Here is a 55,818-nt window from a genome sequence, read left to right on the forward strand (position 1 = left end):
CCAGGCGCGCCAGTGGCTCGATCACTTTGTCGGTGGTCAGGTTGACCGATTTCCACCAGCCTTGCGGGCTGTCGATCGAGACCGTGCTGGAGCCGCCGCAAATCGCCAGGCCCAGTCCGCCCTTGGCTTTTTCTTCGTAGTAGCGGATATAGCGCTCGCCCGGCAAACCGCCGGCGTCCGCATAGACTTCGGCATGTGCGGTGCTGACCACCCGGTTACGCAAGGTTACCTGGTTCAGGGTCAGCGGCGAAAACAAAGTCGGATAGCGCATGATCGGTATCTGGTCCTAAGCGGAAAGCGATTCGACCGTGAAGACGCAATGATCGTGGCCTTCGCCGCCGCATTGCGTCTCGCTGCACACCGATTTGCGCGGATTGCCGGTGGTATCCGACACCCAGTCCATGGCGCCGGCGAACCAGCCGGCGAACATGTAGCACAGCTTGCCGTGTGCTTCCGGCTGCTGCAGCACGAACGAGGAATTGCGCAGCGCGATGTTGGCGCTGGCGTTGGCCGCGTCAACTTCGGTAAAAGAAAACAGGCCCCAGCCGCGCTGCGACAGTCGTTTCAGATAGTGTTTGTAGACGTCTAGGCCTGACATATCGTGTTGTTTGGCTTCTTTTTCGCACCAGTAGTAGGCAGATTTGTGGCCGGCGTCGTACAGGATCTGCGCATACGTTTCGCGCCCCAATGCGGCTTCCACCGCGGTATGGTTATTGGTGAAAAAATGACGCGGTACATACAGCATCGGCAGCTTGTCGGTGGTCCAGACGCCAGTCTCGGCGTCGACTTCAATCGGCAATTGGGGTTGCATCACTACTCCTCAGCATGTCTTGTATAGAACTTGATCAACCCTGAATCGAAATCAGGCGCCCCAGACTTCGCCAAACACCCGCAGCCAGTTCTCGCCCAGCACTTTGCGGATCCGGCCTTCTTTCCAGCCGGCGCGTTCCATCGCCGTAGTGAGATTCGGGAAATCGCCTATGGTGCGGAATCCTTCCGGGTTGATCACCGTGCCAAAATCGGTCAGGCGACGATGACGACCCTTGTCATGCGTCAGCCACTCGAAGAACGGCTTGCCGTAGCCTTGCGTAAAATCGGTGCCGATGCCGACGCAGTCGTCGCCGACCAGGTTGATGATGTAGTCGAAAGCCTCGACGTAGTCGTCGACATTGGCGCCGCTGCCGCGCTTGAGGAAAGGCGGAAACATGGTGACGCCGATGAAGCCGCCATGATCGGCGATGAACTTCAGTTGCTCGTCGCTCTTGTTGCGCGGATGCTGCTTCAGTCCGGACGGCAGGCAGTGTGAATAACAGACCGGCCTGGTCGAGGCCAGGATCGCTTCGGTGGAAGTATTGCCGCCGACATGCGACAGGTCGACCATGATGCCGACCCGGTTCATCTCGGCGATCACTTCGCGGCCGAAACCGGACAGACCGCCGTCGCGTTCATAGCAGCCGGTGCCGATCAGGTTCTGCGTGTTGTAGCACAGCTGCACCACCCGCACGCCCAGCTCGGCGAAAACTTCGATATAGCCGAGATTGTCTTCAAACGCATGGGCGTTCTGGAAACCCAGGATGACGCCGGTGCGCCCTTCCTTCTTGGCCCGCTTGATATCTTCGACGCCACGCACCAAGGTCAGCAGGTCGGCGTTGTCGCGGATCAGGTTTTTCATATCGACCACATTGCCGACCGTGCCCTGGAAATTTTCCCACACCGAAATGGTGCAGTTGACGGCGCTCAAGCCGCCCTTCTTCATGTCTTCGAATACCGGCCGCTCCCACTTGGAGATGTTCAAGCCGTCGATGACCAGGCTTTGCTGGTGCAGATTGCTCATGATGCTCTCCTTAATAAATAGGGAAGCGCTTGCACAGCGCGCGCACTTCGGCCAGCACCTTTTGCTCGATTTCCGCGTCGCCTTCGGGCTTGTGCGCCAGCGCATCGAAAATCTCGACAGTCAGACGGCCGATGGTGCGGAATTCTTCGATGCCGAAACCGCGTGCAGTACCGGCCGGCGTGCCGAGGCGTATGCCGGAAGTGACAGTCGGCTTTTCGGTATCGAAAGGGATGCCGTTCTTGTTGCAAGTGATGCCCGCGCGCTCCAGCGCGTGCTCGACTTGCGTGCCTTTGAGGCCCTTGGGACGCAGGTCTACCAGCAACAGATGGTTTTCAGTACCGCCTGTGACCAGGTCAACGCCGCCCGCCAGCAGCACTTCGCCCAGCGCTTTGGCATTGGCGACCACGTTGGCTATGTATTGCTTGAATTCAGGCTCCAGCGCTTCACCGAAAGCGACGGCTTTGCCTGCAATCACATGCATCAGCGGGCCGCCCTGCAAACCCGGGAACACGGCGGAATTGATTTTCTTGGCGATATCTTCGTCGTTGGTCAGCACGAAGCCGCCGCGCGGGCCGCGCAGAGTTTTATGCGTAGTTGACGTCACCACATGTGCATACGGCACCGGGCTTGGATGATGGCCGGTCGCCACCAGTCCTGCGATATGGGCCATATCCACCATCAGCAAGGCATCGACGCTATCGGCGATGGCGCGGAAGCGGACGAAATCCAGCTGGCGCGGATAGGCGGAGTAACCGGCAATGATCAGGCGTGGCCTGTGCAGCTTGGCCAGCGCTTCGACTTCGTCATAGTCGATCAGGTAAGTATCGCGGTTGACGCCGTACTGCACGGCGTTGAACCATTTGCCCGACATCGCCGGCCGCGCGCCGTGCGTCAGATGCCCCCCGGCGTCGAGCGACATGCCCAGCACCGTCTCGCCGGGCTTGACCAGCGCCAGCATGACCGCGCCGTTGGCCTGTGCGCCGGAATGCGGCTGCACATTGGCGAATTTGGCGCCGAACAGCTGCTTGACCCGATCGATCGCCAGCACTTCCACCTGGTCGACGAATTCGCAGCCGCCATAATAGCGCTTGCCCGGATAGCCTTCGGCGTACTTGTTGGTCAGCACCGATCCCTGCGCTTCCAGCACAGCGCGCGAAACAATGTTTTCCGAAGCGATCATCTCGATCTGGTTTTGCTGGCGTTCCAGTTCGAGGGCGATGGCTTGCTGGATCGGCGCGTCACGTTCGGCCAGCGACTGGGAAAATGCGGGAAGTGTCATTTTATGTGTCCAGAGAAGAGTTTGCGTCATGAGTCCGGATGCTCCGGCGGTTGACATCATTCTTCTCCCAAGCCCTTGCCCGCTATTGACTTGATCTGACGGGAACCTTTCAATTTGCGACATTGCTGTCACTTTTAGGCAAGCACCGGTTTTGTGGGGCTCCGACGCCGCTTGCGCCGAAATGGATCACGTGCACAAAAAACGGGACCGCTTGTGTGGCCATTTGCACAATTCATAAGAAAAATATGCATCGCTTCCTGCGCTCTTGCCGCAATGTCACGGCCTCTTACAGAGCGACCAGCGGCGCGCCAATGCCGGTGAAAATAAAGCATCTGATCAGCTTGGCACGCTTATTGCGGCGCACAACCGAAAGCGTTTGTTAGTCCGCCATTTCAACGTTACATTGTCCATCGCTGATGTTTGCCAACGGAGCAGGTCATGTCTAAAAGCACTTCTACTTCCTTCACCCACTTTGCTTTCATGCCGCTCAACAACTTTACAATGCTGGCGTTTTCGAACGCCATCGAAGTACTGAGAATGGCCAACTATCTGGAAGGAAAAACACTGTACCGCTGGTCCATCATCAGCCCCGAAGGCGGGCCGGTGACAGCCAGCAACGGCCTTGCCGTCACCACGGTGCGCGCCGACCGCTGCGTGACAGCCGATGCCGTCTTCGTCTGCGGCGGCACCGAGATCGCAGCCGCCATCAACGCCGCCACGCTGGACTTGTTGCGGCATCTGGCAAAACAGGAAATGACACTGGGCAGTTTATGCACCGGCGCTTTTGCGCTGGCCGAGGCCGGCCTGCTGGATGGCTATACCTGTGCCACGCACTGGGAAAACCTGTCGTCGATGAAGCATTCCTATCCTGCGATTTCCTTCGCCCCCGACCTGTTTGTGGTGGACCGCGACCGCATCACCTGCACCGGCGGCATTGCGCCGCTGGACATGATGCTGAACCTGATTTCAGGCCAGGTAGGAAAGACCACGATTGCCGCGATTGCCGATCAATTCATCCTGGAGCATGTGCGCGACCACAAGGATCAGCAGCGGGTGCCGCTGACGGTGCGCATGACATCGGCCCGTCCGGCCATGGTGGAAGTGGTGTCGCTGATGGAAGCGAATATAGAAGAACCCTTGTCGCTGGATGAGTTGGCGCAGTTGTCGAACTCGTCGCCGCGCCAGTTGCAGCGCATGTTCAAGGAACACATGGGCATGTCGCCCACCCATTACTACCTGACGCTGCGCCTGCGCAAAGCCAGGGAATTGCTGCGCCAGACCGACATGTCGATACTCAGCATCACGGTCGCCTGCGGTTTCCAATCGGCCTGCCATTTCAGCAAAACCTACCGCGAGATTTTCAATGTGGCGCCGAGCACGGAACGCCGCCGGCAAGCGCCGGTTCCGACAGAGTTACTGACGAAAAAAGTACAACATGCTGCTGCGTTCGTATAACACCTTCTGCCTCATTCCGACCGAGTCATTTCCGACCGAGTCATTCCCGCGAACGCGGGGAATCCATTTTAGCTGCCATTTTATGCAGTAATTTGGATCTCCGCGTTCGCGGGGACGACACAGGTCAGATTAGCCGTTGGAGGAACGCTCCCACAGATTGATGCCGCCGTCCTGCGCCTGCACGTCAATCGCCGCCAGCTCTTCCTCCGAGAAATCCAGCCGCTGCAACGCCCCGACGTTTTCCCGGATCTGCGCCGGACTGCTGGCGCCGATCAAGGTCGTGGTGACGCGCGGATCGCGCAGCACCCAGGCCAGCGCCATCTGCGCCAGGCTCTGCCCGCGCGTCTTGGCAATCTCGTTCAAGGCCCGCACCCGCGCCAGGTTTTCCGGGCTCAGATGTGCCTGTTGCAAGGAGCCGCCGCCCTCGCGATTGATCCGTGCGTCTTGCGGAATGCCGTTCAGATATTTATCGCTCAGCAAACCCTGCGCCAGCGCTGTAAACGTGATGCAGCCCATGCCTTCCTGTTGCAAGGTATCCAGCAAACCTTGCTCGATCCAGCGATTCAGCATGTTGTAAGACGGCTGGTGAATCAGGCAAGGCACTTTCCAGTCGCGCAGCAGCTGGGCGGCTTCTGCGGTTTTGGCCGGCGAATAGGAAGAGACGCCGACATACAGCGCCTTGCCTTGTTGCACGGCCGTCGCCAATGCACTCATGGTTTCTTCCAGCGGCGTTTCCGGATCGAATCGATGCGAATAGAAGATATCAACGTAATCCAGGCCCAGCCGCTGCAGGCTCTGGTCGAGGCTGGCCAGCACATACTTGCGTGAACCGCCGCCCTGCCCGTATGGCCCCGGCCACATGTCCCAGCCGGCCTTGGTGGAGATGATCAACTCGTCGCGATATGGCCGCAGGTCTTCTTTCATGATGCGGCCGAAATTGGTCTCGGCGCTACCATATGGCGGCCCGTAGTTATTGGCCAGATCGAAATGGGTGATGCCGAGGTCGAATGCGGTATGCACCATTTCCCGCTGGCGCGCCAGCGAAGTGGTGTCGCCGAAGTTATGCCAAAGTCCCATGGACAACAGTGGCAGCTTGAGGCCGCTGCGTCCGCAAAATCTGTACTGCATGCTCTCGTAGCGCTTGCCTGATGCGTGGTAAGTCATGGTCGAAGTGATCCTGTGGTGGTTGGGGCAACCCTCAGATTATAGAAGCTGTGGCGTCAAGTCGCTGCAAGGACGCAAATCCGCACCACTACAAACGATAATGATTCTCATTTATGTATAATGTCACCAAAAGCAAACTATAAATTAATCGACGAGGATACGTTTTGAAGAAGCAGATAGCAGGAATATGTTCGGTCGTGCTGGCACACGGCGTAGTGGCGGCGGAGCCGGCAAACGAGGATACGGCGCGCAAGACAGGCACCCTGACAGCACAAGTTGGCAGCGCGCCAAAAAGTGCCACGGTCATGGCAGATGAAAATGTCCTCCCCACAATTTCCGTCAAGGCGGCTGCCGATTCCCGGCCGCAGGCGGAAAACGGCTATCAGGCCAAACGCGCCTCGGTCGCCAGCCGCAGCGACGCTGCCCTGGTCGACGTACCGCAGGCGGTCAGCGTCGTGACTTCCCTGTTCTTGCAAGACCGTCAGCCCGGCAGCCTGGCCGATGCGCTGGATACCGTGTCGGGCGTCCGCATGGGCAACACCCTGGGCGGCACGCTGGACGCCATCATCAAGCGCGGCTTTGGCGATAACCGTGACAACTCCATGCTGCGCGACGGCATGCTCTCGGTACAACCGCGCAATTTCACCCCGACCACGGAGCGCATCGAAGTGCTGAAAGGCCCTGCATCGATGTTATATGGCAGCATGGATCCGGGTGGCGTGATCAATGTCGTCAGCAAGAAGCCGCTGCTGGAAGCACAGCATTCGGTAACCCTGAGCGGCTCCAGCTACGGCGGCATCAGCGAGCAGATCGACCTGACCGGACCGATCGGTGACTCGGGACTCGCCTACCGGCTGATCACCGATCACCAGCGCAACAACTACTGGCGCAATTTCGGCGAGACCACGCAATCGGTGGTTGCTCCTTCGCTAGCCTGGTACGGCCGCGGCACCACCTTGTCGTTCGCTTACGAGCACATGAATTATTCGGTGCCGATCGACCGCGGCACCATCATCGATCCGCGCACAGGCAATCCGGTAGCAGTACCGAAGGAGCGACGCTTCGACGAAGCCTACAACGTGTCAGCCGGCCGCTCCGACGCCGTCAACCTGCGCTTCGAGCACCAGCTCAACGCCGACTGGACCGTGCGCGGCGGCTACGGCTTCAGCCGCAGCTACTACAACGACTGGCAGGCGCGCGTCTTGTCGGCGAACTATGCCACCGGCATCGCCACCCGCCGCGTCGACGCCACCCGGAACGGCGTGCAATCGGCGCATACCCTGACCTTGAATGCGGAGGGCAAAGTGCGCTGGGGCGGCATCCTGCACGATATCGTCGGCGACGTCGACTACATGCGCAATTATCGCGTGCTGGGCGACCTGTACCGCGGCCCGAGCGACACCCAGTTCAACATCTACAATCCTGTCTACGGCCAGTTGACGCAGGCCGGCAGCAAGATCAGCCCGGCCGACAGCGACCAGACCGACAAGCTGATTTCGCGGGGCGTTTTCCTGCAGGATTCGATCCACCTGAATGACCGCTGGATCATGCTGGCCGGCGCGCGCTATGAATATTTCAACGAGCTGACCGGCAAGGGCCGGCCTTTCATCGTCGGCAGCACGGTCGCCGCCGGCCGGGCCACGCCGCGCGCCGGTGTAGTCTACAAGCTGGCCCCCGACTGGTCGATGTACGCCAGCTATAGCGAATCGTTCAAGCCGAACACATCCATCGCCACGCCCATCGGCACCCTACCGCCGGAACTGGCCAAAGGGTACGAAATCGGCTCCAAGCTGGAGACCGAGAACCTGACTGCCACGGTAGCTGTATTCGATATCCAGAAGCGCAACATCCAGACCACCGAGACCATCGGCGGCATCAATTACACCCGCAACGCTGGCAAGGCGCGTTCGCGCGGCGTGGAAATGGACGCCGGCGGCAAGCTGACGCAAAGCCTGAGCCTGGTGGCAAGCTATGCCTACACCGAAGCGCGCTACGCGGACGATCCCAAGCTGGCCGGTAATCCGCTGCCGAACACGCCCAAGCATGCGGCATCGCTCTACCTGACGCGCGATTTCGGCATCTCGCATATCGGTCCCGTCGAAGGCCGGGTGCGCGCCGGCGTCGGCGCCCGAGTGTTCAGCAGCCTGCCTGTGGGCGAAGGCACCGGCAAGGTCTACCGCCTGCCATACGGTCGCGTGGCCGACGCCTTCGTTGCCTGGAATACCCTGATCGGCGGCCGCGCCATCGACTGGCAGTTCAATGTGAAGAATCTTTTCGATTCAACCTATTACACCGCCAGCTGCTGCAGCGGCACGCCGTTCGTGAATATCGGCGCAGGCCGGGAGTTTGCGCTCAGCGCCAAGTTGGATTTCTGAGTTTTTAAGTCCGGCCGGAGAAATCGGATAACGCAATACACGGTTTTTAACGCTGCTTTGCAGAACGTGCATGCTCGGGACTATGCAGAAAAACAGTCAAGGTATCCCGTTGCGGCGGCACGCCGATCTGCGTCAGGATCCGCCCGACCGCGCCGCGATGATAGTTGCCATGCGTGACCACATGCATCAGCATCTCGGCGCGCGACATGCGCCCTGGCGATCCGTCCACGAATGTGAAATCGACATTTTCGGCAAGTTCTGCTTCGGCTATCTCGCTGGCATATGACAGCAACCAGTGGTCGGTCTCGCCGACCGCATCGCGCAAATCGGCAAGCGCCGGCGTGGCTTCCGTGTTCAAGCCCTTGTACGCATGAGGCTGGCGCTGCAGATTGGACTTGAAGATGCAATCCACTACATAGACGTGATTCATGACGCGGGTCGCATCACGCTTTTCGCGCTCTTGGCCATCCCACGGCAAGGCGACCAAAGTGGCGAACAGCTTGTCGTTGGCCCAGGTTTTATACTCAAACAGGGTGGTAAACAGGTTTTGTGGTTTCATGGTGGCTGGCGTGGTCTGGCTATGAAGTGCAGGTTTGAAGGTGAATACTTGAATCATGCGGCTCGGGCTGGAGAAATTCCATCCAGTTTGCCCGATCTTCAGATTTCTGGCAGAACAGCGATCGATCTGGCCAAATCCGGCCAAATTCGCCCCATGCGGCCGGGATGCCCTACAATCTCGCCCATGAGTCATTTAACCATCCTATTGCCATTCGGCCTGCCGCCGCCGGAATTGGCGCGCGATTTACTGCGCGAATTAAAACTGCCTGCCCTTGCCACCTTGATAGCGCGTGCCAAAACGGGACAATCTCGCCGCGAATTTGACGATTTTGCACGCGCGCTGCCGCACGAAATGTGGCTGGCGTCGCAATTTTCCTTGCCGGCTTTTGCTGCCATCGGCACCGATTCCGGGCACGAGGCGCAAAACAGCCCCGCGCTGGCCTGCGCCACCATGCGCGCATTGGGTCTGAACGCTGAAGAAGGCGTCTGGTTCATGCTGAATCCTGCGCACATCCACATCGCCCGCGACCATCTGGTGCTGACCGATATCCGCCAGATCGGCTTGTCCGAGGCGGATTCGCGCGAATTGTTCGAAGCCGCCGCGCCGCTGTTCGCCGACGTGGGCAGATCGCTGGTCTATGGCAACGCCAATACCTGGTTCATGCGCGCCGACGACTGGCAGGAGTTGATTACCTCTACGCCGGACGCCACTTGCGGACACAATATCGATATCTGGATGCCGAAAGGCAGCGGTGACCAGGCTTGGCGCAAGTTGCAGAATGAGGTGCAGATGCTGTGGTTTGCGCATCCCTTGAACGAGCGCCGCGAGATGCAGGGGATGCAGACCGTGAACTCCCTTTGGCTATGGGGTGGTGAGTCTGCCAAGGCAGCGATGCCCGGTCAACATGAAATCTTCAACCTGCCTCATGGCTTCATCGGCCTGAGTCAGTACGCCAAGACTGTGCATGCCAATGCGAGCGCAGCCGACATCATCGCCGCTCACCCCGTACAAGGCCTGCTGACGCTGGATCGGTTGATCCAGCCGGCGCTCACCGGCGAATGGTCAAGCTGGCTGCAGGAATTGCAAACCCTGGAAAACAGCTACTTCACACCCTTGTTGCAAGCTATACAAGAAGGCCGGCTGGACAGTGTTTCACTGATTATTACCGACAGCACCCACGTGCTTGAACTAAGCACCAGCCGCCTCGCGCTGAAGAAATTCTGGCGCAAGCCAGCCCTCACCCGATTGCTGCCATGACGCGTATCACTACCCGCCCCTATTCTTTCCGCGATTCGGAACGGCTGCATCAGAGCGGCATTCATCCAGTCCTGGCGCGCGTGTACAGCGCGCGCGGCCTGCTCGACGTCAAGGAACTGGAAAGCGAGCTGACGGCGCTGATTCCGCCTTCAGGGCTGCTGCATATCGACGCCGCCGCCAGTTTCCTGGCCGACGCCATCGCCGCCAAAAAGAAAATGGTGATCGTCGCCGACTACGATTGCGACGGCGCCACCGCCTGCGCGGTCGGCCTGCGCGGCTTGCGGCTGCTGGGCGCCAATATCGATTTCATCGTGCCGAACCGGTTTGAGTACGGCTACGGCCTGACGCCGGAAATCGTCGAACTGACCGCGCGCGAGAAATCGCCCGACATCATCGTCACGGTCGACAACGGCATCGCCAGTATCGACGGCGTCGAGGAAGCCAACCGGCGCGGCATCGAAGTCGTCGTCACCGACCATCACTTGCCTGCGGATACCTTGCCGGCGGCGCGCGTCATCGTCAACCCGAACCAGCCGGAGTGCGGCTTTCCGAGCAAGAACCTGGCAGGGGTCGGCGTCATGTTCTACGTCTTGCTGGCGCTGCGCGCGGAAATGCGCAAGCGCGGCGTGTTCGACGCCAAGAGCCAGCCGAAGCTGGATGTACTACTGGATCTGGTAGCGCTAGGCACCGTGGCCGACGTCGTCAAACTGGACGCCAACAACCGCATCCTGGTGGCGCAAGGCTTGAAGCGGATGCGCGCCGGCCGCATGCATGCGGGTATTGCGGCCCTGTTCCGCGCGGCCGGCCGCGAGGCGCGCCGGGCTACCCCTTTCGATCTCGGCTTTGCGCTGGGACCGCGCCTGAACGCCGCCGGCCGCCTGGCCGACATGGCGCTCGGGATCGAATGCCTGACCACCGACGATGAAGGCCGGGCCTGGGCGATTGCCCAGCAACTGGATGCCATCAATCGCGAACGGCGCGATATCGAGGCCGGCATGCAAGATACCGCACTGGCTTTACTGGATGATTTCAAGCCGCAAGACAGCACCACCATCAGCGTCTTCGACGCTTCCTGGCATCAGGGCGTGATCGGTATTGTTGCGTCACGCCTGAAGGATAAATTCTACCGGCCGACGATTACTTTTGCGCCGGGCGGCGAAGGGCTGATCAAGGGTTCGGGGCGCTCGATTCCCGGTTTTCATTTGCGCGACGCGCTGGATCTGGTGTCCAAGCATGCGCCCAGCCTGATCCAGAAATTCGGCGGCCATGCGATGGCTGCGGGCCTGACGATTCGCGCGGATGCGTTTGATGCGTTTGCCGAGGCCTTTGAAAAGGTCGGACGTGAATGGCTGGGACAGAGCCAGCTGGAGCGCGTGGTGGAAACCGACGGGCCGTTGGAGGATGCCTATTACACGACGCAATTCATTGAGCTGATGGAAGGGCAAGTGTGGGGCCAAGGTTTTGCGCCGCCGCTGTTTTGCGATGAATTCAGGGTCGTCAGCCAGCGCATCTTGAAGGAAAAGCATTTGAAGTTGCTGCTGGAACGGAATGGCACGCGCTACGATGCGATCTGGTTCGGGCATACCGACGAGCTGGGCAGCAAGGCCAAGGTGGCGTTTCGGCTGGATGCCAATGAATACAACGGCGTGACCAAGGTGCAGCTGATGGTGGAGTATGCCGAACCCGTTTAGCTACTGGCTTGGCGCTGTCGGCTAGGCGGGAAGTGTTCGAATTTACTCCACACACGACGCAATTGGCGGGTTGAATTGAAGCCCGCCCGTTGCGCTACCTGCTCCATATCCAGCTTGGACTGAGTCAGCAGCTCACGCGCCAATGCCACGCGGATGCGCTGGATATAGTCGACCAGGCTGCTACCGGTATGTTCGCGGAACAGTCGCGTCAGATGGCGTTCACTGGTGCAGGCAATGTCGGCCAATTGCTGCAAATCCCAGTCGTTGGCGGGCTCGCCGATCACGGCGTCTTGCACCCGGTGCACCGCAGGATGCAGATGATTGCGGCAAGCCAGCCACGGCGATAGTTGCGGATCGCTGCCGGCGCGTCGCATATATACCACCAGTGAACGTGCTATCGAGGCGCTGCGGGCGTGACCGGTGATCTGCGCCACGACGTGCAGCGCCAGATCGATGCCAGTGGTGACGCCGGCGCTGGTGTAGACATTGCGGTCCTCGACAAATATCCGGTTTTCCAGCACGTGCGCACGCGGCGCGATGCGTCTCAGATCGTTGCAATGGCTGTGATGGGTGGTGCATTGGCGGCCGTTGAGCAGGCCGGCATAACCGGCCAGCAAGGCGCCGGTGCAAATGCACAGCAAGTGATGTGAGTCTTGCCAGTGTTTACGTAGCCAAGTGACCGCAAGCTGATCGGCGGCGCTGCTGAAATCGTCGTCGCTACCGGTGCAGCCGTTCAATATCAAGATGGCATTCGCAGGCAAATTATCCGGCAGAGGCTCGAACCCGGTCAGGTTCAGTCCGATAGACGTGCTGATGCTCGGTGCGGCGCTGATATAGCGCACCTCGAAAAAGTCGGCCCGCTCTTCACGTTGCGCAATCCGGTTGGCGTAGCGCAGCACTTCCGCCGGACCGATCAGGTCAAGCGCCATGGTGGCGTCGCGCAGCAGGAAATAGACCGGAACGGAGGTCGCCTCAGCATGCGTGTTGTCGGCTATTGCTGCCATCGATACTCCATTTGTCTGGCGGTGGCTTCGGCGAGCGAACGTCCAGCGAGACGCTCGACCAGATGTAGGCTCATGTCGACGCCTGCTGAAATTCCACCGGAAGTCACCACTTTACCGCAATCTATCCATGGCACGTTACGCTGCACGTTCAAAGCCGGAAAATTTGCCTGCAGCTCGTCCTGATCCTCCCAATGCGTAGTGACATCCAGTCCATCCAGCATGCCTGCCTTGGCCAGCAGGAAAGCACCGGTACAGACCGATGCCGTGATGACTGTACCGGATGACTGGGCGGCAATCCACTGAATTACCGCGTCGTCATTGAGGATGGCAGAAACATCGCCACCTGGCACCAGCAGCAGGTCGATGTCCGACGATGGCGTCAACACGCAATCGGGTAACACTCTCAGTCCTCCTCTTGCACGCACCGGCCGCATGGCAGGTGCAACCAGGAAGCACTTGAACAGATTTGCCGACGCGTCGTTGCCATTACTCCGTCCATGAACTCGGGCAGCGGTTGAAAACACTTCATACGGTCCGGAAAAATCCAGGATTTCAACATCGTCAAACACCAGTATTCCCACGCTCAACATTTTTTTAACCTCATCCACCATACGCGCAATCCGGGGACCGGGCTGCGATCGTTGAGATTCATGTTAAGCCTGCCGCCAATATCGCGAAATACTCCCTGTAGACATAATGCGGACAAAACCAGACATCTTTGAAACTGCTGGAAACGCGCAATCACGCGCTAAATAAGTGGATCCGCCATGTCGATCGATAGCAATTGCAAATATATCCAATTCAGTATAATTGATCCATCAGCCCGGTACGTTTCCTTGGAGACTCACTGAAACGACTGCGCGAGTTTCCCGAGGAGGTAAGGCAAGATGCGGGATATCAACTGGATAAAATACAAAAAGGCAAGCAACCGGACGATTTCAACCCGATGCCTTCCATCGGCATGGGCGTAGCAGAAATCCGGGTCAGGGACCTGTCCGGCATCTGCCGGATTGTATATACCGCCAGGCTTGCCGGTGCCGTGTATGTGCTGCCCGCTTTCCAGAAGAAGACACAGGCCACGCCTAAAAACGAGATTGACATTGCCAGGAAGCGCTTTGCGCAATTGACGAGAGGTGAACCATGAACAAGATTGAAAGCTACGCCAGCGTCTGGGATGCCCTTGCCGATTCCCCGGAACAAGCCGCCAACCTGCGCGCCCGCTCCGAGCTGATGCAAAAAATTGCCGAAATCGTCCAGCAAAGCGCATGGACCCAGACCGAAGCCGCCAGCCACTGCGGCATCAGCCAGCCACGCGTCAACGACCTGTTGCGCGGCCGCGTATCGCGCTTCTCGCTGGATGCCTTGGTGAACATCGCCACGGCACTAGGCCGCCGTGTCCATCTTGAACTTGAAATTGCCTGAAACCCGTCTTTCAACGTACGGGCAGGAATTGCAGGAACGTCCCGCCCACCAGATTCTGCAGATAACTGATGCCGGCGCGGCGATATTTTTCGGTCGTCATCTCGGCCAGCAAGTCGATGCGGGCAATGATCTTGCCGAATTCCCGTTCAAAACTGATGTTGTGCTCGCTCTCGCTGATATCGTTGGATAGCAGCAGGGGCTGACCCGCGGCATTTTTACGGCTATTAAGTATCCACGAAGCGATTTCCATATTGCGCGCGGCGTTGTACAGGTACTGAGCGTCGAAGCCGTCGATCAGGTAGAACCTGGTCTTGCCGCCATGGGCGACGATGATCATGTCGGCGGCGCCATAGATAAAGGCCGCCGCGCGGTCGCCGCTGAACTCCGGCGTCAGCGCCAGCGACAAAGCCTGGATGTCATGCTTGCCCTGCAACTCGGGCCACTGCTGACGCGCTTCGATGGTGTCGCGCACGCGCTTGATCGCCAGTTCGCGGCTGCTGGCGGTCTTTTTCCATTCAGCCGGATTGCGCCGATACAGCTTGTCGAGCAAACGGTACAGGCTATCCAGGTTGTCACGCATGCCCAGGGTGGCGATGCGGTTGACATCGGACTGCGCCAGCTCCGTACCGCTGGTGGAAGCGCCCTGCACTTCGCCATGCGGCGCAGGCGTCGGCGCCAACAGGCCGCAGGCGCCAAGTGCAAGGCACAGCGGGATCATCAGCATCGATGATGACAGAACTGCATCGCGTTGTAGCTTAAGCAACATAAATGGCGGGGCCAGGCTGAGGAGTGATCAAACGCAATCCATTGTAAAGAGGTTGCCGCTTCGATAGCTGTCATATTGCAATGGTTCACATTGCTTACGATTTGAGACAAAACACATGCTAATCCGTGCCAAATGGCAAACAGCAGCGCCATCTGCCATGCCGCTGGCGTATAATTTAGGGTTTGATTGCAAAAGAGTCCAAAATGGAAGCCGAACGCTTAAATTCCCTGCAAAACCTGCTTACCGACCTGACCGGTCGCGAAGCCGAACTTCGGAGGTATCTTTGACTTCGATACGAAGTTAGAGAAACTCGACCAGGTCAATGGCGAACTGGAAGATCCGGAAGTCTGGAACGACCAGAAGCGCGCCCAGGACCTGGGTAAAGAAAAGAAATCGCTGGAAGCCATCGTCCTGACGCTGACCAAGATCGAAACCGAACTGCGCGACACCTCGGACCTGTTCCAGATGGCCCGCGAAGAACAGGATGAAGACACGGTAGAGGCTGTCGAAGCGGATACCGAGGCATTGCGCAAGCTGGTGGAAGGCATGGAATTCCGCCGCATGTTCAGCAATCCGATGGATCCGAATAACTGCTTCATCGACATCCAGGCCGGCGCCGGCGGCACCGAGGCGCAAGACTGGGCCTCGATGCTGCTGCGCCAGTATCTGCGCTATTGCGAACGCAAGGGCTTCAAGGTCGAGATCCTGGAACAGTCGGACGGTGAAGTTGCCGGTATCAAGACCGCAACGCTGAAGGTCGAGGGCGAATACGCCTATGGCTTCCTGCGCACCGAAACCGGCGTCCATCGCCTGGTGCGCAAATCGCCTTTCGATTCCGCCAACGGCCGCCACACCTCGTTCTCCAGCCTGTTCGTGTACCCGGAAGTGGACGACTCGATCGATATCGATGTCAATCCCGCCGATGTGCGCGTCGATACCTACCGGGCCTCGGGCGCAGGTGGTCAGCACATCAACAAGACCGACTCTGCGGTGCGTCTGACGCATATGCCGTCCGGGATTGTGGTGCAATGCCAGAACGACCGCAGCCAGCACCGCAACCGCGCAGAAGCGTGGGACATGCTGAAGGCCAAGCTGTATGAACTGGAACTGCGCAAGCGCATGAGCGAACAGCAAAAACTGGAAGACTCCAAGACCGACGTCGGCTGGGGCCACCAGATTCGTTCCTACGTGCTGGACCAGTCGCGCATCAAGGATTTGCGCACCAACTTTGAGAGCGGCAACACCAAGGCTATTCTCGACGGCGACCTGGACGATTTCATCGCGGCATCGCTCAAGCAAGGCGTTTAAGTTTCATTCGCGGCCACGGGCCATGCCCGTGGCATGCAATGCCTGGCTCCACAGACGTTTCACCGCATCACTTATAAAGACACTGACATGACGACAGACAATCAACAGCCACCTGTCCCGCAAGACGAAAATAAAATCATTGCGGAACGCCGCACCAAGCTCGGCGCCTTGCGCAGCCAGGGCGTGGCCTTCCCTAACGATTTCCGTCCTACGCACAAGGCTGACGCCGTCCAGGCCGAATACGCCGCGCAAGAAAACGAAACCCTGGACGCCGCCGCAGTCAAGGTCGTGGTCGCCGGCCGGATGATGCTGAAACGCGTGATGGGCAAGGCATCCTTCGCCACCTTGCAAGACGCCTCCGGCAGCAAGGCCGACGGCCGCATCCAGTTGTTCATCACCAAGGAAAACATCGGTGAAGCCAACTACGACAGCTTCAAGCATTACGACCTGGGCGACATTCTCGGCGCCGAAGGTACGCTGTTCAAGACCAAGACCGGTGAACTATCTATCAAGGTAACGACCCTGCGCCTGCTGACCAAGTCGCTGCGCCCGCTGCCGGACAAATTCCACGGCCTGGCCGACCAGGAAACCAAATACCGTCAGCGGTATGTCGACCTGATCATGAACGAAGATACCCGCCGCACCTTCAAGGCGCGTACTGCCGCGATGTCGTCGATCCGCCGTTTCATGGAAAAAAACGACTTCATGGAAGTCGAAACGCCGATGCTGCACGCGATCCCTGGCGGCGCAGCGGCCAAGCCGTTCATCACGCATCACAATGCGCTGGACATGCAGATGTTCATGCGTATCGCACCTGAGCTGTATCTGAAGCGTCTGGTGGTCGGCGGCTTCGAGCGCGTATTTGAAGTCAATCGCAACTTCCGTAACGAAGGCGTGTCGCCGCGCCACAATCCGGAATTCACGATGATGGAATTCTATGCGGCCTACGTCGACTATCAATGGCTGATGACATTCACCGAACAAGTGATCCGTCAAGCCGCGGAAGATGCGCACGGCACCGCCACCTTGACCTACCAGGGCCGCGAACTGGACCTGAGCAAGCCGTTCCAGCGCCTGACCATCGTCGGCGCCATCAACAAATATGCGCCGCAATACCAGGACGCACAGTTGCAGGACGCGGACTTCATCAAGGCCGAACTGAAGAAATTCGGCGTCAAGCCGCACGCCCACGCCGGCCTCGGCGCGCTGCAACTGGCCTTGTTTGAAGAAACCGCGGAATCGCAGCTGTGGGACCCGACCTACATCGTCGACTACCCGGTGGAAGTATCGCCACTGGCGCGCGCTTCCGACACGGTGCCAGGCATCACCGAGCGCTTCGAACTGTTCATCACCGGCCGCGAAATCGCCAACGGCTTCTCCGAGTTGAACGACTCCGAAGACCAGGCAGCCCGCTTCCAGGCGCAGGTCGCCGCCAAGGATGCCGGCGACGAAGAAGCCATGTATTACGACGCCGACTACATCCGTGCGCTGGAATACGGCATGCCCCCAACCGGCGGCTGCGGCATCGGCATCGACCGCCTGATAATGCTGATCACCGACTCGCCCAACATCCGCGACGTTATCCTGTTCCCGCACCTGCGCCGCGAAGACTGATACGCGGCATAAGATGAGCGCTAGCGGCTTTCTCACCGGCATGCGCAGTTAAATGGGGTCAGTTTTTTACGACAAGCTTTACCGTCGTCAATTACTCTGCCCCCCCATTTAACGTCCGACGAAGCAAAAATCTCAGCAATCCGCAAAATTAATTCGACTCTGACCCTAATTATTTTATTGGGGTCAGAGTCGAATTGTTTTACACCGCGCGCTGGCGATGATCCGCAAGTATCTGCTCCGCCCCCTTCTCCGCCACCATCATCACCGCCGCATTGATATTGCCGGATGTTATGTTGGGGAAAATCGAGGCGTCGATTACGCGCAGGGCTTTGACGCCGTGTACTTTAAGCTTGTTCGATACAACCGATTTCTGCTGGTCCGGCCCCATCGCGCAGGAACCGCACAGGTGATAGATCGATCCGGCTTGCTCCCTGAAGAACTGCAGCATGCTGGCGTCGTCGCTCACGGCAGCGGCGGGTGAAACCTCTTCCACGATGATTTTCTTGAAAGCCGGGGCTTTGATCAGCTCGCGTATCAAGGCGCCGCCTTGTATTGCTTCGTCTATGTCCTTTTGCGTACTCAGGTAGTTCGGCATGATCTTCGCGGGTACGCTGACATCCTTATCCGCGATCTCGATTGCGCCGCGGCTACTGGGCCGGCAGGGATTGAAGAACAGCAGGAAACCGGAATACGGATCGGGCTTCAGCTTTGCCAACGGATTCTTGGGAATCTGGTAGGACAGCGGGTTGAAATACAGCTGCAGGTTCGGATGCTGCTCTTGCGCGCTGCCTTTGAAAAAACCACCGGCCTGGTTGACGCTCATCGCCAGCGGGCCGCTGCGTTTGAATAGATACCGTACTCCCGCCTTGGCTTGGCCGAATAACGATCCCAGTTCATCATTCAAGGTCTTTTTATTCGCTTTGAAATAGAACGATACGCATAGATGATCCTGCAAGTTCCTGCCTACACCGGGCAGATGCTGCACCAGCGGGATGCCATGCCGGGCCAGCAGTTCCGCATCGGCCACGCCGGACAGTTGCAACAGCTTGGGCGAGTCGACCGCGCCAGCCGCCAGAATCACTTCCTTATTTGCCGTAAAAACCCTGCGCAAACCGTTTTGCAACACGGCGACGCCAACCGCACGCTTGTCAGGATCAAACAAGATCTGTTCGGCCTGGGCACGGCATTCAAGCGTCAGATTAGGCCGCTTCAACGCCGGATGCAGATAGGCGTAGCTGCTTGAATCACGCTTGCCTTTGCGAATATTGGCTTCGTAGATGCCCGCGCCCTCGAAACTGGCGCCGTTGAAATCGTCATTGAGCGGATAACCGAGTTCCTTGCAAGCCTGCAGGTAGTCCTTGCAGATCGGATGGGCGTCGTGCTTCATCTGGGTGATGCCGATCAGGCCCTTGGCGCTGTGATAGGCGGTATCGCCGAGCGGATGCGCTTCCAGTTTCTTGAAGTAAGGCAGCACGTCCTTATATCCCCAGCCCGGATTGCCGGCGGCTTCCCAATCGTTGAAATCACACGCCTGGCCGCGCACGTAAATCATCGCATTGATATTGCCGGAACCGCCTTGCACCTTGCCGCGCGGCGCGTACAGCCGGCGTCCCGCCATTTGCGCTTCCGGCTCGCTGTAGTACATCCAGTTGTATTCCGGGTTGTAATAAGTCCTGGCGAAGCCGACCGGTATCTTCAGCCAATACGAATTATCCCGGCCCCCGGCTTCCAGCAGCAGCACACTGTACTTGCCGCACTCGCTCAGGCGGTTCGCCAGGATGCAGCCGGCCGAACCGGCGCCGACGATGATGAAATCAAAAGCCATTATTTACTCTCTGCACGCCAGCGGTTTTTCCAGCTGTCCGAGGATTGATGCTTGACGTCAAACGGATTGGGGTCCATGGAAATATGCAATTTGTCGCCGGTGTAGGGTGAGTTGGCCGCCACCACATCCATGTTCAACTCTACCCCAAGACCGGGCTCTGTCGACGGAATGATGAAACCGTCTTCCCACACGATCGGCTTCTTCAGGATCTCGGAATGGAAACCATCCCAGTTGCGGATGCTTTCCTGGATCAGAAAATTCGGCGTCGCCGTGGCCAGCTGGATGCTGGCGGCGGCGCCGATCGGGCCGTTGTACAGATGCGGAGCAATCTGGGCGTAATACACTTCTGCGATGGCGGCAATTTTCTTGGCTTCCAGGATGCCACCAACGCGGCCCAGGTTCATTTGAAGGATCGAAGCGCCGCCACGATTCAGCAGATCGAAGAACTCGTACTTGGTGGTCAGGCGCTCGCCGGTGGCAATCGGAATGCTGGTCTTGCCCGCCACCACCGCCATCGCATCCGACTGTCCCGGCGGTACCGGCTCTTCAAACCACAACGGATCATATTTTTCCAGCCGCTTGGCGAGACGCACCGCCGACGCCGGTGACATCTGTCCATGGGTGCCGAACAGCAGATCGCACTTGCTGCCAACCGCATCACGGATCTTGCGGCAAAACTCTTCCGACTTGTCCATCACCTCCAGCGATAGATGATGCCCCGAGTAAGCGCTATACGGCCCGGCCGGATCGAACTTCACCGCGGTAAAACCTTGCTTCATCATGTCCACCGCGCATTCTGCCGCCAGGTCGACATCGTCGTAATCGTACTCGCCCTTGCTGTTCTTCGGATACAGGTAAGTATAGGAACGCAGCCGTTCATGCACCTTGCCGCCGATCAGTTCGTAGACCGGCTTGTTGGCCGCCTTGCCGATGATATCCCAGCAAGCCATTTCCAGGCCGCTGACGATGCCCATCATGGTCAGGTCCGGACGCTGGGTAAAACCGCTCGAATAAGCCGAGCGGAAAAAGCGCTCGATGTGGTGCGGATCATGATTCAGCAGATGGCGTTCGAAGACGTCGTCCATTGCCGGCACCATGACCTTCGGATGGAAGGTTGACGCATATATCTCGCCGACGCCTTCGATGCCGCAGTCGGTCTTCAACGTCACGAAAATCCAGTACATGCCGCCAAAATACGGTGGCGGCACGGCGACGATGTGGGATTGCATTGATACAATTTTCATGGCTACGCCTTTTCCTTCTTTGTCGATTTTTTGAAATAAAATACGCCGGCGGCGCCCAGCACACCGCACAGGGCGATATAGCCGTAATACACTTTGAAACCCGCTATTCCAGGGAACATGCCGAGCGCTGCGGTATTGATTTTCGGCAGAAAGACATCCGGCAGGTAGCCGATCATGGACACCACGCCGATCGCCAGGCCGATGACGGACGCCGGCACATGGCATTTGTCCAGGAGCGCCCAGTAGAGGCCGCGCACGGTGTAACTCATGGTGCCGATCAGCAGCACGAACGCCAGCAGCACATAGGTGTTCGCGTACTGCGGCAAAATCATCAGGCCGACCAGTCCGGCCGCCGCCAGCAGCATGGCGCCGGCCAGTACGCCTTCGTTGGAAAATTTATTGCCAAGGAAGCCGCCGCCGATGCCTCCGATTGGCCGCATCCACAACTTGATGACAGTGATGGTGCCGGCGGCGACGGCATCCATGCCATGTCCCTGACGCAAGAATGACGAGAACGAATAGGTGACCCAGAACAGCTGGTAACCGGTAAAGATGATGAAGGCCATCAGCCATAGCTGAGGGATACCGAGCAGGATGCGCAAGCCGGCAATCAGACCGACCTTGGGTTCTTTGCCGACGCTGGATTTCTCAGGATCGTCGCGCTTGTCCAGAAAAATAAAAATCAGCATAGAGATCAGCAAACACCCAATCGAATACATGTACACGATGGGTTGCATGGCTTGCCGGCTGGAAGCCGAGTTGTGCGTCATATAGGCAAAGACGCTCAGCGCCGCGGTGGCCAGCAAGGCTTCAACCAAACCCCGGCCGCCATCGAGAATACCGAAAAACCGACCCTGCTCTTCGCGCTTGGCCAATAATTTGACGCTCTTGATCAGCGCCGCCCAGAACGTCAGACCCGCACCGACGCCCCAGCCGGCAAAGATCAGCGGCAGGAATTGTTTGTCTGGAAAACTGGCGAACCACAACCCCAGCACACCCACCAACGCCAGCGAAAACGGAATCAGGACACGCGCCGAAATCTTGTCGGCCAGCCAGCCGCTGGGGCCGTAGGAAATCACATAGATAATGCCGAGTAAAGCGTAACTGTTCTCAAGCTCATCCTTGCTGATGCGGAAGGCATCGAGTATGGTCAGTTCGTAGTTCTGCCGCAAATACAGCATGGGGTAAATGGTGCCGGCGGCCAGCAACAGCAACGCAAACTGAAAGTAACGCTTCAGGTCTTGCTTCTTCTGGCTTGCTGCAGACGCGGGTGGTGCTATTGCCAAGGTATCTGTCATGTCTCCATCCTGTGGACCGGCCGCGCCTTCCGGGTGCGCACTGCCGGCAAAGCTTTTCTAATATTTCATGACCACCAGGCGGGTCTGGGTAAACTCCAGCATGCCGTGCTTGCCGTCGTCGCCGCCCAGGCCGGAGCGTTTCCAGCCGGCGTGATATCCCTGGTAGGGATCTGCCGGGATCCGGTTGATGTACAACTCGCCCGCTTCAATGTTGTTGGCCACCCGCATGGCAGTGCGGTAATCGGCGGTGTAGATGATCGACGACAGGCCGAACTGGTGATCGTTGGCCATCTCCAGCGCCTGCTCTACCGTGTCGTACTCGACCACGCACAGCACCGGACCGAACACTTCTTCCTGCACGATTTCCATCCCCTGACGACAGTTGCCGAGCAAGGTCGCAGGATAGAAAAATCCTTTACCTTCCGGCAGCACGCCACCGGCTTCCAGCGTTGCACCATCAGCAATCGCACGCTCCACCATCTGGTGCGTGTTGTTACGCGCCGCCGCATTGATCAGCGGCCCCATGTGCGCAGGATTCTGCGCGCGATTGCCGCATTGCAGGTTGCTGAATTTCTGCTTGAGCAGGAAAATCAGTTTTGCTGCAACCTTGCGGTTGACATAGACCCGTTCCACCGCGGTGCAGAGCTGGCCGCAGTTGGTGGTTTTAGAGCTGGTGATCTCACTCGCAGCCAGTTCCAGGTCGGCATCCGCTTCGACAATCACCGGCGTCTTGCCGCCCAGTTCAAGCGACGACTTGGCGATATTTGTCTTGGAATATTCCAGCACCTTGCGCCCGGCACCGACGCTGCCGGTCAGGGTGATCATGCCTACCTTGGAATGCGTGCAGAGACTTTCCGCCACCTCGTGCTGCATGCTGAGAATGTTGATAACACCAGTCGGCAAGCCCGCATCCAGTACCGCTTGCGCAATCTCGAAAGCCGAACAAGGCGTGTTGTTGCTAGGTCGGACCACCACCGTATTGCCCGCGATTAGCGCGGGCGCGATCTTGCGCAGCAGCGTATATACCGGATAGTTGAACGGGATCAGGCAAGCAACCACGCCTATTGGTTCACGCATCAGCAGCAGGTTTTCCGAAGGCGAATCGCTAGGGATGATCTCACCTTCGATACGGCGCGCCCATTCCGCGTGGTAGCGCGTAATTTCAGCAGCGTAGATGGCTTCGTTGCTGGCGTCGTTCAGGCTCTTGCCAGATTCGGCGGCCAACGCCTTGCCGATTTCCGGTGCGCGCGCCACTAATGCGTCGGCCAGCTTGTGCAGATATTTCGCACGGTCTATGCCGGGCAATTTACGCCACAATTTCTGCGCAACCGCAGCCGCATCGACCGCGCTGCGCGCCTGTTCCGCAGTGGCGGCGGAAACCTGAGCGACCAATTGCTCCGTGGCCGGATCGTGCACTGCAATCAGGTCAGCGTTTTGCGGTTCGACGAAATGATTGCCGATGAAATTCTTATAAATGCGCATGACAAACTCTCAAAAAATGAATGGACCAGGCCAAGATAACAGCTTTCTCGACCCGGCCGGACCAGCTATGCGGGCATGCGCTGCCGCAAAAAAAAACATTACTTTTTCGGCGTGTAGAACGGATTGGAAATACTGCCCAGCGCCTCGGCCAACTCCTTGCGGCTAGGCCAGCCTTTGGCCAGCGCACGCTGCGCCGCCAGATAGGTCGCCTCGCAATTATTGACGTAGACCTGGTCTGCATCGTCAGCCTGTGGATTGACCCACACCGCCGCCACTGCGATCCATTCGTCTTCCGCTTCTGGCGGCAACACGCCATCCAGCAGCGCCTTGGTGACGCCGTAGGCAACGCCGGCCTGAGCCGGTCCCCAAGTCATGTTTTCATGGTTAGGCGTGGTCAGCACTGCCTTGCCGATGAATACCGTGGTCGGCTTGACCGGCATATTGGGCTTCAATACGGTCTGGAACGGGATATGTCCCGGTCCCGGGTTGCTGGCGGCGGTGACGGTTGCCGTTCCCATGGGGCCGTTTTTCGGGCCGAGGAACAAATTGATGTGCGCCGCATTAGGACCGCTGCCGCAAAAACCTTCGCCAATCTTGATCATGTGGATTCCTTGTCTCGTTATATGTTGTGTTGATGGTGTTAATTGGGTAATTGGATAATCAGGATTTGTAACTGCGTGGACGACGCAAGTCGTTGTAATCGTTGATCATGTCGCGCGGCCGATAGACTTGCTCCAGGAACTGGCATTCCTCCTGATTCAGCACAATCTCGCCGGCCTCCACCGCCAGACGCAATTGTTCCGGACTATCGGCGCCGATCATCGGTACGGTCGAATTACCGTTCTGCGCCACCCAGGCCATGGCGATCTGCCCCGGCTGCACCGCTCTATCATCGGCGATCTTGACCACGCGGTTGGCGATTTCGACATCGATCTCATCGCCGAAGAATTGCGACAGGAAAGGATCGTGCTCGGTGCGCGCACTCTTTTGCACGCCGGTCAGGTAACCGCGCGCCAGCGGGCTGAAGGTAGAAACGGCGATACCCTTGTCCTGGCAATACGGCATCATTTCGCGCTCTTCTTCGCGATACAGCAGGCTGTACTGACATTGCATGTTGACGAACTCGGTCCAGTTGTTTTGCCGCGCAATCGCATTCATCTCGGCGAATTGCCAGGAATACATGGTGCAGGCGCCGATATAGCGCGCCTTGCCGGATTTGACGATGTCGTGCAAGGCTTCCATGGTCTCGGCCATCGGCGTGTGCGGATCGAACGCATGCAGCAGGTAGAGGTCGATATAGTCGGTACCGATGCGGCGCAGCGAACGGTCGATGGACGCCATCAGATGCTTGCGCGAGGAACCCTGGTCATTGGCGTCGTCGCTCATGGCATAGAAGGCCTTGGTCGCCAGCACCAGGCTGTCGCGTTGCTTCAGCTTCAACAGCGTACGACCCACCACTTCTTCATTGGCGCCGTTGGAATACCAGTCCGCCATGTCGAAAAAATTGATGCCGAGATCGAGCGCGCTCTTTAGAATCGGTGCGGTCTTGTCTTCATCCAGCACCCAGCCCTTCCACTTCGATGATCCCATCGACATGGTGCCAAGACAGAAACGCGAGACTTTAAGGCCGGTGCGACCGAAGCGGACAGTTTGCATGAGAGCTGATATGAAATGGGTGGATGAGCAGCCATCGTAGGAGCAGGCGGCGGCTGCCGACAAACACAAAATACAGATTGCGCCATCTAAAAAATGCATGGGTACAAAGGCCGGCAACTAAATGTATTCAGGACAACTCCCCATGCATCACAAATTTCGATAGCACCATCTAATTATTGTGCTGGGCGGGATTACCCTTTGCGTCGAATATATGCACAGACCAACGCAAACCCAGGAACGTTATGCAATTGCAAAACCCCCAGCTTCTCCGGCAGCAAGCCCTGATCGGCAACGAATGGCAAGACGCAGACAATCAATCCAGTTTCGATGTCACCAATCCGGCCAGCGGCGCCGTCATCGCCAGCGTGCCGGACATGGGCGCAGCCGAGACCCGCCGCGCGATCGCCTCTGCCGATGCGGCATGGCCGGCATGGCGCAAGCGCACGGCTAAGGAACGCGGCAGCATCCTGCGCAAATGGTTCGATCTGGTGATGGCGAACCAGGAAGACCTGGCGCAATTGATGACTGCCGAGCAAGGAAAACCGTTGGCGGAAGCCCGTGGCGAAGTTGCCTACGCGGCATCGTTCATCGAATGGTTTGCCGAAGAAGCGCGGCGCAGCTATGGCGACGTCGTCCCATCGCCGGCCAACGACCGCCGCATCGTGGTAATCAAGCAACCGGTCGGCGTAACCGCAGCAATCACGCCATGGAATTTTCCGCTGGCGATGATCACCCGCAAAGCGGCCCCTGCACTGGCAGCCGGTTGCACCATGATTCTCAAGCCGGCCGAACAAACCCCTTTATCTGCCCTGGCGCTGGCCTATCTGGCGCAACAGGCTGGTGTGCCGGCCGGCGTGTTGAACGTGATCACCGGCGATGCGGTACAGATCGGCGGCGAACTGACTTCCAGCGACGTCGTGCGCAAACTATCGTTCACCGGCTCGACCGCCGTCGGCCGCCTGCTGGCGTGGCAATCTGCAGATACCCTGAAGAAACTTTCCCTGGAACTCGGCGGCAATGCGCCTTTCGTCGTCTTTGACGATGCAGATCTGGATGCCGCCGCCGATGGCGCGATGGCCTCAAAATTCCGCAATACCGGACAGACTTGCGTCTGCGCCAACCGGATCCTGGTGCAAGCTAGCGTCTACGACGCTTTCGCAGCCAAGTTGACGGCGCGCGTAGCCGCACTGAAAGTTGCAGCCGGTACCGAAGATGGCGCGACACAAGGGCCATTGATCGATAGCGATGCACTGCACAAAGTTGAAGAACACGTGGCCGACGCCCTGGCCAAAGGCGCCAAGCTCGCTACAGGTGGCGCACGGCATGCGCTCGGCGGCACTTTCTATGAACCGACCGTATTGCTCGATGCAACGCCCGACATGCAACTGGCGCAGGAAGAAACCTTCGGTCCGGTGGCCGGGCTGTTCCGCTTCAATACGGAAGAAGAAGCGATCGCGCTGGCCAACGCAACAGAATTCGGCCTGTCCGCCTATTTCTACAGCCGCGATGTAGCCCGCGTGTGGCGTGTGGCCGAAGCGCTGGAAGTCGGCATGGTCGGCATCAACACCGGCGTCATCTCGCATGCGGAAGCGCCGTTCGGCGGCGTCAAGCAATCCGGACTGGGCCGCGAAGGCGGCAAGTATGGCATCGATGAGTACCTGGAACTGAAGTACCTGTGCATGGGCGGTTTGTAATCACTCGGCACTAGCGCCAAAGCGCAAGCCTGCGCTTTGGCGAACCCGTAGCCCCCAAGTCCACGGCTGGCGACAGATACAGTGGATATGATAAAAAACCAAAGGAGAACACGTTGAAAAGCATCTTCATCAAGACAAGCGGCGCCTTGCTGCTGACTTTAGCCGCGACGGCCGCACAGGCCACCGCGACCCCGCAATGGTGCGCAGAAGGCAAACCTGTCAAATTCGCCGGCGTGACCTGGGAAAGCGCACAGTTCTTTACCGAAATCGCCAACTTCATCGTCGAAAACGGTTACGGCTGCAAGACCGAAAGCGTGACCGGCAGCACCGCGGTGACTGAAACCGCGCTGGTGTCGAACGACCTGCAAGTCTGGGTCGAGCAATGGGACCGCACCAACGTCATCAAGAAGGGCCGCACCGACGGCAAGATCGATTTGGTCGGCAACATCCTGGCCGGCGGCACCCGCGAGGGCTGGTTCGTGCCGGACTACGTGGTCAACGGCGACGCCAAGCGCGGCATCAAGGCGGTCGCGCCCGGCTTGAAATCGGTGGCCGATCTGGCGAAATACAAGGACTTGTTTACCGACGACGAAGATCCGGCCAAGGGACGTTTCCTGAACTGCCCTACGGGCTGGGATTGCGAACGCATCAACAATCAGAAATTCAAAGCTTACAAGCTGGCCGCCAGCTACACCAACTTCCGTCCGGGCACCGGCGGCGCGCTGGACGCCACCATTTCCTCGGCCTATGAACGCGGCAAACCTATCCTGTTTTACTATTGGTCGCCGGCCGGCCTGATGGGCAAGTACAAATTCGTCCAGCTGCAGGAGCCGGAATTTACCGAAAAATGCTGGAAGACGGTGCAAAACACCACCACCGACGATGTCTGCGGCACCGGCACGCCGTCATTCAAGCTGACCATCGGCGTCTCGACGCCGTTCATCAAGGGCGCACCGGACGTCATCGCCTTCTTTAACAAACTCTCGGTGCCGGCCGACATCGTCAACCGCGCGATTACCGACATGAGCGAACGCAAGGTCGGCGGCTCGGTGCTAGCGAAAGAGTTTTTGCAAAAGAACAAAGCGTTATGGACGCAATGGGTGCCTGCCGACGTCGCGCAAAAAGTAGAAGCGAAGCTGTAAATCCCTCACGAGCGTCATCCCCACGAACGTGGGGATCCAGGTTAGCCGGCAGAATGGATTCCCGCGTACGCGGGAAGGACGTCATACAAGATTTTTCAATCTACATTGTCGCGACGCCAAATCTAAGTAGGGCTATCCTGCTCGGAAATATCCACAGCGTAGCGTGCTTTCTGAGGAAACCAGCATGTCTTTCGAATTCTTTATTCCGATTTCGTTTTCGGAAGCCTTAAATTCCGGTATCAGCAGCATCGTCCAGAAGTACGGCGACGGACTGCACGATATTTCCACTTTCATGCTGCGCTACCTGATGGTGCCGCTGGAAAGCTTCCTGCAGTCGATACCGCCCTGGCTGGTGCTGGTGGCGGTGGGACTGATCAGCTATCACGCCTTGCGCCGCGTGCGCATGAGCATCGCTTTCGTGCTGGCGCTGTATTTCATCGGCTGCATGGGCCTGTGGGAAAAGACCATCCAGACGCTCAGCATCATGCTGGTTTCCATCATCATCTGCCTGGTCATCGGCGTTCCCATCGGCATCCTGATGGCGCGCAGCAAATTGCTGTCGCGCCTGCTGCTGCCGCTGCTGGATGTGATGCAGACCTTCCCCATGTTCGTCTACATGCTGCCGGCGGTGATGTTGTTCAGCATCGGCAAAGTACCTGCGGTACTGGCTACCGTGATCTACGCACTGCCGCCGCTGATCCGCCTGACCGAGCTCGGCATCCGCCAGGTCGATCAGGAAACCCGCGACGCCGCCTGGTCGTTCGGCACCACCAAGTTCCAGTTGCTGATGTGGGTGCAATTGCCGCTGGCGCGGCCCAGCATCATGGCTGGCATCAACCAGACCACCATGCTGGCCCTGGCGATGGTGGTGGTGGCGTCGATGATCGGCGCTCGCGGCCTGGGCGAGGATATCTTGCAAGGCTTGACCAACCTGGACTTCGGCAAGGGTGCGCATGCCGGGGTGGCCGTCGTCATTCTGGCGATCGTGATCGACCGCATTACCCAGGCCTACGGCATGAACCGCCGCCAGCGCTCGCAACTGACCAAGCCGGAGTAAGCCATGACAACAGAAAATACTAACACCAGCAAGATTTCGGTACGCAATATCTACAAGGTATTCGGCGCGCAATGCGAGTCGGCGCTGGACTTGCTGAAGCAGGATAAAAGCAAAGCTGAAGTTTTGCTGCAGACCGGCTGCAATGTCGGCCTGCGCGATATTTCCCTGGAAATCCCGGAGGCAAAAATCTCCGTCATCATGGGCTTGTCCGGTTCCGGTAAATCAACCCTGGTGCGGCATTTCAACCGCCTGATCGATCCGACCCAGGGCGAAATCCTGATCGATGGCGAGAACATCTTGTCGCTCGACGCTCACGGCCTGCGTCAACTGCGCCGCAACAAGATCAGCATGGTGTTCCAAAGCTTTGGCTTGTTGCCGCATTGGTCGGTGCTGGACAACACCGCGTTTGCCCTGCTGACGCGCGGCGTGAAGAAGAAGGAAGCGCATGAACGTGCACAGGAATGGCTGGAACGGGTCGGGCTGAAAGGTTATTCGAAAGCTTATCCGGACCAGCTTTCGGGCGGCATGCGCCAGCGCGTGGGCCTGGCGCGGGCCTTGGCGGCCGATACCGATATCATTCTGATGGATGAAGCCTTCAGCGCGCTCGATCCCTTGATACGCGCCGAAATGCAGGACCAGTTGCTGGTGCTGCAGGAACGCTTCAACAAGACCATCGTTTTCATCACGCATGATCTGGATGAAGCGATCCACATCGGCGCGCAGATCGCCATTTTGCGCGATGGCGTGCTGGTGCAGGTTGGAACCGCCGATGACATCCTGACCCGCCCTGCCGACGATTATGTCAGGCGTTTTGTCGAGAAACGTTCGAGCGGCAGCAGCCCGCACTAAGACGCGATCATGCGTCGGGCTGTGCTGTTGCAACGGGAGCACCGGGCCGGCGCACCAGATTTTGCAGCTCCAGCGAGGAGTTGGCGAAGCGCTGGATCATCCAAGACCGGAACGAGGCAATCGTCTCATCTAGCAGATCGTCGGAGTGGGTCAGCAGATAGTAGCCATAGCCGTCGTCGACCCACACATCGAAGGGCTGCACCAGCGTGCCGTTACGCAGCTCGTCCTGGAACAGCAAGGGATCGAGCAAAGCGATGCCGGTGCCGCTCATCGCATATTGCGCCGCCAGGTTGGCGGTCTCGAACACCAGCCCGCGATCCACTGAGACCTTGGGCAGTTCTGCCTGCCGTACGAAACGGTCCCATAAGCGATGACGCGGCTGCCCTTCCAGGATCACGTGCACGATCTCGTTACCGGCCACGAAATCCGTCAGGCTGGCGGCGTTGGCGGCTTCCAGCAGGCAAGGATGGCACAGCGGCGTCAGGCGCACATGCCACAGCAGGTCGGCGATCAGGTCGTTGACTTCAGGTTTTGAATACACCACCGCGATATCGCTATTGATATCCGGCATGCCGACCTTGTTGGGAATCACCAGGTCCAGCATCACATCCGGAAAGATATTCCTGAACTCGCGCAAGATCGGCACCGCCAGGTTATGCGCAAAGGTTGACGGCATCTGGATGTGCAGCACCCTGCGCGATTCGGCGCCATCCTTGAGGATGTCTTTCAGCACATGCTCGATGCGGTCGAATGATTTGTTCACAACCGGCAGCAGCGCGCGCCCCGCTTCGGTCAGTTCCAGATGCTGATGCTTGCGTTCAAACAACTTTACGCCCAGCAGGGCCTCCAGCGTCAGGATATGGCGGCTGACGGCGCTCTGCGAGACGAACAAGCTGTTGGCCGCGGCAGTCACGCTCAGGTGCTTGCCGGCAGCTTCGAAAGCGCGCAATGCATTTAATGGCAGGCAGCGACGGTCCATCGGTATCTCCTTATCTAATTATCCTGGTGGCGCACTTGTCATGATTTTTTTGCACCGCTGTGACAGACATTCTACCGGCAAAAACACGCCAAATTCCGTTATCCGCATCGGCCATGCGGGGCGCGCTGCCGCCATTCGTGTGCGCCGTCCAGCCGGATGAGGACTTATCTGAATATGCGATAGGCCCATCTAATTATTGCGTTGGGAAACAATCGATTAATCACAGAAGATAAGCCGGCTCGCAGTATGCGTGCGCAAAAAAATCTATAACGACAAGGAGACAAAACATGCTGAATCTGAATCGCGGGAGCAACTTCTACATCCCTGGCAAGGCCGTTAAATTGGGACTTATCCTGCTCACCGCTACGGCCGGCCAGGCCCACGCGCAAACCAGCGTGACCATGTACGGCAACCTGGATGTATCGATCGGTAAAGAAAGCGGCGGCGCGGTCGTCATGGGGCGCGGCTACAACAACTGGCTCGGTTTCAAAGGACAGGAAGATCTGGGTGATGGCTTGTCCGCGATTTTCAATCTGCAAACCCGCTTCATCCCAGGCACCGGCGCGCAAGAACGCCCTACCACCCTCTGGCAAGGCGAAAGCACGGTCGGCCTGAAAAGCAACACCGTCGGCAGCTTGCGGGTCGGCCGCGCGGTGACGCCTTTGTGGAATAACATCTGGCTGTTCGAGCCTTGGTACAACAGCGGCTTCAACGGCTCGCTGGCCAGCTACCAGACCGGCAGCTACAGCAGCGACGGCATCAGCGATGTAGCGCTCGGTTATGCCAATTTCGCACGGATCAGCAACGGCGTGTTTTACGACTCGCCGGACTTTTCCGGTTTCCGGTTTGCGGTGGCCGGCGAGGTTGAAAGGAATCCCCTGGCCAAGACGCGCAATGTCGGCATTTCGCTCAATTACGGCAAAGGTCCGGTCGGCGCGATGGCTTCCTATGAGCGCAACGACAACAACGACAATATCTATTTCCTCGGCGGCTCCTACGATTTCAGCGGGCTGGTGATCATGGGCTCTTATGCGCACACCAAACTGGTTGGCGTAAACGCCGCGGCGGCGGGCCGCAGCAGCGAACGGCTGATGGTGCTGGCGGCCACCTATGCAGTCGGTACGGATACCATCAAGACCGGCTACGGGAAAAATGAAGATAGCGGCAATCACAAGGTCAGCCTTGGCTATAGCCATCCGCTGTCCAAGCGCACTACCTTGTACGCGGACCTGTATCGGGAAAAGATCATTGTTAACACCACCGGCTATGCGGTGGGCATGAGCCATACGTTCTAGTTTCGCCCTCCCCAGCTTCATTTCCGTTTTCCGCCAAAATCAACGGCGTGCGTAGCTAATGAAGGGCCAAAGTAATTTACGGCAAGTTTCATTGCCGTAAATTACTTTGGCCCTTTTTTACGTTCCATGAGACGTGCGCGCTTGCAATTTCCAGAATCAATTCGACTCTGACCCCAATTTTTTTGTATTTTTCGACAAATTTGCTCCCAGTGTGCAGAACTATGCCTTAACGCGTAAACTCGTTACATAATGATACATCTGACACATTATCAAGCTAGCGTTCAGGGTTTGAACCTTTGATAATTACATTACTCAACAAACAAAAGATTTTCTGGAGGTAATAATGGACAACCCGAAACCAAACAATCGCATTCATCCGCTGGTGGCCACCGCTGCAGTGGCGGTCACCCTGGCCAGCCTGGTTGGCGTTGCCGCCATGACCGGCTTGTTCCCAAGCTCGCAATCGACGCCGGCGCCGGTCGCCGCGATGTCGTCGACGTCGCCTGATTACAACAGCCAGCAACAGCAAGCGCCAGCGCAGGCAAGCAATAACGGCGCGCCGCAAGCCGGCCAGAACGGTTACTACGCACAGCAACCGGCGCAACAGCCGCGGCAAGCTCCGCGCCAGGAATATGCGCAGGCGCCGAATCAGCCAGCCCCGGCGCCACAGCCAGCTATCTGCCGCAGCTGCGGCCGGGTCGAGTCGATCCAGGCAATCCAGCATGCAGCCCCGCCTAGCGGCCTGGGGATTGCCGCAGGCGCGGTATTGGGTGGCGTCCTGGGTCACCAGGTCGGCCATGGCAACGGCAACACCCTGGCGACCGTCGCCGGCGCAGTGGGTGGCGGCTTTGCCGGGAACGAAGTGGAAAAACGCACCCGCACCAACACCACTTATCAAGTCATGGTACGGATGGAAGATGGCAAATTGCGCGGCTTCCCGCAATCCGGCCAGGGCTGGCAAGTCGGCGATCCGGTCCGGGTAGTGAACGGTCACCTGGAAGGCCGTGGCTAAACGCTCTCGCCAATAAAAAACCCGCTGTCGCTACGAGTGTAGCGACAGCGGGTTTTTTTATTGCGGCATTGATTATCTGGCTTCTTCTATCCAGGCAGCCTGGATCGCTTCCAGGATTTTCTCGCCGGAACGCTTCGGATCATCGTCGAAACCGTCCAGTTCAAGCACCCAGTTATGCAAATCGGTAAAACGGATTTTCTCCGGATCCGTATCCGGAAACTTGTCGTACAGGGCTTCTGCAATGTGCTGTGTATCGATCCATTTCATGGCGCTGCTCCCCTTTCCGCTTAGTGATTTTCGCTGGCGTGGTTGATGGTGTACTTGGGAATCTCGACCACCAGGTCTTCCTCGCCGACGATGGCCTGACATGACAGGCGTGAAGTCGCTTCCAGGCCCCAGGCCATGTCCAGCAGGTCCTCTTCCTTGTCGTCCAGCTCCCCCAACGACGCAAAGCCCTCGCGCACCACTACGTGGCAAGTGGTGCAGGCGCAGGATTTTTCACAGGCGTGCTCGATCTCGATGTCATGGTTGAGCAAGGCATCGCAGACTGATTGGCCGCGCGGAGCTTCAAACACGATGCCGTCTGGGCAGTAGGTAGGATGGGGCAATACGACGATTTGGGGCACTTGGTTTACCTCGGGAATAGGTGGATACTTTTTATAAAATTATTTACGACACCTGGTCCAGTGTCTTGCCGGTCAATGCATCGTGCACGCTGCGGTCCATGCGGCGCGCGGCGAAATCTTCGGTGCCATGCGCCAGCGCATCGACCGCTGCCTTGATCGCCAGGTGATCCGTGCCCTGCGCTTGCGTGCGGACCGTGGCAATCAACGCCGTGATCGCAGTCTGTTCTTCGGCTGACAACAACGCGGCATCGCCCTGCAAGGCCGATTCGGTCGCCAGCACGATGCGTTCCGCTTCTACCTGTTCTTCTCTCAAGGCGCGCGCTTGTATATCGACGTCAGCCGAGGCAAACGATTCCTGCAACATGCGCGAGATGTCGTCGTCCGCCAGGCCGTAGGACGGCTTGACGCTGATCGACGCTTCCACGCCGGAACGCAGTTCACGCGCCGAGACCGACAGCAAGCCATCGGCATCGACCTGATAGGTCACGCGGATGCGCGCCGCACCGGCCGCCATCGGCGGAATCCCGCGCAGTTCAAATTTGGCCAGTGAACGGCAATCGCTGACCAGCTCGCGTTCGCCTTGCAGGATCTGGATCGCCATGGCGGTCTGGCCATCCTTGAAGGTGGTGAATTCCTGCGCGCGAGCGCAGGGAATGGTCGAGTTGCGCGGGATGACTTTCTCCACCAGGCCGCCCATGGTTTCTATGCCCAGCGACAAGGGGATCACATCCAGCAACAGCCAGTCGTCGCCGGCGGCGCGGTTGCCGGCCAGCAGATTAGCCTGGATCGCGGCGCCCAGCGCCACGACCTTGTCGGGATCGATGTTCGCCAGTGGCGTGGTTTCAAAATACGCACCGACCGCCTTGCGAATGCTCGGCATGCGGGTGGCGCCACCGACCATCACTACGCCATCAACATCGTCAACGCTTAGCTCGGCGTCGCGCAACGCCTTGCGCGTCGGCGTCAAGGTTTTGGCGACCAGATGCTTGGTGATCTCGTCGAAAATTTCTGCTGTCAATGACAGATGCACACGCTCGCCCGACGCCAGGGCCGCATCGATGCTGACTTCGGCTTTGGTGGAGAGCAATTCCTTGGCTTCACGCGCCTTGACCATCAGCACCCGCGTATCTTCATCGGACAAGGGCGCCAACCCGGCTTCCTTGCTGATCCAGCAAAACAGCCGGTGATCGAAATCGTCGCCGCCGAGCGCAGAGTCGCCGCCGGTGGCCAGCACTTCAAACACACCCTTGGTCAATCTCAGGATCGAGATATCGAAAGTGCCGCCGCCCAGGTCGTAGACCACGTACACGCCTTCCGAGGCGTTATCCAGGCCGTAGGCGATCGCCGCCGCGGTCGGCTCATTGAGCAGGCGCAGCACATTGAGGCCGGCCAGCTTGGCGGCGTCCTTGGTGGCCTGGCGCTGTGCATCGTCGAAATAGGCCGGCACGGTAATCACCGCCCCGACCAGATCGTCGCCCAGCGCATCTTCCGCCTGCTGGCGCAAGGTCGCCAGGATCTCGGCGGAGATTTCGACCGGGCTCTTGACCCCGGCCACCGTCTTCAACTGCACCATGCCCGGCACATCGAGAAAATCGTAAGGCAGATTTTCGGCGTAGGCGATGTCCTTCAGGCCGCGTCCCATGAAGCGCTTGACCGACAGGATGGTGTTCTTCGGGTCGGTGGTCTGCGCGGCTTGCGCCTTGTAGCCGATGTGAGCATTACCATTCGGCAGATAGCGCACGATGGACGGCATCAGCGGCCGCCCTGCCTCGTCGTTCAGCACTTCGGGAATGCTGTTGCGCACCGTGGCGACCAGCGAATTGGTGGTGCCCAGGTCGATCCCTACCGCCAGCCGGTGCTGGTGGGGGGCGGTGGACATGCCAGGTTCTGAGATTTGCAAAAGTGCCATAGGGGTGTCTTGCTTTTCGTTTATTGCTTCATTGTGGCAGAGCGATGCGAATACCGAGTCCGATAAACGCCGTGCCCGCCAAGCGGTTCATGATGGTGGCAGCCGATTTCCTGCGCTGGAAAAACGCGCCGACCATGCCGGAAAACAGGGCGACCATACTAAAAATGGCCAGCGCCTGCAAGATAAATACCGCCGCCAGCAGCAACATCTGCGCCGGGATATGCCCAGCGCTTGCGTTCACGAACTGCGGCAGGAAAGCGATGAAGAACAGCGTCACTTTCGGGTTCAGGATATTGGCGATCACGCTCTGCCAATAGATGCGCGACAGCTTCATCGGCGCGACATTGCCTTGCAAATGAATCACCGAGTGCGAGCGCAAGGTGCGTATGCCGATATAGACCAAGTAGCCGGCGCCGGCATAGCGCAACAGCGAATACGCCAGCGGCGAAGCCTTGATCAGGGCAGCGAAACCGAGCACCGCCAGCATGGTGTGGAAAATCAATCCCGAGCTGAAACCCAGCGCCGACACCAATCCTGCCTTGCGGCCCTGCGCGATGCCGCGCGTCAGCACATAGATATTATCCGGCCCCGGCGCCAGGGTCAGCGTCATTGCGGCGATCAGGAACAACCAGATTTCAGGCATGCCGTTACTCTGCAAATAAATTCAAATTCATTAATCAGGACATCAGCACTCGAGGATGGCGAAGGCGTTACCGATCTCTTCACCGAACTTTTCCAGGAACATCAGCTGCCGCACAAATTGCGCCGCCTTCTCGAAATCGCCGCCATCCAGCAATGTGCCGATGTTCTGCAAATCGGCCTTGCGCGCGGCGCGCAATTCGCGGTCCAGCTGCTCCAGCGCTTCCACGCTCTTGCCGGCGCGCGCATCGTCCAGCGTTTCGCGCCACTCCATCTGCTGCATCAGGAAAGCCGCCGGCATCGCCGTATTCGATTCCGCCTGCAGCGCGACGCCGTTCAGCTCGCACATATAGGCCGCGCGCTTGAACGGGCTCTTGAGGGTCTGGTAGGCTTCGTTGGCGCGCGTGGTCCATTGCATCGCCACGCGCTTTTCAGCGGCGGTGGCGTTGACGAAACGGTCCGGATGCGTCTGGTTCTGCACCTCGTGGTAAGCCTGGTCCAGCGCCGTCGTATCGAGCGTGAAGCGTTGCGGCAGTTGGAACAGTTCGAAGTGATTTTGCATGATTACTCTGATAGATCGGGGGACCCACAAAACAAAAGCCTGTTGTGGTTCAACAGGCTTTACAGTTCAACCGTAGTGCAAACCAGCGAAGAAACCGGATCAGATCCGGAAACTCTCGCCGCAGCCGCATTCATCCTTGACGTTCGGGTTGTAGAACTTGAAGCCTTCATTCAAGCCTTCACGGGCAAAATCAAGTTCGGTGCCATCGATATACGGCAAGCTCTTGGGATCGACAAACACCTGGATTCCGTGCGATTCGAACACTGCATCTTCATCAGTCTTCTCATCCACGTATTCCAGCTTGTAAGCCAGCCCCGAGCAACCGGTCGTACGCACGCCGAAGCGCAGGCCGATACCCTTGCCGCGACGTTCGATGTAGCGGTTGATATGCTTGGCCGCTTTTTCTGTCAATGTGATTGCCATAACCGTCAGCGCCTTTTATGCCGCTTGTTTCTGCTCGCCGTGCTTGGCTTTGTAATCTTCAACCGCGGCCTTGATCGCGTCTTCCGCCAGGATCGAGCAGTGGATCTTCACTGGCGGCAACGCCAGTTCTTCAGCGATCTGGGTATTCTTGATCGACATGGCTTGATCCAGTGTCTTGCCCTTGACCCATTCAGTCACCAGCGACGACGAAGCAATCGCCGAGCCGCAACCGTAGGTCTTGAACTTGGCGTCCTGGATGATGCCGTCGGCGCCGACCTTGATCTGCAATTTCATGACGTCGCCGCAAGCAGGCGCGCCAACCATACCGGTACCGACAGTGTCGTCGCCCTTGTCAAAGGCGCCGACATTGCGTGGATTTTCGTAGTGATCCAAAACTTTTTCTGAGTAAGACATTTTGCTGCTCCTTGTTTGATGCTGCGGCGCTGAAGATTCAATCAGCCGCAGAAAATCACTTGAGGACAGAATAATTCGCCACGCTGCGGTGGCTCTTAAACTCTTTCCCCAATTAGTTATTAATGCGCCGCCCATTGGATCGTACTGATATCGATCCCGTCTTTATACATGTCCCACAGCGGCGACAGCTCGCGCAGTTTCGCTACCTTGGTCTTGATCAGTTCAATCGTGAAATCGATATCTTCTTCGGTCGTGAAACGGCCGATGGTGAAGCGGATCGAGCTGTGCGCCAGTTCGTCGCTGCGGCCCAGCGCGCGCAATACGTACGACGGCTCCAGGCTGGCCGAGGTACAGGCCGAACCGGACGATACCGCGATGTCCTTGATCGCCATGATCAGCGATTCGCCTTCAACATAGTTGAAGCTGACATTCAGGTTATGCGGCACGCGGTGTGCCATGTCGCCGTTGACGTACACTTCTTCAATCGTTTGCAGGCCGGCCGCCAGGCGGTCGCGCAATGCCTTGATGCGAACGATCTCTTCATCCATCTCTTCACGGGCGATTTCAAATGCCGCACCCATGCCGACGATCTGGTGTGTAGGCAAAGTACCCGAACGCAGGCCGCGCTCGTGACCGCCGCCGTGCATCTGCGCTTCCAGCCGCACGCGCGGCTTGCGGCGCACATACAAAGCGCCGACGCCCTTCGGACCATAAGTCTTGTGGGCAGTGAACGTCATCAGGTCGACTTTCCATTTTTCCAGGTCGATCACGACCTTGCCGGTGGCTTGCGCCGCGTCGCAATGGAAAATGATGCCCTTCTGGCGGCACAGTTCGCCGATTTCTTCAATCGGCTGGATCACACCGATTTCATTATTCACCAGCATGACCGAGATCAGAATCGTGTCAGGGCGGATGGCCGCTGCCAGCTGCTCGATGGTGATCAGGCCGTTGTCTTGCGGTTGCAGATAAGTCGCTTCAAAACCCTGGCGTTCCAGCTCCCGCACCACGTCCAGCACCGCTTTGTGTTCGGTCTTGACGGTGATGATGTGCTTGCCCTTGGTCTTGTAGAAATTGGCTGCGCCCTTGATGGCCAGGTTGTTGCCTTCGGTGGCGCCGGAAGTCCAGATGATCTCGCGTGAATCGGCGTTGACCAGCTTGGCGACTTGTTCACGTGCGTCTTCTACCGCTTTTTCAGCGGACCAGCCATACATGTGACTACGCGAAGCCGGATTGCCGAACTGCTCGCGCAGGTAAGGAATCATCTTGTCGGCAACACGCGGATCGATCGGCGTGGTTGCCGAATAATCCATGTAAATCGGGAAGTGAGGCGCCTTCAATGTGTCTATCAGGCTTTTTTCCAAGGGTGCGTTCATACTATTTTGAGCTCCAATCAAGCAACCAGGTGGGACCGATGCATCACCACCACGTTTTGTTCCAGGGTCTTCTTTTGCTGCGCGTGTTGCTGTTCTACCAAATCCTTCAACGACACCGAATCCAGATACTCGACCATCTTTGCGTTCAGGGTCGACCACAGGTCGTGCGTCATGCAGCGGCTGCCGCCTTCGTGATCCGGGCTGTGGCAATTTTCCTTGCCGCCGCACTGGGTCGCATCCAGCGGTTCGTCGACCGCAATGATGATATCGGCCACGGTGACATCTTCTGCCTTGCGCGCCAGGTTGTATCCGCCGCCTGGCCCGCGTACGGATTCAACAATCTGGTGACGGCGCAATTTACCGAACAATTGTTCCAGATATGAAAGAGAAATCTCTTGCCGTTCGCTGATGGCGGACAAAGTCACAGGACCCTTACCCTGGCGCAATGCCAAATCGATCATCGCAGTTACCGCAAACCGGCCTTTTGTAGTCAGACGCATGTAATCTCCGCTCTTAAAGCTATCTATCCGCGCATCCTTGCTCCGAATTGCACGGTGTGACGACAGTATACCAAACTTGAGTGAATCCGTCAGGTATTGCCCGATTCCTGAAATCCCGCGCCAGTATTGGCTCTCAAGCCAGTTAATATTTAATCAACCACAGAAAAACAGGGTATTCCGGAAAGGACCGGTTTCGAGGCAAAATAGCAACTTCCTTATAGGCAAGAATCAATGGAAAAACGTTTCCTGCAAAAAATTTATGCAAGGAAGCGGCGCTTAAACCTATAATATCGACCCTCCCGCACAGTCCTCTTTTGAGCAGCACAGCACAAGTATGGCCATCCGCAAATCCAAGACACCGCAATCACCGACCCAGAGAGCCGACCAGAAACGCGTCGACATCCTCAAGTCCGCCGGCAAGTGCTTTCGCAAGAACGGCTTCCACCAGACCTCTATGCAGGAAATCTGCACCGAAGTGGGCCTGGGACCGGGCGCGGTGTATCGCTATTTCACCAGCAAGGATGCGATCATCGCCGCCATGGCCGAGGACGAACGACGCCAGGCCCGCACCATGCTGTCGGAATTTCACGATACCGACGACCTGCCGCTAGCCCTGTCAGCCATCACCCGCGCCTTCGCCCTGCGCTACGCGGCGATCAGCGACGCCGGGCTGATGACCGAAATCTATGCCGAGGGATTGCGCAACAAGCGGGTTGGCGCGGTGATCAAGAAGGCGGAGACGGAATGGGTGGACGGTTTGGCAGACATGCTGCGCACCGCCCAGGAACGCGGCCAGATCGATGCCGCGCTGGATGCGCAGCAGGCAGCGCTGCTGCTGACGGCGATGTGGGATGGCATCGTGATCCGCCAGGCATATACGCAGGAAATGCCGGAAGCGATGATGGGCTTGTTTGACGACATGCTGAAGCGCTGGTTGTCGACCGCCACGGTCAGCACCAAACGCGTCAAACCGGCGCCAGCGCCGAAAGCGGTTGTCACCGCCCCGGAATTCGACTTCGCGCCAGAACAGGAACCTGAAGCGGAAAAGACGCTGACCCAGGCCGAGACTGATTTACGGCAGATGAGCCTGATCTAATTTACGCGCTTCAATAGCTGCATCGGGCCGAACAAGGCCTGCATGCCGGCGTTGCCGATAAAGCTGAGATTGTAGGGATGCTCGGCAACCGCTTTCGGAAAGCGCGCGGTGACCGGGTAGGCATTCAACTGCTCGGCGATTTTCCCCCACAGCACCAGCGTCGGCAAAGCCTCGCCACGCCCTTCAGCGGTGCCGGCCAAACCTTGCAGCACCGCTTGCATGAACGGCTGCCAGGCCTTGGCATCCTTCACCGGCGGCACGTCGGAGCGGAACACCAGCGACGCATTCAGCAGCAAGAATCCTCGGCCCACCATATTGTCCTGCAGATCCGCCAGCAGCTGGATCGCCGGCGAGCCTGCCGCTTGTGCCTGCTGCGCCACGCCGGACATGGCGTCGCCGGTGGTGCTTTCGATGGCTAGCTGGTCATCCGCCACCAGCAGCATCTTCATGAAATTGCGCAGCGAGGTAGCGCGATTGACCTGCTTCGACAAACCCTTTTCCGACCACAGCGAGCCGACCGCGCCATCCATGAAACAGACGCCGGTGGCGCTGGCCGCGCGCGGATAGGGGCCCTCGCCTACCAGCACGTAGCGAACGGCGTCCAGCGGCTGGGTGAAGGCAGCGAACATGCGGCCTTCGGTGGGCAGGTAATCTGCGGCGGTCAGGTCCTGCAAGTAGGTCGGATTGGCTTGCGCTACTGCGCGCAAACCATCTTCAAGAATGGCGAGCCAGGAAGCATGCACGCCACGTAAAGCATCACGAATTGAAGCAGGAAGAAAATCAGTCATAAATCTCTAAAACAAAATGAATAAAAAGACGTTTGCAGGTTGGAAGAGTGAAGCGTCATCCGACCTATAAAACAATATTGTCCGCCCCCGGAGCACCAAACAACTGCTGCTTCAGCACATGCAGCTGATCGCGCACCTGCGCAGCTTTTTCGAACTCCAGGTTCTTCGCGTGATCGATCATCAGTTTTTCCAGGCGTTTGATTTCCTTGCTGACCTGCTTCTCGCTCATGGCCTCGTACTTGGCCTGGTCTTGCGCAGCATGCAGCTCTTCGCGCGCTTCCTGCGGACTGTAGACGCCGTCGATCAGCTCTCGGATCTGCTTGTTGATGCCGACCGGCGTAATGCCGTTGGCGGTGTTGAACGCAATCTGCTTGTTGCGGCGGCGCTCGGTTTCATCGATCGCACGGCGCATGGAGTCGGTCATGCGGTCGGCATACAGGATCGCAGTGCCGTTCAGGTTACGCGCGGCGCGGCCGATGGTCTGGATCAGGCTGCGCTCGGAACGCAGGAAGCCTTCCTTGTCCGCATCCAGGATCGCCACCAGCGACACTTCAGGGATGTCCAAACCCTCGCGCAGCAAGTTGATCCCGACCAGCACGTCGAATGTTCCCAGACGCAAATCGCGAATGATCTCAACCCGCTCGACGGTTTCGATATCGCTGTGCAGATAGCGCACCTTGATGCCGTTATCGCTAAGAAATTCAGTCAGTTGCTCGGCCATGCGCTTGGTCAAGGTCGTCACCAGCACGCGCTCGTTTTTCTTGATGCGCGCATTCGCCTCGGTCATCAGGTCATCCACCTGGCTCAGCGCCGGCCGCACTTCAATCGCCGGATCGATCAGGCCGGTCGGCCGCACCACCTGCTCCACCACCTGGTCGGCACGCTGGTTTTCATAATCGGCCGGCGTCGCCGACACGAAAATCGTCTGCCGCATCTTGCCTTCGAATTCATCGAAACGCAGCGGCCGATTGTCGAGCGCCGACGGTAAGCGGAAACCGTAATCCACCAAATTGGTCTTGCGCGAACGGTCGCCGTTGTACATAGCGTTCAACTGGCCGATCAGCACGTGCGATTCATCCAGGAACATCAAAGCATCCGGCGGCAGATAATCGACCAAAGTCGGCGGCGGCTCGCCCGCCTTGGCGCCGCTCAAATGGCGCGAGTAGTTTTCGATGCCCTTGGTGAAACCGATTTCCTGCATCATCTCCAGATCGAAACGGGTGCGCTGTTCGATGCGCTGCTCTTCGATCAGTTTATTTTCCTTACGGAAAAATTCCAGGCGGTCGCGCAGTTCTTCCTTGATGGTGTCGATCGCCCGCAGCACGGTCGCGCGCGGCGTCACATAGTGCGAGCCGGGATAGACGGTAAAGCGCGGAATCTTCTGGCGCACCCGACCGGTCAGCGGATCGAACAGTTGCAAGTTGTCGATTTCATCGTCGAACATCTCGATGCGCAAAGCCAGCTCGGCATGCTCGGCAGGAAACACGTCGATCGTATCGCCACGCACGCGGAAGGTGCCGCGGCCGAAATCGATTTCATTGCGCGTGTATTGCATCTGGATCAGCCGCGCGATCACATCGCGCTGGCTGACCTTGTCCTTGGCGCGCAAGGTCAGGATCATCTGGTGGTATTCGTTAGGGTTACCGATACCGTAAATGGCCGACACCGTTGCCACAATAACCACATCACGCCGTTCCATCAGCGATTTGGTGCAAGACAGCCGCATCTGCTCGATATGCTCGTTGATCGACGAATCTTTCTCAATGAACAAGTCGCGCTGCGGCACGTACGCTTCCGGCTGGTAATAATCGTAGTAACTGACGAAATATTCCACCGCATTGTGCGGGAAAAACTCGCGAAACTCGCTATACAGCTGGGCCGCCAGGGTTTTATTCGGCGCAAAGATGATCGCCGGCCGCCCCATGCGGGCGATCACGTTAGCCATCGTATAAGTCTTGCCGGAGCCGGTCACCCCCAGCAACGTCTGGTAAAACAAGCCATCTTCCACGCCTTCGGTGAGCTTGTCGATGGCCGCGGGCTGGTCGCCGGCCGGCTGGAACGGCTGGAACAATTTGTAGGGCGAATTGGGAAAAGTGACGATTTTAGACTCGTCGACGGTACTGGAAACCTGTGATATGTCAGCCATGGGCCTCGACCTTTGGTAAAATAGACGGTAGTAAAATCCGCGCCGACCAGCGATGTATTCGTGACCCGGCACAGCATTCAACCCGGCTACAAGATGCACTTTGCAGCCAACTTTTTATGTTATCACGATGAACGCACCTCTTTCAGCCTCCCTCTTCACCGCCATCGAAATGGCGCCACGCGATCCCATCCTCGGCATTACCGAAGGCTTCAATGCGGATCAGAATCCAGGCAAAACCAACCTCGGCGTCGGCGTTTACTACGATGATAACGGCAAGGTGCCGCTGCTGGAGTGCGTGCAAAAAGCGGAAGCGCAACTGATCGCCAAACTGTCGCCACGCACTTACCTGCCGATCGAAGGCCTGGCCGCTTATGACAAGGCCGTGCAAGAACTGGTATTTGGCGCCGACAGCGCCGTAGTGCAAGAGAAGCGCGCGATCACCGTGCAAGCCATCGGCGGCACCGGCGCGCTGAAACTCGGCGCCGATTTCCTCAAGCGCTTCGCCGCAGCCGATGCCCAAGTCTGGATCAGCGATCCAAGCTGGGAAAACCATCGCGCGCTGTTTGAATCGGCCGGCTTCACCGTCAACAACTACCCTTACTACGACCCGGCCACCCGCGGCGTCAACTTCAGCGGCATGCTCAATGCGCTGAAGACCATACCAAGCGGTTCCGTCGTCGTGCTGCACGCCTGCTGCCACAACCCGACCGGCGCTGATCTGAGCGACGCCGAATGGACCCAGGTCATCGAAGTCGTCACCCAGCGCGGCCTGGTGCCTTTCCTCGACATGGCCTATCAGGGCTTTGGCGACGGCATTGAAGCCGATGGCCATGTGGTTCGCCGCTTCACCGAAGCTGGCGGCCCGCTGTTCGTTTCCAACTCGTTCTCGAAATCGTTCTCGCTGTACGGCGAACGCGTAGGCGCCCTGAGCATCGTCGCCGCCAGCAAGGAAGAAGCCGGCCGCGTGCTGTCGCAACTCAAGCGCGTGGTGCGCACCAACTACTCCAACCCGCCGATCCACGGCGGCCAGGTAGTCGCCACAGCCCTGTCGTCGCCGGAACTGCGCGCACTGTGGGAAGAAGAACTGGCCGGCATGCGCGTCCGCATCCGCGAAATGCGCCACCTGCTGGTCAAGAAACTGAAAGAACAAGCCCCAGGCCACGACTTCGATTTCGTCACCAAGCAACGCGGCATGTTCTCCTACTCCGGCCTGACCAAGGCGCAAGTCGAGCGCCTGCGCGATGAATTCTCGATTTACGCCGTAGACACAGGCCGTATCTGCGTCGCCGCGCTGAATTCAAAAAATATCGACAATGTTGTCGCCGCAATCGCAAAAGTCCTGTAATATTCGGGTCCCGAAGCAGTAGCAACACTTGCTTCGGGGATGTAGAAAAGTTTAGAAAAAGCTTTGACAACACAGCAAATTCAAGACTATAATTCTGCTTCTTTCAATTCCCTGATAGCTCAGTTGGTAGAGCGACGGACTGTTAATCCGCAGGTCCCTGGTTCGAGTCCAGGTCGGGGAGCCAAGATATATAAGGGGTTGCATGCAAATGCAGCCCCTTTTCTATTTCCAAATTCTCTTTATATCAGACACTTGTCTGATACTCGCCCAGTTTGGCACCTCCCCCAATTCCAGCAACCAGTCCACCCAGGGCGATTGCTGCATCATGGCGCGAAGCCCTTGCCTGCGGCGGTCACCTCGCTGACGGCATCTTGCAACTTGATCAGTTGGACTTCGAGGCCTCTGGCGTAGGTTGATTCGGCGACGTGCTGGGTTTCAACGTCTGAGAGCTTAACCCCGCTGGCCTGGCCATCAGTTCCGGCGGGAATGTCGGGAAGCTGCACACCAGTGTTTGCGGCGTTCCACAAGCGGACAAAGCCATTGTTGATAGTGCACACAGTATCATTTTGAGCGGTGACATAGATGGGTACCTGTTTAGTGATGGTTTCGCCCTGGATGCGGACGACGTGTTCGCGATCAACGTATTGAGTGACGGTCTGCCGCAATACCTGGCCCTGCTTATCTGCGACCTTAGCAACATAGGTGGCCTGCTCGCGCTTCTCAGCATCCCACTTCGCCTGCGTCACAGCCTCTCCCGCGCTGTGCCGATACGCACCATAGGCCAGCACCAGCACCAAAGCGATCAACACCTCGTAGCCCCAACGGGGCACGATCTTGAGCATGCCAAGTACGGCGGCCGGCCCGAGCGCCGTGATGAAGGCAATGCCGATGCCTATCAACGCACCACCGCCCAGAAACGTCCAGTGATGCGCCATGAAACCGAGAACGCCACTCATTTACCGAACTTGGCGGACAGGCCAAGCCCCGATAGAAGCCCGAGTGCGCCGACGCCGTAGCCCTGGAAGTCAAAGGTCTTGCCATATACGACGCTATAAATCTCCAGGCCCAGGCCGACGACGATAGCAACAGCCGACCAGAAATACGCCGGCTCCAGCACCAGGCCACTGTCACCAGTGATAAGTTCCAAAAGTTTTTTGAGCATTATTTGACCCCTAAAGTAGCTTTCGCTTTCACCCACAGTGCCCGACGCTCTTCCTTGCCGGCCATTGCAGGACCATTGATTGCACGCGTGATCGCGTCGATGTTGCCGAGGTCCGCCAGCGCATTGCAGCCGTTGCCTTGCCAGTACATGGCCGCGCAAGCAGCTCCCCATTCGGGTTGCTCTACGGCCTCCGGATGGGAGACAAAATCGGGAACGTCGGTGCCATGCAATTTACGCAGCCGGTCCCGGGCAACGGCGTAGTTCCGTAAGCCGGTAAGCTGAATCGGTCCACGTCCCCGATAATTCCAACCGTCACCCGACGATTCGGGACCGTTACCGTTGCGAAGGGCATAGACGTGATTGGCGATATTTTCCGGTTTGCGAGCATAGTGCTGCGCGGTCGCTGGGGTGAACCGACTGCCGAACGTCGCTAGCAGGCCAGCGGCGCCGTAGTTCAGATTCTCGACCACAGCGACAAGTCCGCCGCTTTCATGGCCGATTTGTGCCAAGAAAGCCGCCTGGCGTGCCGGCGTATTGATGTCAAAATCGGCCATGGCATCACTCAACGCATTCAGCCAGGTTTGAGCGGTCGTTAGCTTGGCGCCGGTCGATGCGGCTATTTGGGCAGCGCTGATCATCACTCCCCCCACTTCGGCCACTCAGGCCATTTGCCATGCAATAGGGCTGCGATCGCACCACCAAACAACGCGAACGGATATAGAAATTTGATAAGATCGCGCAGGTTTTTCCCGGACCACCTGAAAACTGAAACGCCGGTCTTCGCAGCCTTGAAAATTTCGACCAGTTCCGAAGTGCCAGCAATATTTGCCTTTGTCAGGTCAGTATTGGCGGCCAATTCCTCTTGCAGCTGCTGAAAGCGAGCTTCACCGGCCCGCAGCTGGTCGTCAATGAACTCTCGAAATTGCTGCTCGCTCATCGAGAGGAGCTTTTCCCGGTGCCCGTCCATTAAGCACCGCCTTTCGCGTGCAACGCTTTCATTTCATCGGGGGAATAAACGAAACCCGGAATCAGGAACGCCTGGACATTCCAGACTGGATCGCTTTCTTCGTGCCGGCCGTGATCTTTCCCCCGATGATGCAGCTCGCAAAGCGGCAGCTGGTTGTATTCCGAGTCAACAAAGGTCAGCGGCATGGCCGGGTCAAATGTCTCCCAATCAAAGCCCTGCGTGAGCCGGATCAGATCCCAGATCGGGTGCTTCTTTGGGATTGGAACGACTCGCTGCAGCTTGTGGGAAAACATGACATCGGTGCGATTGGTGGCCACATCGCGTATCCATTTCCAGTTGATCGCAGGACTGTAAGCCCACTCGAAAAATCGATGATGCGATTCGACCTTTTCTTCGTCGCCGCAAACCGAGCACACGTAACCGCCCTCCTCCTTCATGTGCCTCTTGGAAGCTCGGAAGATCGGAGACTCTGTCCGTGGTTCGTGGCCAGGATAAAAAGTGTCTTCGGAAAACGTCGCTCGCTTCTCATGTTCGCCTTTCGGCATGGCGCAATCTTTTACTGCAGTCATATTTTCTCCAGGTATAAAAAAACCGCCCTGTAGGCGGCTTCTTGACGAATCGAGTGTTGTTTTAAATTGTTGACTTATCCGTTGCGTTGGCCAGGCAGTGCCCCTGCCCAAATACGCAGTCGATCAGCGGCGCCACGATCTTGGCCCATCTTTTTCCGGCAATCAACGCCAGCCCGGTCCGGCGGCTGATGGTCTCCTGTGCGTCACCACCGAACAGGCTGTTTCCGCATTCATCCAAAGCGACGGCCATGCTTTGCGCACGCGTGGTCGAACCGAGGACAGCCTGCACCAGCATCGCGACGATCAAAATCGGCGTCACCATGGCACACAAAAACCAAAGAGCGAAAAGTCTCAGACGCGTCATGTTTAGCCCCAATTTATTTTCTGAACTGATACCACGTCAACCGCGGTCATGATCTGCGCTTGCAATGTAGCGTTCTTGCTCATGTTGGTCAGTATCGCCATTTTCGCATCGCTACCTGCTTGCTGAATTTGCGACGCAGTATGACTTACCCATGCCCATACGCCATTGGCATCTTCACACCAGAATGGTGTCATCCAGTTCGCCGGTAAGTTCGGATATATCGAAGCCAGTACAGACGCCGAGAGATTTTGCTGATCGGTCTGCTTGGCCGGATAGGTGTGCGGTGTACCCAGCGCAGATGAAATGAAGCCGGCAGTGATCGCAGCGGCGCATGCTGAATTGATCAACGCAACTTGGACTTGCTGTGCTTGGGCTAACAGTTGATCCGCGCCCGGCGCCGGCGCTGCTGTAACCGTCATTTCTCCGCTCGAGTCGAAACTGAAAGACGCGCCTGTGCTCAAATTGATTGCTGCCGACGCATCCACGCTAGACACCTCAATACAGTCCGCTGGAGCACTGGTATCTTCGTCGAAATAAAACCCGGTACCGCCAGATTGTTTTGCACTTTTGCTAAATTTCATTTTTCAATATCCCTTTGCAAGAAAGCGTCCGCTAATGTTTGCGCTCGCCCTGACTATGAAGTTCGATTTACCATTGGTTGCCGCGTTGTAATAAGCCTGAGCACCACTCCCCGGTGTGTAATCTCCAGTCACGTACAACTGCATGATGGAATTCGGGAATGAAATTGGATATGGAACAGTAGTATCGACTGTTAGATTGGCACCGCTCACCATCCCCCATTGCTCAACCGTGTAGCCTATCGGGCTATTGGCATCCGGATAACGCTTCCAACCTTGTGTCCCAAGGCTAGACGTAAACGATCCAAGATTGCCCATGCCAGCAGTAGAGGTGGCAACACGCCAACTAGTCCCAGATTCCGCAACGAAAGTAATAGACTCACCCGCCAGCACATTTAGCGATGCTGAAAGCCCTGCGCTTCCATACACGTAGGTACAACCCGCAAATGCTAATCCGCAAGTGTTCGCACCAAAATTCATCATAGTAAATCCATCACCAGGTAGCGCACCCAACGATGTCGGTGTCCCAATGGTGAAAATAAAATTTCCACTATTTATCAGCAAGCTGCCGATATCCGTCGCCGCAAGTGCGCGAGAAGCCGCAATTGTTCCTGCCCCCGAATAGTGAAATCCAGAGGACTTCACCAATGTTTTGATGGCCGTCAATACCTGGTTATACGTGGCCTTCGACGGGACAATGCCGGCGGCCATCAAAATCGAAATCAGTTCCTCTTGCACCATATTCAAAAAAGATGCGCGAACCAATGTGGCAGCGAGAGTGCCAGGACTGCCTTCGGTAAAGTATCCGGGATTTCCCACCGCTTCGGGAACAGGAAGTGCCGCCACCGCACTTGGATCATCAATACGAAACATGTGTCGTCCTTATCTAAATTAAGAGTATGAAAAAAATACGGTTGTGTGCGCCGGCGCGATCTGCTTCAGCTCACACTCCAGAACCGTGTTACCAATCGAAGAAAGCGGCTCGCCGGCCGCCGAATACCCCGCCCGGAATGGGTAGGAGGAAATCAATGGTGCGTTGACGCGCCAGGCATGCGCCCAGCTATTGCCACAGAGTGGCTGACCAGCCCTCAAGTTGCCCGCGCGCGCCGGCACGTACTGCGTAATCGTAATTGTGTAACCAAGATTCAATGCGAAAGCCGTCATGTAGGCTATCGATTGGCCACCGCTACCCGCGAATCGCGCGACGACCTGCGCCCTACGGGCCTGGATAGTCGGACTTGGCCCGGCGCATGGATCTGGCAATCCGAGCGCTGCCTCCCATTCGGGCAACAATTCGTAGGCGGTTGATGGGAATGCATCGACTAGCAAATAGTTCGCGCGCAGGCCATTGCGTTCGTAGCTAGGCGTCAACCCGGCCAGTCCTTGGGTCTGCACAGCGTCCGGGCCGCGGGGCCAAACACGGCCGCGTGGCATGAGCGACTGCAGTGCGCCGAGATAATCGGCAGCAGTATAGATTGGTGCGATCATGAGAGTCAGAGATAAGTGATGATGCCAACCGTGGGCAACGTCCCCACAGCGTTAGTGATATCGGGCAATGGCACGGAAATAATAAAGTCAGTCACGCCGGATACGCTGGCGATCGCCGACCAGATCAAATTAATCGGAATCGTCCCGCCTTTCGCCGAGCCTTTCCGGAAAAAAACATCCGCTATCGCGCTTTGCACCGAGCCACGATTAGCTATCGGAATACCGCTAATCGTGAAATTTACCGGCGCTGGAATCGGCGCGCATACATAAACAAGCGCCGTCACTGGCTGCACTGGATACAAATAATTAGCCACCACAAGCTGCTCGCCAGTTGCAGAAGCGGCACGCGGCTCGCTAGCAGCTACCCCGTTAGTTCCTTGCGGGAATCCATTGTTGGCCGCTTCGCTCACGTCGAGCATGAAGTAGACAACGACTGTCCCGGCGCCATAGCCATTGCGCACACACCAGGCACGTGTTACGCCTGGGACTTCCCCCGCCCATTCGACATAGTCGGCCTCATCACCACCTTGCGGCGTATTTTGATAGGCAGTGAGCATGCGGCTACGCAGGCTGTCATCCTTCTCCAAATCAGCACCGACGGCAATCGCGGCTCCCGCTGTTCCGGATGACTGAATGCCGGCGATGGCCTGAGATAAGGTCATTTTGCTGCCAACAGCGGTGTTCCCGAATGCACCGCTTTGCCCGGTCGGATCCGCGTCGGCGATCACATTCACAGTGACCGTGGTGCCGACTATTGTCGCTGCCGCCTGCGTTGTGTATGTGACGCCGTCGCCACGAACCACCCCCGCACCAGCCGGAATTGTTCCGGCTGTGCCTGGAAATGTCACGGTAAGCACTGCTTGTGATGCCGCTTTGCGATACACCTTCTTGAGAGCTGCCCAGGCTTCGAGATATTCATCAGTGGCTGTAAATGGATTAGATTGCTTGGCAATCCAGTCAAGATAGCCGTAATGCAAATTGGCCAAGTTTGCTTGCGCGACGCCTGTGATCTTGAGATTGGAGAACCGTAGCAACGGGTCGGAACCCTTGAGTGACGCGGCGATGTCCTGCGCCACCTGGTTACGTAAGTCGCTAAGTAAGGGACGCGTAAATGGCATATCAGTTAATTCCTTTCCATACCCACGAATAATTCATTGCCAGGGTGGTTCCGTTTTTTTGATAAGCCACCACCCTGGCCCCCAGCTGGGATGCCTTGGTCCACTCGACGTAAATATCGAATTTCGCCACCACGCCGTCATCGATTAGCCACTGCAGCGCCTCGGTGATATACCCCTTGGCCTTGGTGAGCGTTTCGGTCGTCTGTTTGGCGCGCTCCAGCAGCCACAGTCGCGACCCGATTTTGTATAGCTGATCGGCGTCCCCTATCCAGCCGCGCGGGTCCCCTGTACCGTCCGGGATGGCATCATCGAGATTGGCCTCGCGATCAGTGAACAGGCTGATCAGCACCGCCGTTTCCAGATCACCGCCGCTTGCCAGATCGGCGCCGTCGAGAGTCCAGTCCCCGCGGCCAGCCATGGGAACCCAAGTTGTTGTGGTATCGCTCATTGTTGTTGGTTCGGTTGATTGGTAGTGAGAGTGGAGCCACCAGGCATGACGTTCTGCAATGGATGGCCATGGCCGTCATACACTTGGCGCATTCCAGACATACTTTTTGCTCCACCTGCGTCCGAGATATCGCCTTGTGCCACGATGTTTTTGCCGACATTGAGATTGCCGTCGACCGTCATGTTTCCGGTGGCATGCACAGTTGGAGTATCCAACGTGATCGACGGCGTATTCGTGACCACGACAGGAAGGCCCGCTCCGTTGACAACAATGCCGCCTTTGCTCAAGTAGACCGACTGGCCGAGGTTATCGTGGATGACGCACTCGCCCTCTTTCAGGCTCTTGAATCGGTAGGTTTGATTGCCGGTAGCGATGATGATGCCGTTCGAGCGATCGCCGCCGACAAAGATCGCCACCACATCCGATTCCATTGGCGGATAGGAAGAAAATCCATACTCAGCGAGGCGCGGCGTATCATCTCGAATCTCCATTGCACCGAGCTGAATTTGCAGTTTCTGCACATTGCCATCATCATTCCCGGCTGTGACTCTGCCGCGTCCAATCGCCAACATGACGCGTCGCAACACGCGCTCCACAGCGGAAAATGCCTGTACGTTGCTCATTGCCCTGCCCCCGGATTCGCCGGCACATCCGCAGGCGCCGGCTGAAAGAGAACTGGCTGCGGGAAAAACGCTTCCGGTGGCATGATCACCAGGTCGGCCGTTGTGCCGCTTTCTTCGTTGCGCGAATAGGTCACCTCACTAATGATCCAGTTCGCATCCAAAAGCTTTAATCTCGGCAAAGAAATCCGCGCTAGGGTATTCGGGGTCCACAACTGGCCGCTCTTGTCTCGCCAACTATCTGTAGTAAGGTGCAGCTGGTTGGAGCGCCCAAAACGCCGGACAGCCTCCCATTCCACCCGCTTTTTGGCAACGGTAAAATCACTATCGCCAGATTCCGCAATGATGAATCTGCGGCGAGGACGCAGCACATTGGCGTCAGTGGCTATGGCAATCAAATTTCCGAGATCTCCCAAGTCACTGGTCACGTCCATCGACTGGATAAACGCCTTATACTCGGAAAATCGCTGATCCATCGAATAGGCGATTGATGCAGACTGGACATTTTCACCCAACGTAAAGCCACTACCGGCTTGCACCGTCCCTACCCTGGACAACACAAGATTGCCATCCGTATCGTCGTAAGCCAGTAATGCCGAATAGCGACATATATGCTCAATAATATCGAACGGCGTCTCGCCCAAATTCAGGTTAAATTGCGGAATAGGCAGCCCGACATCCGCAGTCGCACTGACAGAGATCCCATACGGGTGCGCGAGCTTTTGCGCTACGCCCAACACCGACGAACCACTTATTTGTCCACCCGGCCATTCAGCAGAACAATCCACCAAATCGGCACATTTGCTCCTACCTACAACACGGATCGCGTGTTGGCCCTCCGAGACACTGGGAATAAAACGATCGACGTAGCCTGTGATAACAAGGTCGCCGCCGATCTTCACCTGGCAAGAATCGCCCTCCTGCACAACGAAGGCACTGGCATCCCCTGGATACAATTCCGTCAAACCAATATCGAAGTCGCTGGGGCATCGCTCTATACCACGCGTTACCCGAATATCGGTCCAACCAGCCATGACCCTATCGTTAATAGTTAGTGTAAGATCATCATCCATTCGGTTCACCCAAAAAAAATCCCGCCGAAGCGGGGTTACAATCCTGCAATCAAACCGCAGTGGAAGGAAGTAATCGTGATTACAGTTTTTGCGCTAACACTGGTTTTCGCAGATGGTTACCTGGGCGGGTCGACGCATGCGCGTGATTTCAAGGATGCCGCCGCCTGTAACAAATTTGGTGCGCAAATGGCATCGCAATACACGTCCCGGGGACATCCAGCGTCATTCGTCTGCGCGAAGACCACTCGCACATTGCAAAAGCGTGAGGCGCCGGAGATCATTACTCCTCATTTCACTCAACCCACACTAGTTCACCCGTAGACTCACTTCGATAGCGCCCTGAAGCTGGTCGGCATGAACGCCGGATGAATGGGATTTGCCTGAGTGACCAGTCCATCCGCCCGCGAGGCGTCCCGGTATATGCGTTGCGCCAGGACGGGCGCCGGAATCGACTGCAACGTGGTAATGGTCGCAATTTCCGCCAGTGCCGTCCCTCGCTTCGCCAAATCCTGCGATACCGCCGCACGCAACAAACGCAGCGCATTGAACGTCGCATCCTCACCCTGATCGCCGGCAACATCGATTTCTTGATCGATCGCGGCACAAACGACAGCGCGAACTGCTGCCGCATCGTCGGCCGAAGACGGCTGATATGCAGCGGAAGCCCGTGCCAGTGCAGTAACCGCCGCGCGCCTGAACATATCCCCCGTTGCAGCTTGCATCGTCGCCATGGCCTGCCCAATCACCGATGAGGTCGTCGGCGTGTTCGCAACGAATCCGGCCAGGCTCGATAATAGGCGCACCGCATCCGCCGGATCGACGATTGCAGCATTGAGGGACGCGACGACGGCCTGGGCCGCCACTGCAAAATCGCTAGCGCTGCTCATAAGCCCAACCCCGAGGCAACAGAAGAAAGAGTAGTGATCGCACTGGAAACATTCGACCTCGCTTTCGCACCTAAAGAAATCAACCCGCTCACCGATTGAGAGGTCGCGCCAGCGGACGACGCGACACCACCCAGTCCCCCGTTGTTCCGGCCGCCGAAGAAGCGCCCGAAATTGCCTTTCAACGTCCCGACCATGTTGTACAGGTTGGTCGCATCGTTGCTCAATTTCTGCACGCGCCCCGCCCAAGCGGCGGCCGTGTTCACCGCCTGTTGGACGACCACCGCGCCCTGCTTCAATACGGCGCCGGCCCGGGTCACAAAGTCAGCGTTTGCCGCGGCGTCGGCGGCATCGGCGGCTTGATTCACCGCATCCACCGTCGACGTCTCCACACCGGGGAAAGAGCGCTCTCCGGACTCGATGAAAGAAAAACCGAGCTCGAAGTAACGTCCCTTGTCCCAGCGCTCGGTGACAACCAGCGGTCCGGCCAGGCTGACCGTCATCTGTCCGAGGGTAGGATGAAGCAGTTCGCCGCCACCGTCAGACGACTCGCATTCCCGAATGAAACGCTCGCGCTGCGCAATGACACTGCCGCCGCCGTACACAAGACTATCCTCGACTAGGAAGCCGGTCATATTGATGCGCCGTGCCGCCCGCCCCAGATCTTCCACCCACACCGTATCTTTGTAGGGATAGGTGTGCACAACGTTGCGGCGGCCGAAATGTCCCTCCGACCCAAGCACAGCGAAAGGCAACCCGCGATAGGAAGCCGGGCGCAGCTGTGAACTCCAAGAGCCGCCGACTCCGCCTAGACCGCCGAGGCCCAAGTCCTGACCTAGTCGGCTGATGGCACCGATGCCTTGATTGACGTCGCGCTGGATCTCCGTAACGGATCCCAAAAAATTGTCTAAGCTCATGATGCCGCCAATGTGGGCATAGTGTAATTAACACGCACCGGCACAACTTCACCGCCTTTGCCCTTGGCGCTGACCTTTGCTCCTGGCGCCGCGTGCACCGTAATTTCCATTTTTTGCGCCAGTTGCGGTTGCTGAGACTGCTGCTGGCCACCCAACTGAGCTGCGACCACCGCATTGATCATGTCCTGGCTGAAACCCGCCCCGTTGCCCTCATGCTTGGCGATTCCCGAGATCATCGGTGCGACGACCTTGGGATCGTTCAGGTTCAGCGCCTCGTTTGGACTACGCCCGGTTTGCTTCGCCATGTCAGCGATATACGCGGAAGTGTTGTTTTCATTCGGGGGTGCCCAACGCTTTATCACGCCCTCCAGTGTGTTGATGCCATGCTTGTTCTGATAAGCCTGGAGATTTTTCACCATCGCAACAATGCCGTCCTGCGGCGTGGCAAAGGAAGCAAAGCCGTTGACACTCGGCACGCCGGCCCAGCTGCGGATGTTGCCCGGGTTGTTTTGCCGAACACCGATTGGCGCCCGACCCGTACCTGGCGC

The 55,818-nt window shown here is 57.8% G+C and carries 59 protein-coding genes and 1 tRNA gene (2 of these 60 running past the window's edge); 17 read left to right on the top strand and 43 right to left on the bottom strand.

What is annotated here, in order from left to right:
• The 4 genes in view from ABI171_RS15920 to ABI171_RS15935 are tightly spaced (at most 51 nt apart) and all read right to left on the bottom strand, a layout consistent with a single transcriptional unit that may run on beyond the window.
• Positions 1-271, bottom strand: partial view of an NADH:flavin oxidoreductase gene (locus ABI171_RS15920; RefSeq protein ID WP_348093505.1) — the beginning only. Its footprint begins 1,793 nt before the window's first position; only the first 271 of its 2,064 coding nucleotides appear in the window; the start codon lies at positions 269-271; its stop codon lies off the left edge, out of view.
• A 15-nt stretch (positions 272-286) separates the two neighbouring features.
• Positions 287-811, bottom strand: coding sequence for a DUF5943 domain-containing protein (locus ABI171_RS15925; RefSeq protein WP_348093506.1), 525 nt, complete (start codon positions 809-811; stop codon positions 287-289).
• Positions 812-862: 51 nt separating this feature from the next.
• A complete protein-coding gene (locus ABI171_RS15930; RefSeq protein WP_348093507.1) occupies positions 863-1,834 on the bottom strand; it encodes a dipeptidase in 972 nt (323 codons plus the stop codon).
• 10 nt (positions 1,835-1,844) lie between these two features.
• Positions 1,845-3,113, bottom strand: a complete 1,269-nt coding sequence (locus ABI171_RS15935; RefSeq protein ID WP_348093508.1) for a serine hydroxymethyltransferase — start codon at positions 3,111-3,113, stop codon at positions 1,845-1,847.
• 438 nt (positions 3,114-3,551) lie between these two features.
• On the opposite strand from ABI171_RS15935, the gene ABI171_RS15940 reads away from it, so the two are divergent.
• Positions 3,552-4,568, top strand: coding sequence for a GlxA family transcriptional regulator (locus ABI171_RS15940; protein ID WP_348093509.1), 1,017 nt, complete (start codon positions 3,552-3,554; stop codon positions 4,566-4,568).
• 129 nt (positions 4,569-4,697) lie between these two features.
• Here ABI171_RS15940 and mgrA read toward each other — a convergent pair whose 3' ends face one another.
• Positions 4,698-5,732 (bottom strand): L-glyceraldehyde 3-phosphate reductase, encoded by a 1,035-nt coding sequence (mgrA, locus tag ABI171_RS15945; protein ID WP_348093510.1) that lies wholly within the window; start codon positions 5,730-5,732, stop codon positions 4,698-4,700.
• 164 nt (positions 5,733-5,896) lie between these two features.
• Here mgrA and ABI171_RS15950 point away from each other — a divergent pair, with 164 nt between their 5' ends.
• Complete coding sequence (locus ABI171_RS15950) at positions 5,897-8,107, top strand: TonB-dependent siderophore receptor (RefSeq protein ID WP_348093511.1); 2,211 nt, start codon at positions 5,897-5,899, stop codon at positions 8,105-8,107.
• A gap of 46 nt (positions 8,108-8,153) precedes the next feature.
• Here ABI171_RS15950 and ABI171_RS15955 read toward each other — a convergent pair whose 3' ends face one another.
• On the bottom strand, positions 8,154-8,723 hold the full coding sequence (locus tag ABI171_RS15955; protein WP_348093512.1) for a DinB family protein: 570 nt from the start codon (positions 8,721-8,723) through the stop codon (positions 8,154-8,156).
• Positions 8,724-8,849: 126 nt separating this feature from the next.
• Between ABI171_RS15955 and ABI171_RS15960 the strand changes: the two genes are divergently transcribed.
• The gene (locus ABI171_RS15960; protein ID WP_348093513.1) at positions 8,850-9,923 is read left to right on the top strand and encodes a hypothetical protein; all 1,074 of its coding nucleotides are present in this window, start codon (positions 8,850-8,852) and stop codon (positions 9,921-9,923) included.
• Positions 9,920-11,614, top strand: a complete 1,695-nt coding sequence (recJ, locus tag ABI171_RS15965) for a single-stranded-DNA-specific exonuclease RecJ (protein ID WP_348093514.1) — start codon at positions 9,920-9,922, stop codon at positions 11,612-11,614. The genes ABI171_RS15960 and recJ overlap by 4 nt, the downstream gene beginning before the upstream one ends.
• Here recJ and ABI171_RS15970 read toward each other — a convergent pair.
• Complete coding sequence (locus ABI171_RS15970; RefSeq protein WP_348093515.1) at positions 11,611-12,618, bottom strand: helix-turn-helix domain-containing protein; 1,008 nt, start codon at positions 12,616-12,618, stop codon at positions 11,611-11,613. The genes recJ and ABI171_RS15970 overlap by 4 nt on opposite strands.
• Positions 12,606-13,208, bottom strand: a complete 603-nt coding sequence (locus tag ABI171_RS15975; RefSeq protein ID WP_348093516.1) for a DJ-1/PfpI family protein — start codon at positions 13,206-13,208, stop codon at positions 12,606-12,608. The genes ABI171_RS15970 and ABI171_RS15975 overlap by 13 nt, the downstream gene beginning before the upstream one ends.
• A 320-nt stretch (positions 13,209-13,528) precedes the next feature.
• Here ABI171_RS15975 and ABI171_RS15980 point away from each other — a divergent pair, with 320 nt between their 5' ends.
• Together ABI171_RS15980 and ABI171_RS15985 are read left to right on the top strand one after the other, a co-directional pair.
• Positions 13,529-13,762 (top strand): type II toxin-antitoxin system RelE/ParE family toxin, encoded by a 234-nt coding sequence (locus ABI171_RS15980; protein ID WP_348093566.1) that lies wholly within the window; start codon positions 13,529-13,531, stop codon positions 13,760-13,762.
• Positions 13,759-14,040, top strand: coding sequence for a helix-turn-helix transcriptional regulator (locus tag ABI171_RS15985; protein WP_348093517.1), 282 nt, complete (start codon positions 13,759-13,761; stop codon positions 14,038-14,040). The genes ABI171_RS15980 and ABI171_RS15985 overlap by 4 nt, the downstream gene beginning before the upstream one ends.
• 10 nt (positions 14,041-14,050) lie before the next feature.
• Here ABI171_RS15985 and ABI171_RS15990 read toward each other — a convergent pair whose 3' ends face one another.
• On the bottom strand, positions 14,051-14,758 hold the full coding sequence (locus ABI171_RS15990; protein WP_348093567.1) for a hypothetical protein: 708 nt from the start codon (positions 14,756-14,758) through the stop codon (positions 14,051-14,053).
• A gap of 251 nt (positions 14,759-15,009) precedes the next feature.
• Between ABI171_RS15990 and prfB the strand changes: the two genes are divergently transcribed.
• Positions 15,010-16,114 (top strand): peptide chain release factor 2 gene (gene prfB / locus ABI171_RS15995; RefSeq protein ID WP_348093518.1). Its coding sequence is split into 2 segments (ribosomal slippage): positions 15,010-15,090 and positions 15,092-16,114, totalling 1,104 coding nucleotides; the frame shifts between segments, so codons are not numbered across the junction.
• Positions 16,115-16,201: 87 nt separating this feature from the next.
• Entirely contained in the window at positions 16,202-17,728 is a 1,527-nt protein-coding gene (lysS, locus tag ABI171_RS16000) for a lysine--tRNA ligase (protein WP_348093519.1), read from the top strand.
• A 199-nt stretch (positions 17,729-17,927) separates the two neighbouring features.
• Here lysS and ABI171_RS16005 read toward each other — a convergent pair whose 3' ends face one another.
• The 6 genes from ABI171_RS16005 to ABI171_RS16030 all read right to left on the bottom strand — a co-directional run bounded on the left by ABI171_RS16005 (position 17,928) and on the right by ABI171_RS16030 (position 25,233).
• A complete protein-coding gene (locus tag ABI171_RS16005) occupies positions 17,928-19,553 on the bottom strand; it encodes a GMC family oxidoreductase N-terminal domain-containing protein (RefSeq protein WP_348093520.1) in 1,626 nt (541 codons plus the stop codon).
• A complete protein-coding gene (locus ABI171_RS16010; protein WP_348093521.1) occupies positions 19,553-20,797 on the bottom strand; it encodes a mandelate racemase/muconate lactonizing enzyme family protein in 1,245 nt (414 codons plus the stop codon). Before ABI171_RS16010 ends, ABI171_RS16005 begins: the two co-directional genes overlap by 1 nt.
• Before the next feature lie 2 nt (positions 20,798-20,799).
• Positions 20,800-22,095, bottom strand: coding sequence for an MFS transporter (locus ABI171_RS16015; RefSeq protein ID WP_348093522.1), 1,296 nt, complete (start codon positions 22,093-22,095; stop codon positions 20,800-20,802).
• Between the two features lie 57 nt (positions 22,096-22,152).
• Entirely contained in the window at positions 22,153-23,577 is a 1,425-nt protein-coding gene (gene aldA, locus ABI171_RS16020; protein ID WP_348093523.1) for an aldehyde dehydrogenase, read from the bottom strand.
• A 98-nt stretch (positions 23,578-23,675) separates the two neighbouring features.
• A complete protein-coding gene (gene fae, locus ABI171_RS16025) occupies positions 23,676-24,179 on the bottom strand; it encodes a formaldehyde-activating enzyme (protein WP_348093524.1) in 504 nt (167 codons plus the stop codon).
• A 58-nt stretch (positions 24,180-24,237) separates the two neighbouring features.
• The gene (locus ABI171_RS16030) at positions 24,238-25,233 is read right to left on the bottom strand and encodes an aldo/keto reductase (protein ID WP_348093525.1); all 996 of its coding nucleotides are present in this window, start codon (positions 25,231-25,233) and stop codon (positions 24,238-24,240) included.
• A gap of 242 nt (positions 25,234-25,475) precedes the next feature.
• Here ABI171_RS16030 and ABI171_RS16035 point away from each other — a divergent pair, with 242 nt between their 5' ends.
• The 4 genes from ABI171_RS16035 (at position 25,476) to ABI171_RS16050 (ending at position 29,975) form a co-directional block, all read left to right on the top strand.
• Positions 25,476-26,927 carry an NAD-dependent succinate-semialdehyde dehydrogenase gene (locus ABI171_RS16035; protein WP_348093526.1) on the top strand — a complete coding sequence of 484 codons (1,452 nt, stop codon included), beginning with the start codon at positions 25,476-25,478 and terminating at the stop codon, positions 26,925-26,927.
• 113 nt (positions 26,928-27,040) lie between these two features.
• Complete coding sequence (locus ABI171_RS16040; protein WP_348093527.1) at positions 27,041-28,069, top strand: ABC transporter substrate-binding protein; 1,029 nt, start codon at positions 27,041-27,043, stop codon at positions 28,067-28,069.
• Between the two features lie 184 nt (positions 28,070-28,253).
• A complete protein-coding gene (locus ABI171_RS16045) occupies positions 28,254-29,126 on the top strand; it encodes an ABC transporter permease subunit (RefSeq protein ID WP_348093528.1) in 873 nt (290 codons plus the stop codon).
• A 3-nt stretch (positions 29,127-29,129) separates the two neighbouring features.
• The gene (locus ABI171_RS16050) at positions 29,130-29,975 is read left to right on the top strand and encodes a betaine/proline/choline family ABC transporter ATP-binding protein (RefSeq protein WP_348093529.1); all 846 of its coding nucleotides are present in this window, start codon (positions 29,130-29,132) and stop codon (positions 29,973-29,975) included.
• 7 nt (positions 29,976-29,982) lie between these two features.
• Here the strand turns inward: ABI171_RS16050 and ABI171_RS16055 are convergent, their stop codons facing one another.
• The gene (locus ABI171_RS16055; RefSeq protein WP_348093530.1) at positions 29,983-30,954 is read right to left on the bottom strand and encodes a LysR substrate-binding domain-containing protein; all 972 of its coding nucleotides are present in this window, start codon (positions 30,952-30,954) and stop codon (positions 29,983-29,985) included.
• Positions 30,955-31,241: 287 nt separating this feature from the next.
• Here ABI171_RS16055 and ABI171_RS16060 point away from each other — a divergent pair, with 287 nt between their 5' ends.
• Positions 31,242-32,249 carry a porin gene (locus tag ABI171_RS16060; RefSeq protein ID WP_348093531.1) on the top strand — a complete coding sequence of 336 codons (1,008 nt, stop codon included), beginning with the start codon at positions 31,242-31,244 and terminating at the stop codon, positions 32,247-32,249.
• Between the two features lie 343 nt (positions 32,250-32,592).
• Entirely contained in the window at positions 32,593-33,261 is a 669-nt protein-coding gene (locus ABI171_RS16065) for a glycine zipper 2TM domain-containing protein (RefSeq protein ID WP_348093532.1), read from the top strand.
• 72 nt (positions 33,262-33,333) lie between these two features.
• Here ABI171_RS16065 and iscX read toward each other — a convergent pair whose 3' ends face one another.
• The 9 genes from iscX to iscR all read right to left on the bottom strand — a co-directional run bounded on the left by iscX (position 33,334) and on the right by iscR (position 39,707).
• Positions 33,334-33,528: a Fe-S cluster assembly protein IscX gene (gene iscX, locus ABI171_RS16070; RefSeq protein WP_348093533.1), complete on the bottom strand. Its 195-nt coding sequence runs from the start codon at positions 33,526-33,528 to the stop codon at positions 33,334-33,336.
• A 20-nt stretch (positions 33,529-33,548) separates the two neighbouring features.
• Positions 33,549-33,887, bottom strand: a complete 339-nt coding sequence (fdx, locus tag ABI171_RS16075; RefSeq protein WP_348093534.1) for an ISC system 2Fe-2S type ferredoxin — start codon at positions 33,885-33,887, stop codon at positions 33,549-33,551.
• 43 nt (positions 33,888-33,930) lie between these two features.
• Entirely contained in the window at positions 33,931-35,796 is a 1,866-nt protein-coding gene (gene hscA / locus ABI171_RS16080; protein WP_348093535.1) for a Fe-S protein assembly chaperone HscA, read from the bottom strand.
• Between the two features lie 28 nt (positions 35,797-35,824).
• Positions 35,825-36,439: a LysE family translocator gene (locus ABI171_RS16085; RefSeq protein ID WP_348093536.1), complete on the bottom strand. Its 615-nt coding sequence runs from the start codon at positions 36,437-36,439 to the stop codon at positions 35,825-35,827.
• Positions 36,440-36,481: 42 nt separating this feature from the next.
• On the bottom strand, positions 36,482-36,997 hold the full coding sequence (gene hscB, locus ABI171_RS16090; protein WP_348093537.1) for a Fe-S protein assembly co-chaperone HscB: 516 nt from the start codon (positions 36,995-36,997) through the stop codon (positions 36,482-36,484).
• A 99-nt stretch (positions 36,998-37,096) separates the two neighbouring features.
• Complete coding sequence (gene iscA / locus ABI171_RS16095) at positions 37,097-37,420, bottom strand: iron-sulfur cluster assembly protein IscA (protein WP_014007106.1); 324 nt, start codon at positions 37,418-37,420, stop codon at positions 37,097-37,099.
• Positions 37,421-37,435: 15 nt separating this feature from the next.
• Positions 37,436-37,834, bottom strand: coding sequence for a Fe-S cluster assembly scaffold IscU (gene iscU, locus ABI171_RS16100; protein WP_348093538.1), 399 nt, complete (start codon positions 37,832-37,834; stop codon positions 37,436-37,438).
• Between the two features lie 119 nt (positions 37,835-37,953).
• The gene (locus ABI171_RS16105) at positions 37,954-39,207 is read right to left on the bottom strand and encodes an IscS subfamily cysteine desulfurase (RefSeq protein WP_348093539.1); all 1,254 of its coding nucleotides are present in this window, start codon (positions 39,205-39,207) and stop codon (positions 37,954-37,956) included.
• Between the two features lie 17 nt (positions 39,208-39,224).
• Positions 39,225-39,707, bottom strand: a complete 483-nt coding sequence (iscR, locus tag ABI171_RS16110) for a Fe-S cluster assembly transcriptional regulator IscR (protein WP_098495982.1) — start codon at positions 39,705-39,707, stop codon at positions 39,225-39,227.
• A 334-nt stretch (positions 39,708-40,041) separates the two neighbouring features.
• Between iscR and ABI171_RS16115 the strand changes: the two genes are divergently transcribed.
• Positions 40,042-40,803 carry a TetR/AcrR family transcriptional regulator gene (locus tag ABI171_RS16115; protein ID WP_348093540.1) on the top strand — a complete coding sequence of 254 codons (762 nt, stop codon included), beginning with the start codon at positions 40,042-40,044 and terminating at the stop codon, positions 40,801-40,803.
• Here the strand turns inward: ABI171_RS16115 and ABI171_RS16120 are convergent.
• Both ABI171_RS16120 and uvrB read right to left on the bottom strand, forming a co-directional pair.
• Entirely contained in the window at positions 40,800-41,591 is a 792-nt protein-coding gene (locus ABI171_RS16120; protein ID WP_348093541.1) for a uracil-DNA glycosylase, read from the bottom strand. The genes ABI171_RS16115 and ABI171_RS16120 overlap by 4 nt on opposite strands.
• Before the next feature lie 64 nt (positions 41,592-41,655).
• Positions 41,656-43,737 (bottom strand): excinuclease ABC subunit UvrB, encoded by a 2,082-nt coding sequence (uvrB, locus tag ABI171_RS16125; protein WP_348093542.1) that lies wholly within the window; start codon positions 43,735-43,737, stop codon positions 41,656-41,658.
• Between the two features lie 127 nt (positions 43,738-43,864).
• On the opposite strand from uvrB, the gene ABI171_RS16130 reads away from it, so the two are divergent.
• Complete coding sequence (locus tag ABI171_RS16130) at positions 43,865-45,082, top strand: amino acid aminotransferase (protein WP_348093543.1); 1,218 nt, start codon at positions 43,865-43,867, stop codon at positions 45,080-45,082.
• A 108-nt stretch (positions 45,083-45,190) separates the two neighbouring features.
• Positions 45,191-45,266, top strand: a tRNA-Asn gene (locus ABI171_RS16135).
• 139 nt (positions 45,267-45,405) lie between these two features.
• Here ABI171_RS16135 and ABI171_RS16140 read toward each other — a convergent pair.
• From ABI171_RS16140 to ABI171_RS16215, 16 genes are all read right to left on the bottom strand, one after another.
• Positions 45,406-46,038, bottom strand: a complete 633-nt coding sequence (locus ABI171_RS16140; RefSeq protein WP_348093544.1) for a hypothetical protein — start codon at positions 46,036-46,038, stop codon at positions 45,406-45,408.
• Complete coding sequence (locus ABI171_RS16145; protein WP_348099334.1) at positions 46,035-46,244, bottom strand: hypothetical protein; 210 nt, start codon at positions 46,242-46,244, stop codon at positions 46,035-46,037. Before ABI171_RS16145 ends, ABI171_RS16140 begins: the two co-directional genes overlap by 4 nt.
• The gene (locus ABI171_RS16150; RefSeq protein ID WP_348093546.1) at positions 46,244-46,882 is read right to left on the bottom strand and encodes a glycoside hydrolase family 19 protein; all 639 of its coding nucleotides are present in this window, start codon (positions 46,880-46,882) and stop codon (positions 46,244-46,246) included. The genes ABI171_RS16145 and ABI171_RS16150 overlap by 1 nt, the downstream gene beginning before the upstream one ends.
• Positions 46,882-47,181 carry a hypothetical protein gene (locus tag ABI171_RS16155; RefSeq protein ID WP_348093547.1) on the bottom strand — a complete coding sequence of 100 codons (300 nt, stop codon included), beginning with the start codon at positions 47,179-47,181 and terminating at the stop codon, positions 46,882-46,884. The genes ABI171_RS16150 and ABI171_RS16155 overlap by 1 nt, the downstream gene beginning before the upstream one ends.
• A 29-nt stretch (positions 47,182-47,210) precedes the next feature.
• Positions 47,211-47,780, bottom strand: a complete 570-nt coding sequence (locus ABI171_RS16160; RefSeq protein ID WP_348093548.1) for a hypothetical protein — start codon at positions 47,778-47,780, stop codon at positions 47,211-47,213.
• Positions 47,781-47,841: 61 nt separating this feature from the next.
• A complete protein-coding gene (locus ABI171_RS16165; protein ID WP_348093549.1) occupies positions 47,842-48,144 on the bottom strand; it encodes a hypothetical protein in 303 nt (100 codons plus the stop codon).
• A gap of 2 nt (positions 48,145-48,146) precedes the next feature.
• Entirely contained in the window at positions 48,147-48,725 is a 579-nt protein-coding gene (locus ABI171_RS16170) for a hypothetical protein (protein ID WP_348093550.1), read from the bottom strand.
• 3 nt (positions 48,726-48,728) lie between these two features.
• Positions 48,729-49,595 carry a hypothetical protein gene (locus tag ABI171_RS16175; protein WP_348093551.1) on the bottom strand — a complete coding sequence of 289 codons (867 nt, stop codon included), beginning with the start codon at positions 49,593-49,595 and terminating at the stop codon, positions 48,729-48,731.
• A gap of 18 nt (positions 49,596-49,613) precedes the next feature.
• A complete protein-coding gene (locus ABI171_RS16180) occupies positions 49,614-50,210 on the bottom strand; it encodes a putative phage tail protein (RefSeq protein WP_348093552.1) in 597 nt (198 codons plus the stop codon).
• Between the two features lie 5 nt (positions 50,211-50,215).
• Complete coding sequence (locus ABI171_RS16185) at positions 50,216-51,328, bottom strand: baseplate J/gp47 family protein (protein ID WP_348093553.1); 1,113 nt, start codon at positions 51,326-51,328, stop codon at positions 50,216-50,218.
• A gap of 1 nt (position 51,329) precedes the next feature.
• Complete coding sequence (locus tag ABI171_RS16190; protein ID WP_348093554.1) at positions 51,330-51,776, bottom strand: phage GP46 family protein; 447 nt, start codon at positions 51,774-51,776, stop codon at positions 51,330-51,332.
• The gene (locus ABI171_RS16195; RefSeq protein WP_348093555.1) at positions 51,773-52,399 is read right to left on the bottom strand and encodes a phage baseplate assembly protein V; all 627 of its coding nucleotides are present in this window, start codon (positions 52,397-52,399) and stop codon (positions 51,773-51,775) included. Before ABI171_RS16195 ends, ABI171_RS16190 begins: the two co-directional genes overlap by 4 nt.
• The gene (locus tag ABI171_RS16200) at positions 52,396-53,469 is read right to left on the bottom strand and encodes a phage baseplate assembly protein (RefSeq protein WP_348093556.1); all 1,074 of its coding nucleotides are present in this window, start codon (positions 53,467-53,469) and stop codon (positions 52,396-52,398) included. Before ABI171_RS16200 ends, ABI171_RS16195 begins: the two co-directional genes overlap by 4 nt.
• A 323-nt stretch (positions 53,470-53,792) precedes the next feature.
• Positions 53,793-54,356, bottom strand: a complete 564-nt coding sequence (locus ABI171_RS16205) for a hypothetical protein (RefSeq protein ID WP_348093557.1) — start codon at positions 54,354-54,356, stop codon at positions 53,793-53,795.
• Positions 54,353-55,270 carry a DNA circularization N-terminal domain-containing protein gene (locus ABI171_RS16210; RefSeq protein ID WP_348093558.1) on the bottom strand — a complete coding sequence of 306 codons (918 nt, stop codon included), beginning with the start codon at positions 55,268-55,270 and terminating at the stop codon, positions 54,353-54,355. The genes ABI171_RS16205 and ABI171_RS16210 overlap by 4 nt, the downstream gene beginning before the upstream one ends.
• A protein-coding gene (locus ABI171_RS16215) for a hypothetical protein (RefSeq protein WP_348093559.1) crosses the window boundary here: on the bottom strand, positions 55,267-55,818 show its 3' end. It continues 1,743 nt past the right edge of the window; 552 of the gene's 2,295 nt are visible here — the last part of the coding sequence; its start codon lies off the right edge, out of view; it ends in the stop codon at positions 55,267-55,269. The genes ABI171_RS16210 and ABI171_RS16215 overlap by 4 nt, the downstream gene beginning before the upstream one ends.

This window comes from Collimonas sp. (assembly GCF_039923675.1).
GTDB lineage: Bacteria > Pseudomonadota > Gammaproteobacteria > Burkholderiales > Burkholderiaceae_D > Collimonas.

What these genes read in the sequence shown, in the direction of transcription:
- iscX (WP_348093533.1), bottom strand. Translation starts at nt 33,528, where the DNA reads ATGAAATGGATCGATACACAGCACATTGCAGAAGCCCTGTACGACAAG.
- ABI171_RS15970 (WP_348093515.1), bottom strand. Translation starts at nt 12,618, where the DNA reads ATGGCAGCAATAGCCGACAACACGCATGCTGAGGCGACCTCCGTTCCG.
- ABI171_RS16010 (WP_348093521.1), bottom strand. Translation starts at nt 20,797, where the DNA reads ATGAAAATTGTATCAATGCAATCCCACATCGTCGCCGTGCCGCCACCG.
- ABI171_RS15955 (WP_348093512.1), bottom strand. Translation starts at nt 8,723, where the DNA reads ATGATTCAAGTATTCACCTTCAAACCTGCACTTCATAGCCAGACCACG.
- iscA (WP_014007106.1), bottom strand. Translation starts at nt 37,420, where the DNA reads ATGGCAATCACATTGACAGAAAAAGCGGCCAAGCATATCAACCGCTAC.
- aldA (WP_348093523.1), bottom strand. Translation starts at nt 23,577, where the DNA reads ATGCGCATTTATAAGAATTTCATCGGCAATCATTTCGTCGAACCGCAA.
- ABI171_RS16045 (WP_348093528.1), top strand. Translation starts at nt 28,254, where the DNA reads ATGTCTTTCGAATTCTTTATTCCGATTTCGTTTTCGGAAGCCTTAAAT.
- ABI171_RS16050 (WP_348093529.1), top strand. Translation starts at nt 29,130, where the DNA reads ATGACAACAGAAAATACTAACACCAGCAAGATTTCGGTACGCAATATC.
- ABI171_RS16170 (WP_348093550.1), bottom strand. Translation starts at nt 48,725, where the DNA reads ATGAAATTTAGCAAAAGTGCAAAACAATCTGGCGGTACCGGGTTTTAT.
- ABI171_RS16035 (WP_348093526.1), top strand. Translation starts at nt 25,476, where the DNA reads ATGCAATTGCAAAACCCCCAGCTTCTCCGGCAGCAAGCCCTGATCGGC.
- ABI171_RS16145 (WP_348099334.1), bottom strand. Translation starts at nt 46,244, where the DNA reads ATGCTCAAAAAACTTTTGGAACTTATCACTGGTGACAGTGGCCTGGTG.
- ABI171_RS16160 (WP_348093548.1), bottom strand. Translation starts at nt 47,780, where the DNA reads ATGACTGCAGTAAAAGATTGCGCCATGCCGAAAGGCGAACATGAGAAG.
- ABI171_RS16120 (WP_348093541.1), bottom strand. Translation starts at nt 41,591, where the DNA reads ATGACTGATTTTCTTCCTGCTTCAATTCGTGATGCTTTACGTGGCGTG.
- ABI171_RS16005 (WP_348093520.1), bottom strand. Translation starts at nt 19,553, where the DNA reads ATGGCTTTTGATTTCATCATCGTCGGCGCCGGTTCGGCCGGCTGCATC.
- iscU (WP_348093538.1), bottom strand. Translation starts at nt 37,834, where the DNA reads ATGTCTTACTCAGAAAAAGTTTTGGATCACTACGAAAATCCACGCAAT.
- ABI171_RS16205 (WP_348093557.1), bottom strand. Translation starts at nt 54,356, where the DNA reads ATGAGCAGCGCTAGCGATTTTGCAGTGGCGGCCCAGGCCGTCGTCGCG.
- hscB (WP_348093537.1), bottom strand. Translation starts at nt 36,997, where the DNA reads ATGCAAAATCACTTCGAACTGTTCCAACTGCCGCAACGCTTCACGCTC.
- ABI171_RS16065 (WP_348093532.1), top strand. Translation starts at nt 32,593, where the DNA reads ATGGACAACCCGAAACCAAACAATCGCATTCATCCGCTGGTGGCCACC.
- ABI171_RS15925 (WP_348093506.1), bottom strand. Translation starts at nt 811, where the DNA reads ATGCAACCCCAATTGCCGATTGAAGTCGACGCCGAGACTGGCGTCTGG.
- ABI171_RS16190 (WP_348093554.1), bottom strand. Translation starts at nt 51,776, where the DNA reads ATGAGCGATACCACAACAACTTGGGTTCCCATGGCTGGCCGCGGGGAC.
- hscA (WP_348093535.1), bottom strand. Translation starts at nt 35,796, where the DNA reads ATGGCACTTTTGCAAATCTCAGAACCTGGCATGTCCACCGCCCCCCAC.
- ABI171_RS15930 (WP_348093507.1), bottom strand. Translation starts at nt 1,834, where the DNA reads ATGAGCAATCTGCACCAGCAAAGCCTGGTCATCGACGGCTTGAACATC.
- ABI171_RS16195 (WP_348093555.1), bottom strand. Translation starts at nt 52,399, where the DNA reads ATGAGCAACGTACAGGCATTTTCCGCTGTGGAGCGCGTGTTGCGACGC.
- fae (WP_348093524.1), bottom strand. Translation starts at nt 24,179, where the DNA reads ATGATCAAGATTGGCGAAGGTTTTTGCGGCAGCGGTCCTAATGCGGCG.
- ABI171_RS16210 (WP_348093558.1), bottom strand. Translation starts at nt 55,270, where the DNA reads ATGAGCTTAGACAATTTTTTGGGATCCGTTACGGAGATCCAGCGCGAC.
- ABI171_RS15935 (WP_348093508.1), bottom strand. Translation starts at nt 3,113, where the DNA reads ATGACACTTCCCGCATTTTCCCAGTCGCTGGCCGAACGTGACGCGCCG.
- ABI171_RS16130 (WP_348093543.1), top strand. Translation starts at nt 43,865, where the DNA reads ATGAACGCACCTCTTTCAGCCTCCCTCTTCACCGCCATCGAAATGGCG.
- ABI171_RS16030 (WP_348093525.1), bottom strand. Translation starts at nt 25,233, where the DNA reads ATGCAAACTGTCCGCTTCGGTCGCACCGGCCTTAAAGTCTCGCGTTTC.
- iscR (WP_098495982.1), bottom strand. Translation starts at nt 39,707, where the DNA reads ATGCGTCTGACTACAAAAGGCCGGTTTGCGGTAACTGCGATGATCGAT.
- mgrA (WP_348093510.1), bottom strand. Translation starts at nt 5,732, where the DNA reads ATGACTTACCACGCATCAGGCAAGCGCTACGAGAGCATGCAGTACAGA.
- ABI171_RS16180 (WP_348093552.1), bottom strand. Translation starts at nt 50,210, where the DNA reads ATGATCGCACCAATCTATACTGCTGCCGATTATCTCGGCGCACTGCAG.
- ABI171_RS16200 (WP_348093556.1), bottom strand. Translation starts at nt 53,469, where the DNA reads ATGGATGATGATCTTACACTAACTATTAACGATAGGGTCATGGCTGGT.
- ABI171_RS15990 (WP_348093567.1), bottom strand. Translation starts at nt 14,758, where the DNA reads ATGATCCCGCTGTGCCTTGCACTTGGCGCCTGCGGCCTGTTGGCGCCG.
- ABI171_RS15940 (WP_348093509.1), top strand. Translation starts at nt 3,552, where the DNA reads ATGTCTAAAAGCACTTCTACTTCCTTCACCCACTTTGCTTTCATGCCG.
- ABI171_RS16185 (WP_348093553.1), bottom strand. Translation starts at nt 51,328, where the DNA reads ATGCCATTTACGCGTCCCTTACTTAGCGACTTACGTAACCAGGTGGCG.
- ABI171_RS16165 (WP_348093549.1), bottom strand. Translation starts at nt 48,144, where the DNA reads ATGACGCGTCTGAGACTTTTCGCTCTTTGGTTTTTGTGTGCCATGGTG.
- ABI171_RS15985 (WP_348093517.1), top strand. Translation starts at nt 13,759, where the DNA reads ATGAACAAGATTGAAAGCTACGCCAGCGTCTGGGATGCCCTTGCCGAT.
- ABI171_RS16150 (WP_348093546.1), bottom strand. Translation starts at nt 46,882, where the DNA reads ATGATCAGCGCTGCCCAAATAGCCGCATCGACCGGCGCCAAGCTAACG.
- ABI171_RS16060 (WP_348093531.1), top strand. Translation starts at nt 31,242, where the DNA reads ATGCTGAATCTGAATCGCGGGAGCAACTTCTACATCCCTGGCAAGGCC.
- ABI171_RS16140 (WP_348093544.1), bottom strand. Translation starts at nt 46,038, where the DNA reads ATGAGTGGCGTTCTCGGTTTCATGGCGCATCACTGGACGTTTCTGGGC.
- ABI171_RS16115 (WP_348093540.1), top strand. Translation starts at nt 40,042, where the DNA reads ATGGCCATCCGCAAATCCAAGACACCGCAATCACCGACCCAGAGAGCC.
- ABI171_RS16155 (WP_348093547.1), bottom strand. Translation starts at nt 47,181, where the DNA reads ATGAGCGAGCAGCAATTTCGAGAGTTCATTGACGACCAGCTGCGGGCC.
- ABI171_RS16085 (WP_348093536.1), bottom strand. Translation starts at nt 36,439, where the DNA reads ATGCCTGAAATCTGGTTGTTCCTGATCGCCGCAATGACGCTGACCCTG.
- ABI171_RS16015 (WP_348093522.1), bottom strand. Translation starts at nt 22,095, where the DNA reads ATGACAGATACCTTGGCAATAGCACCACCCGCGTCTGCAGCAAGCCAG.
- uvrB (WP_348093542.1), bottom strand. Translation starts at nt 43,737, where the DNA reads ATGGCTGACATATCACAGGTTTCCAGTACCGTCGACGAGTCTAAAATC.
- ABI171_RS15975 (WP_348093516.1), bottom strand. Translation starts at nt 13,208, where the DNA reads ATGTTGAGCGTGGGAATACTGGTGTTTGACGATGTTGAAATCCTGGAT.
- ABI171_RS16055 (WP_348093530.1), bottom strand. Translation starts at nt 30,954, where the DNA reads ATGGACCGTCGCTGCCTGCCATTAAATGCATTGCGCGCTTTCGAAGCT.
- ABI171_RS16175 (WP_348093551.1), bottom strand. Translation starts at nt 49,595, where the DNA reads ATGTTTCGTATTGATGATCCAAGTGCGGTGGCGGCACTTCCTGTTCCC.
- ABI171_RS16105 (WP_348093539.1), bottom strand. Translation starts at nt 39,207, where the DNA reads ATGAACGCACCCTTGGAAAAAAGCCTGATAGACACATTGAAGGCGCCT.
- lysS (WP_348093519.1), top strand. Translation starts at nt 16,202, where the DNA reads ATGACGACAGACAATCAACAGCCACCTGTCCCGCAAGACGAAAATAAA.
- recJ (WP_348093514.1), top strand. Translation starts at nt 9,920, where the DNA reads ATGACGCGTATCACTACCCGCCCCTATTCTTTCCGCGATTCGGAACGG.
- ABI171_RS15960 (WP_348093513.1), top strand. Translation starts at nt 8,850, where the DNA reads ATGAGTCATTTAACCATCCTATTGCCATTCGGCCTGCCGCCGCCGGAA.